General features: G+C 59.7%; 28 protein-coding genes and 7 pseudogenes (1 of these 35 only partly in view). 18 read left to right on the forward strand and 17 right to left on the reverse strand.

Annotated elements, in window-relative coordinates:
• Positions 1 to 829: the 3' portion of a non-hydrolyzing UDP-N-acetylglucosamine 2-epimerase gene (gene wecB, locus GGR38_RS12115; protein WP_183625846.1), read on the forward strand. Its footprint begins 311 nt before the window's first position; only the last 829 of its 1,140 coding nucleotides appear in the window; its start codon lies beyond the left edge, outside the window; its stop codon occupies positions 827 to 829.
• Positions 826 to 2,127 (forward strand): UDP-N-acetyl-D-mannosamine dehydrogenase, encoded by a 1,302-nt coding sequence (wecC, locus tag GGR38_RS12120; protein WP_183625848.1) that lies wholly within the window; start codon positions 826 to 828, stop codon positions 2,125 to 2,127. Before wecB ends, wecC begins: the two co-directional genes overlap by 4 nt.
• Before the next feature lie 250 nt (positions 2,128 to 2,377).
• Here wecC and GGR38_RS12125 read toward each other — a convergent pair whose 3' ends face one another.
• Complete coding sequence (locus tag GGR38_RS12125) at positions 2,378 to 3,130, reverse strand: molybdopterin-dependent oxidoreductase (RefSeq protein WP_183625850.1); 753 nt, start codon at positions 3,128 to 3,130, stop codon at positions 2,378 to 2,380.
• Positions 3,127 to 3,990 (reverse strand): cytochrome b/b6 domain-containing protein, encoded by an 864-nt coding sequence (locus GGR38_RS12130; RefSeq protein ID WP_183625852.1) that lies wholly within the window; start codon positions 3,988 to 3,990, stop codon positions 3,127 to 3,129. Before GGR38_RS12130 ends, GGR38_RS12125 begins: the two co-directional genes overlap by 4 nt.
• A gap of 739 nt (positions 3,991 to 4,729) precedes the next feature.
• Between GGR38_RS12130 and GGR38_RS12135 the strand changes: the two genes are divergently transcribed.
• The 4 genes from GGR38_RS12135 to GGR38_RS12150 all read left to right on the forward strand — a co-directional run bounded on the left by GGR38_RS12135 (position 4,730) and on the right by GGR38_RS12150 (position 9,955).
• On the forward strand, positions 4,730 to 5,485 hold the full coding sequence (locus GGR38_RS12135; RefSeq protein WP_281379402.1) for a sugar transferase: 756 nt from the start codon (positions 4,730 to 4,732) through the stop codon (positions 5,483 to 5,485).
• Positions 5,486 to 6,046: 561 nt separating this feature from the next.
• Entirely contained in the window at positions 6,047 to 7,357 is a 1,311-nt protein-coding gene (locus tag GGR38_RS12140) for a UDP-glucose dehydrogenase family protein (RefSeq protein ID WP_183625854.1), read from the forward strand.
• Between the two features lie 5 nt (positions 7,358 to 7,362).
• Entirely contained in the window at positions 7,363 to 8,529 is a 1,167-nt protein-coding gene (locus GGR38_RS12145) for an SGNH/GDSL hydrolase family protein (protein ID WP_183625856.1), read from the forward strand.
• Between the two features lie 28 nt (positions 8,530 to 8,557).
• Positions 8,558 to 9,955, forward strand: a complete 1,398-nt coding sequence (locus tag GGR38_RS12150; RefSeq protein WP_183625858.1) for an MBOAT family O-acyltransferase — start codon at positions 8,558 to 8,560, stop codon at positions 9,953 to 9,955.
• Positions 9,956 to 10,014: 59 nt separating this feature from the next.
• Here the strand turns inward: GGR38_RS12150 and GGR38_RS12155 are convergent, their stop codons facing one another.
• The 3 genes from GGR38_RS12155 to GGR38_RS24435 form a co-directional block, all read right to left on the reverse strand.
• Complete coding sequence (locus tag GGR38_RS12155; protein ID WP_183625860.1) at positions 10,015 to 13,383, reverse strand: beta strand repeat-containing protein; 3,369 nt, start codon at positions 13,381 to 13,383, stop codon at positions 10,015 to 10,017.
• Between the two features lie 667 nt (positions 13,384 to 14,050).
• Positions 14,051 to 15,103 carry a radical SAM protein gene (locus tag GGR38_RS12160; protein ID WP_183625862.1) on the reverse strand — a complete coding sequence of 351 codons (1,053 nt, stop codon included), beginning with the start codon at positions 15,101 to 15,103 and terminating at the stop codon, positions 14,051 to 14,053.
• Between the two features lie 250 nt (positions 15,104 to 15,353).
• Positions 15,354 to 16,031 carry a calcium-binding protein gene (locus GGR38_RS24435; protein WP_281379403.1) on the reverse strand — a complete coding sequence of 226 codons (678 nt, stop codon included), beginning with the start codon at positions 16,029 to 16,031 and terminating at the stop codon, positions 15,354 to 15,356.
• A 1,349-nt stretch (positions 16,032 to 17,380) separates the two neighbouring features.
• On the opposite strand from GGR38_RS24435, the gene GGR38_RS12170 reads away from it, so the two are divergent.
• From GGR38_RS12170 to GGR38_RS12185, 4 genes are all read left to right on the forward strand, one after another.
• Positions 17,381 to 17,605 carry a hypothetical protein gene (locus GGR38_RS12170; RefSeq protein ID WP_183625866.1) on the forward strand — a complete coding sequence of 75 codons (225 nt, stop codon included), beginning with the start codon at positions 17,381 to 17,383 and terminating at the stop codon, positions 17,603 to 17,605.
• Positions 17,606 to 17,688: 83 nt separating this feature from the next.
• Entirely contained in the window at positions 17,689 to 19,176 is a 1,488-nt protein-coding gene (locus GGR38_RS12175; protein WP_183625868.1) for a M48 family metalloprotease, read from the forward strand.
• Between the two features lie 90 nt (positions 19,177 to 19,266).
• Positions 19,267 to 22,545 (forward strand): DUF3857 domain-containing protein, encoded by a 3,279-nt coding sequence (locus GGR38_RS12180; RefSeq protein WP_246404544.1) that lies wholly within the window; start codon positions 19,267 to 19,269, stop codon positions 22,543 to 22,545.
• Positions 22,546 to 22,867: 322 nt separating this feature from the next.
• Positions 22,868 to 24,697, forward strand: a complete 1,830-nt coding sequence (locus tag GGR38_RS12185; RefSeq protein ID WP_183625870.1) for a phosphoenolpyruvate carboxykinase (GTP) — start codon at positions 22,868 to 22,870, stop codon at positions 24,695 to 24,697.
• A 78-nt stretch (positions 24,698 to 24,775) separates the two neighbouring features.
• On the opposite strand, the gene GGR38_RS12190 is transcribed toward GGR38_RS12185, so the two are convergent.
• The 5 genes from GGR38_RS12190 to GGR38_RS12210 form a co-directional block, all read right to left on the reverse strand.
• Positions 24,776 to 25,186: a DoxX family protein gene (locus tag GGR38_RS12190; RefSeq protein ID WP_183625872.1), complete on the reverse strand. Its 411-nt coding sequence runs from the start codon at positions 25,184 to 25,186 to the stop codon at positions 24,776 to 24,778.
• A gap of 355 nt (positions 25,187 to 25,541) precedes the next feature.
• The gene (locus tag GGR38_RS12195) at positions 25,542 to 26,156 is read right to left on the reverse strand and encodes a UPF0149 family protein (protein WP_183625874.1); all 615 of its coding nucleotides are present in this window, start codon (positions 26,154 to 26,156) and stop codon (positions 25,542 to 25,544) included.
• Complete coding sequence (gene tnpC, locus GGR38_RS12200; protein ID WP_221227091.1) at positions 26,153 to 27,667, reverse strand: IS66 family transposase; 1,515 nt, start codon at positions 27,665 to 27,667, stop codon at positions 26,153 to 26,155. Before tnpC (GGR38_RS12200) ends, GGR38_RS12195 begins: the two co-directional genes overlap by 4 nt.
• A gap of 92 nt (positions 27,668 to 27,759) precedes the next feature.
• Positions 27,760 to 28,116, reverse strand: a complete 357-nt coding sequence (gene tnpB, locus GGR38_RS12205; RefSeq protein WP_183625876.1) for an IS66 family insertion sequence element accessory protein TnpB — start codon at positions 28,114 to 28,116, stop codon at positions 27,760 to 27,762.
• Positions 28,113 to 28,553: a transposase gene (locus GGR38_RS12210; RefSeq protein WP_183625878.1), complete on the reverse strand. Its 441-nt coding sequence runs from the start codon at positions 28,551 to 28,553 to the stop codon at positions 28,113 to 28,115. The genes tnpB (GGR38_RS12205) and GGR38_RS12210 overlap by 4 nt, the downstream gene beginning before the upstream one ends.
• Positions 28,554 to 29,036: 483 nt before the next feature.
• Here GGR38_RS12210 and GGR38_RS12215 point away from each other — a divergent pair, with 483 nt between their 5' ends.
• Complete coding sequence (locus tag GGR38_RS12215; RefSeq protein ID WP_183625880.1) at positions 29,037 to 30,275, forward strand: hypothetical protein; 1,239 nt, start codon at positions 29,037 to 29,039, stop codon at positions 30,273 to 30,275.
• Between the two features lie 173 nt (positions 30,276 to 30,448).
• Positions 30,449 to 30,810 (forward strand): annotated as a pseudogene (locus GGR38_RS12220) (transposase); the annotation flags it as partial.
• A gap of 41 nt (positions 30,811 to 30,851) precedes the next feature.
• On the opposite strand, the gene GGR38_RS12225 reads toward GGR38_RS12220, so the two are convergent.
• The 4 genes from GGR38_RS12225 to tnpA form a co-directional block, all read right to left on the reverse strand.
• Positions 30,852 to 31,466, reverse strand: coding sequence for a UPF0149 family protein (locus GGR38_RS12225; protein WP_183625882.1), 615 nt, complete (start codon positions 31,464 to 31,466; stop codon positions 30,852 to 30,854).
• On the reverse strand, positions 31,463 to 32,977 hold the full coding sequence (tnpC, locus tag GGR38_RS12230) for an IS66 family transposase (protein ID WP_221227092.1): 1,515 nt from the start codon (positions 32,975 to 32,977) through the stop codon (positions 31,463 to 31,465). Before tnpC (GGR38_RS12230) ends, GGR38_RS12225 begins: the two co-directional genes overlap by 4 nt.
• A gap of 92 nt (positions 32,978 to 33,069) precedes the next feature.
• Complete coding sequence (tnpB, locus tag GGR38_RS12235; RefSeq protein WP_183625876.1) at positions 33,070 to 33,426, reverse strand: IS66 family insertion sequence element accessory protein TnpB; 357 nt, start codon at positions 33,424 to 33,426, stop codon at positions 33,070 to 33,072.
• Positions 33,423 to 33,863, reverse strand: a complete 441-nt coding sequence (gene tnpA, locus GGR38_RS12240) for an IS66-like element accessory protein TnpA (RefSeq protein WP_183625886.1) — start codon at positions 33,861 to 33,863, stop codon at positions 33,423 to 33,425. Before tnpA ends, tnpB (GGR38_RS12235) begins: the two co-directional genes overlap by 4 nt.
• A 110-nt stretch (positions 33,864 to 33,973) precedes the next feature.
• On the opposite strand from tnpA, the pseudogene GGR38_RS12245 reads away from it, so the two are divergent.
• From GGR38_RS12245 to GGR38_RS12255, 3 genes and pseudogenes are all read left to right on the forward strand, one after another.
• A pseudogene (locus GGR38_RS12245) lies at positions 33,974 to 34,725 on the forward strand (IS3 family transposase); the annotation flags it as partial.
• 579 nt (positions 34,726 to 35,304) lie between these two features.
• On the forward strand, positions 35,305 to 36,354 hold the full coding sequence (locus GGR38_RS12250; RefSeq protein ID WP_183625888.1) for an SGNH/GDSL hydrolase family protein: 1,050 nt from the start codon (positions 35,305 to 35,307) through the stop codon (positions 36,352 to 36,354).
• Between the two features lie 7 nt (positions 36,355 to 36,361).
• The gene (locus GGR38_RS12255) at positions 36,362 to 37,531 is read left to right on the forward strand and encodes a glycoside hydrolase family 5 protein (RefSeq protein ID WP_183625890.1); all 1,170 of its coding nucleotides are present in this window, start codon (positions 36,362 to 36,364) and stop codon (positions 37,529 to 37,531) included.
• Between the two features lie 359 nt (positions 37,532 to 37,890).
• Here the strand turns inward: GGR38_RS12255 and GGR38_RS12260 are convergent.
• The 3 pseudogenes from GGR38_RS12260 to GGR38_RS24620 form a co-directional block, all read right to left on the reverse strand.
• Positions 37,891 to 39,435, reverse strand: a pseudogene (locus GGR38_RS12260) (integrase catalytic domain-containing protein).
• A 122-nt stretch (positions 39,436 to 39,557) separates the two neighbouring features.
• Positions 39,558 to 39,801, reverse strand: a pseudogene (locus tag GGR38_RS24170) (IS110 family transposase); the annotation flags it as partial.
• Between the two features lie 283 nt (positions 39,802 to 40,084).
• A pseudogene (locus GGR38_RS24620) lies at positions 40,085 to 40,201 on the reverse strand (IS110 family transposase); the annotation flags it as partial.
• Between the two features lie 294 nt (positions 40,202 to 40,495).
• Between GGR38_RS24620 and GGR38_RS12265 the strand changes: the two are divergent.
• The 3 genes and pseudogenes from GGR38_RS12265 to GGR38_RS12275 all read left to right on the forward strand — a co-directional run.
• Positions 40,496 to 41,240: pseudogene (locus tag GGR38_RS12265) on the forward strand (transposase).
• A 197-nt stretch (positions 41,241 to 41,437) separates the two neighbouring features.
• Entirely contained in the window at positions 41,438 to 43,336 is a 1,899-nt protein-coding gene (locus GGR38_RS12270; RefSeq protein ID WP_183625892.1) for an acyltransferase family protein, read from the forward strand.
• Positions 43,337 to 43,399: 63 nt separating this feature from the next.
• Positions 43,400 to 44,041 (forward strand): annotated as a pseudogene (locus GGR38_RS12275) (IS5 family transposase); the annotation flags it as partial.
• Positions 44,042 to 44,134: the final 93 nt, after the last annotated feature.

Genomic DNA, 44,134 nt, shown 5'->3' on the forward strand with positions numbered 1-44,134 from the left:
CATGGCGGGGGCCTTGGCGGCCTATTACCGCAAATTGCCGGTCGATCATGTCGAGGCGGGCCTGCGTTCGGGCAATATCTATCATCCATGGCCCGAAGAGGTGAACCGCAAGATCATCGGTGGCATCGCCTCTTTGCATTTTGCGCCCACCACCACCAGCGAGGCGGCGCTGCTGCGCGAGAATGTCAGCGCGGATCGGGTGCATGTGACGGGCAATACGGTGATCGACGCGCTGCACTGGGTCTTGGCGCGAATCGAGGCCGAGCCGAAACTGGCGCGCGGGCTGGATGCGCTGGCCGAGCGGTTTAAGGGCAAGCGAATCATCGGCGTGACCAGCCACCGTCGCGAGAATTTCGGCGAGGGCATGGAAAATATCGCCTCCGCCATCCGCCAGATCGCCGAGCGGCCCGATACCGCGATCATCTTCCCCGTACATCTCAATCCCAATGTGCGCGCAGTGATGAATGAGCGGCTGGTCGGCCTCGACAATGTCGCGCTGATCGAACCGCTCGATTATCCCCATTTCGCGCGTTTGCTCTCGATGGCCGAAATCATGCTGACCGATTCGGGCGGGGTGCAGGAGGAAGCGCCTGCCCTTGGCAAACCTGTTCTGGTGATGCGCGAGACGACCGAGCGGCCCGAGGGCGTTGTCGCAGGGACGGCGCGGCTGGTAGGCACCGATTCTTCGCGTATTGTTTCCGAAATCTTCAGCCTTCTTGACGATAAAGCCGCCTACGAAGCCATGGCGCGCGCCCACAACCCGTTCGGGGATGGGCAGTCCTCGCGCCGCATCGTGGACGCGCTGGCGCAGGAGGTATGGGGCGCATGAAATCGGACAAGAAGCCTGACGTTTGTGTGGTGGGCCTAGGGTATATCGGCCTGCCCACCGCCGCCATTGTCGCCCGTTCGGGCTGCCGCGTACGCGGCATCGATGTCAGCCAGAAGGTGGTGGACACGATCAATCGCGGCGAAATCCATATTGAGGAAGTCGATCTGGACGGGCTCGTCCATGCCGTGGTCGGGCGCGGGCTGCTGACGGCCTCGCTTGAGGTGGCGCCCGCCGATGTGTTTGTCATCGCCGTGCCCACGCCCTTTGGCCCCGATCATGAGCCGGATGTGTCCTATGTGCTGACCGCCGCGCGTTCCATCGCGCCGGTGCTCAAGCATGGCGATGTGGTGATTTTGGAATCGACCAGCCCGGTTGGCACGACCGAGCAGATCCGCGATCTGTTTGCCGAAATGCGCCCGGATCTAAAAATCCCCGGTCTGACGCGCGACATCCCGGATGTGTCAATCGCCTATTGCCCGGAACGCGTGCTGCCCGGCCGCATCCTGCATGAGCTGACCGAGAATGACCGCTCGATCGGCGGCATCACGCCGCGTTGCGCGCGCAAGGCGGTGGGCTTCTACAAGATCTTTGTGCGCGGCCAGTGCATCGCCACGGATGCGCGCAGCGCGGAAATGACCAAGCTGGTCGAAAACGCCTATCGCGACGTGAACATCGCCTTTGCCAACGAACTCTCCATCGTGGCCGACCGCATGGGTCTGGACGTTTGGGAAGTCATCAAGCTGGCCAATCGCCATCCGCGCGTGAACATCCTTTCGCCGGGGCCCGGCGTTGGCGGCCATTGCATCGCGGTCGATCCATGGTTCATCGTGTCGAGCGCGCCGGCTGAAACGCCGCTGATCCGCACCGCGCGCGGCGTGAACGACGGCAAGATCCACCACGTGATCGCCAAGGCCGACGAGTTGATCGCCGCGCACCCCAATGCCCGCATCGCGGCGCTGGGGCTGGCGTTCAAAGCCAATATCGACGATTTCCGTGAAAGCCCGGCGCGCCTTGTCGCCGCCACCCTCGCCCGCAAATATCGCGAGCGGATGAGCATCGTGGAACCCTATGCCACGGTTTTGCCGCGTGAATTCGAAGGCACCGGCGCCACCCAGATCGACCTCGACGAGGCGCTGGAGGAATGCGACATCCTGCTGGTGCTGGTCGATCACGACGCCTTCCGCCAGGTGCCTCTGGCCGAGCGTGCAGGCAAGATCGTCTATGACACGCGCGGCATCTGGCCGGATCAGCCCAAGGGTGGGGCTGAGGTAAGCGAAGGGTTGCGGTTGGTGGGATGAAGATGCCTCCGGCGGGTTAAGGGACTCGTCCCTTAACAATCCCATTAATGGGGTGGCGTGGGGTCGGCAGACTGGCGCGCGACTTGTGATTTGAAAGCCTGCGGCGCTAAAGAGGGCATACCTTCAAGCGCCGCAGGCTTTATTCATTCAAAGGCCGCGCATGGTCGCCCCCCAAGCGCAACGAAGACAATATCGGGATTGTTAAGGGCCCCCGCCCTTAACCCGCCGGAGGCAATCCTCGGCTTAAAACTCAAATCCCCCCATACCACTGATACCCGGCCACATCCTCCCAATACCCCCCCTTGCCGCCATACAGCCCGGCGAGTGTATCACGCACCTCGACCCGCATCACATACTTGGCCTGCTTGTATCCCAACTGCCGCTCGACGCGCAGACGGAGCGGCGCGCCATGCTCCAGCGGCAATTCGCGCCCGTTCATCGCCCATGCCAGAATCGTCTGGGGGTGGAAGGCGTCGACAAGGTCGATGCTTTCGTAATAGGGGTCCTCGCCGGTTTTGTCGGCGCAGTGGAACACCACGAATCGCGCGGTCGGCATCAGCCCCGCCATGGCCAGCACCTGCTCCAATTGCGGCCCTTGCCACTGGCCGATGGCGGACCATCCCTCAACGCAATCGTGGCGGGTGATCTGGCGGCGCTGGGTCATGGCTTTGAGCGCGGTCAGCGGCAGGTCGAGCGGGCGTTTGACAAGGCCATCGACTCGCAGCGACCATCGCGCAAAGCCATCGGCCGCATGGGCCGCCCATGAGGCATCGCCCTCGGTATTGCCGTTCGAGCGGAAGGTGGGCGACATGTCGGCCTCGCGAAATTCGCGTGCCAAGGCATCGCGGCCCAGCAGCAGCCTTTGCGCAGGCCTATGCAGCCCCGCCGCGCCTTCTACCCAGCCCTCAATCGTGGGCTGACGCACAATCCGGTCGCAACCCGAAAGCAGCAGGCCGCCCCCCGCGATCAGGCCCCTCCGCGATAGTGTGGGGCGCGAGATCATGGCCTGCCTCCCTCACGCCGCCATCCGGTAATCATGCCGCGCAACTGATTCACCGGCCCCGACGCCATCACCATCGCCAGATGCACGACCACGAACAGCACAATCCCGCAAAGCCCCAGAAAATGCAGCGAACGCGCCGATTGCCGCCCGCCCAGAACATCGAGCAACCACGGCGCCACCGCATCCATTCCCGGCGATAGCGCCAGCCCGGATGCAATCATCAGCGGCAGCAGACCGAACAGCACCCCGGCATACGCCAGCTTCTGCAACACGCCATAGCCATCATCATGAAAGCGAAAGCGCAGATGATCGACCACATCGCGCGCAATCGAACGCGGCGACCATTCCGCCAGAGTAATATGCAGATCCCGCCTGATATGCCCATTGATCAGCGACCAGAGCAGATAGGCCGCCAGCCCCAAGGCCAGCCCCCATGCAAAACTCAGATGCCAACTGCGCGCCAGCGCCAGATCATAGGTCGAAGGCAGCGTCATCCATCCCGGAAAGGCCAGCGCCAGTTCCTGCCCATCGCTCCCTCGCGAAAGGCCAAAGATTCCCGTCGTCTCGACCGTATGGCCCAGCAGGGTGATGCCGCCATGGTTGGCCCCCGCATTATCGGTCCATGCGCCAAACTCCAGCCATGCCGGATCATCATTCGCGCCATAGGCCCCCCAATAGAGCCGTGGATGGGCGTTGAAAATCATCAGCCCGCTCATCGCCATCACCAACAGCACCAGCACATTGGCCCAATGCCACAGCCGGGTGGAAAGTCGGTGACGGCGCGCCGGAGCGCGCGGCGCATCGCTGCCCTCGCGCAGGATGCGGCCCTTGAAGGGGGTGAAGTTCTTGTCCTCATCCATCGCGCGAATCTAGGCCAGCAATGCCCGTCCGGCAAGATAGGACCAAAATCGCAGCGTCCATATGTGCGCCACAGGTGGGCCGGGCGTAAACTCTGTTCATGTCCGCAACCGCCCCCCTCTTGCGCATTCCGGGAAATTGCCCGGTCGCCTTCAGGACCGAAACCCGGCCCGATGGCGGCAAGGATCGTGGGCGACCCCACCACGGGGAAGGCGGCAAGCCCGTGCCTTTTCCACCGCTTGCCAGCCTTTTATCCCGCCTGCCCACGCATGGCCGCACCCGTGCCGCCAAAGGGCGCGCCAAGCGGCGCGACAGGCCCGTCTGCCTCCGTTTCGCCAGCGCCATGCCGCGCAGCAAAATAGTCCAAAAGCCCGGTCCGGCCGGACCCGAGGACGAGGCAGGGCCCATGACGCATCTGCACAATGACGTGCAGGAACCGGGCCCAATTCGGAGCCGACATGTATGGTCCAAGACCCGGCTGCAATCGTCTGTAGCAGTGCCACCACGCCATATTCGCATGCGCAGCATAGCAGGGCATGATGCGCAGGATTCCATCAATAAACACGCCAAAATGCAAGAATTACGGGAAGATCTTCGCGAGAGAGCGGCATCGGTAACTATACATTCATTCCCGACACCGCCGGAGCTTTCATCCAGTTTTTGCCACCATTTCGGATGCGTAAGCAGTTAACTGCGAAGAAAGCAAAGACTACGCTGCACTGCACACAAGGGGGATCATTCATGGTTGCAATGCCTGCGCAATCCATCGCTTCTGCGCGAACGCCTGCCGTCAAGGTCGAGGATCGCCTGATCAATGGCCAGCTCTTGTTTCAGAGCGACCACGATCCTCTCGATGATGACAATGGCGACGAAAGCGAATTTCGTGGCGGTCTTGACTGGTTCCGAACCGTCGACATCGCCCTTTCCATGGCCGCGCTGGTGGTGTTGGCGCCGCTGCTGCTGGCCGTGGCCATCGCGGTCAAGCTGACCAGCGAAGGACCCGCCATTTTCCGCCACCGCCGCATCGGCCGCAACGGGCAGGAATTCTACTGCTTCAAATTCCGCACGATGGTCTGCGATGCGGACAAGCGCCTGGCGGCGCTGCTGCGCGAAAATCCGGCGGCGCGGGCGGAATGGGAACGCGATCACAAATTGCGCAACGATCCGCGCATCACGCCGATCGGCGTCTTCCTGCGCAAGACCAGTCTGGATGAATTGCCGCAGATCTTCAACGTTCTGTTGGGCACGATGAGCTGGGTGGGGCCGCGCCCCATCGTGGCGGGCGAAATCATCCGCTATGGTCGCCGTTTCAACGCCTATTGCAAGGTGCGCCCCGGCATCACCGGCCTCTGGCAGATTTCCGGCCGCAATGACACGTCCTATCGCCGCCGCGTCGCCATGGATGTGCTTTATGTCCGCACCCGCACCCTGCGGCTCTACAGCCGGATCATCCTGCTGACGGTGCCTGCGGTGCTGCGCCAGCACGGGTCTTATTGAGGCATAAGGATCGTTTCCATTCGAGGCGATGTGCCTGAATGCTCCTGCGCCCACCGCGGGATCGCCAAATCCTGATCTACGCCCCCTCCTTCGGCAGACCTGCCTCACGGTTCTGGCCATCAGGCTGATGGCTGGCGGGGGTGCCTGCGCGCAGGGAGGGGGCGAGGCCTTATCGAAGGGGTGATCGCGCCTGTCGGGTTAGCGCCGACCGGCGCATCGCCCTGTGCACCACCGCGCATCCGCGAATTTCGTACAATATTCGGTTTGAAAAGAATGAAATCGGACCTGTGAGATGGCCAGAATAGTCCAATATCAATTCGATGCATTCTTGACCATCCAGTCTATGGCCGAATAAGTGTTACTTCGTAATGATTGCAGACAACGTCAATTTCCTGATCCGCCGAACCGAACAATTCACATGCCGACTGCATTGGAAAATGTCCAATTCCGGCAATTGATCACAGAAATTTGAATAAATATTTCCCGCCGCCATTCATCGCAATGGCGCCCACTTTACCAGCGTTCACGAAACAGTCTTTTGACTGTGAGGGGGTTTAGACGATGAAGATAGCAATGGTTGGCTCGGGCTATGTTGGTCTTGTGTCAGGCGCGTGCTTTGCCGATTTTGGTCACGATGTGGTTTGCATCGACAAGGATCCGAGCAAGATCGAGCGGCTGAACAACAACATCATGCCGATTTACGAGCCGGGTCTTGCCGAACTGGTGTCGGGCAATGTGAAGGCGGGTCGGCTGTCCTTCACGACGAACCTGGCCGAGGGGATCGAGGGCGCGCAGGCGATCTTCATCGCGGTGGGCACGCCCAGCCGTCGCGGCGATGGCCATGCGGATCTGTCCTATGTCTATGCGGTGGCACAGGAAGTGGGCGAGAATCTGAAGACGCCCGCCGTGATCGTGACCAAGTCGACCGTGCCGGTGGGCACCGGCGACGAGGTCGAGCGCATCATCGCCGAGACGGGCACCAAGGTGCAGTTCGGCGTGGCCTCGAACCCGGAATTCCTGCGCGAGGGCGCGGCCATCGGCGATTTCAAGCGCCCCGACCGCATCGTCGTAGGGGTCGAGGACGAATGGGCCAAGGGCGTGATGAACGAGGTCTATCGCCCGCTGTTCATCAACAAGGCGCCGATCCTGTTCACCAGCCGCCGGTCCTCCGAAATGATCAAATATGCCGCCAATGCGTTTCTGGCGGTCAAGATCACCTTCATCAACGAGATCGCGGACCTGTGCGAAAAGGTGGGCGGCAATGTGCAGGATGTCGCGCGCGGCATCGGCATGGACAACCGCATCGGTTCGAAATTCCTCCACGCCGGGCCGGGTTACGGCGGCTCGTGCTTCCCCAAAGACACGCTGGCGCTGCTCAAAACCGCCGAGGATTATGACAGCCCGACCCGCATCGTCGAGGCCGTGGTCAAGGTCAATGACAGCCGCAAGCGCGCGATGGGCCGCAAGGTAGTCGATGCGCTGGGAGGGCCGACCGAGGCACGCGGCAAGACCGCAGCGCTGCTGGGCCTGACGTTCAAGCCCAACACCGACGACATGCGCGATGCGCCCTCGATCGCGATTGCCCAGACGCTGATGGACGCGGGCGTGCATGTGGTGGCCTATGACCCCGAAGGGATGGAGGCCGCAGCGCCCCTGATGCCCGAGGTCAAGATGGTGGGCGGCGCCTTTGAGGCAGTGACCGGGGCCGATGTGGCCGTGGTCGTAACCGAATGGGACGCCTTCCGCGCCATCGATCTGGAACGGCTGAAGGGCGCGCTCAACACCCCCGTCCTCATCGACCTGCGCAACGTCTTCGACCCCGCTGACGCTCGCGCAAAGGGCTTCGAATATTCCTCCATCGGGCGGATCTGATCATCATGGCAAAGGCCGCCTCACCGCCGCTGCGCCTGCCGGGGCGGCATCATGTCGTAAAGCCCGGCGCGGCCAAGGTGGCGGGGCGTCTGGCCGGGTGGGTCGTGGTGCTGGCGGTGGCGGGCGAAATTCTCGCCCGCCTCGCCCTCACCTCGCCCTCGATCCAGATTGCCGATCCCGATCTGCGCTATACCAACCAGCCCGGCGCGGTGCTGTTTCAGGCCAATGAGGGGTTCGAGCGGATTCAGCTCAATTCGCTGGGCCTCAATGACGGGGAAATCGCGCCAAACCATGCCGGGCCGCGAATGCTGTTTATCGGCGATTCGATGCTGCTGGCCCATCAGGTGCCGAGGCAGAGCAATTATACCAGCCTGCTGGAAGGCAGCCTCGGGATTGATGCGGTCAATGGCGGGCGCGATGCGCTGGGGCCGGCGGAATGGGGGGTGATGGTGCGCCGTCTGGCGCCTGCGGTGCGGCCCGATTACATCGTCGTGATGATGACGCGCGGCGATGCTTTCGATCTGCGCGATGCCCTCATCAAACGAGCAGAGGCGGCCCAAAAGGCGACGGGTGCGCCTACGCATCCGGGCCGTCTGGCTGGCGCATTTGACGCATTGCTGCATCACTCCGCGCTAGCCACGTTTCTGGCCCGCCGCGCCAATCTCTATGTCACAGGGGTGCGCAAGGGCGGCGGATGGCTGCCCTATATTCTCCACGGCTTTCGCGCCTCCCCCGCCCCCAAGCCGGACACGCAGGATTTCCCCGTGGCCGCCATCACCGCCCAACTGGCCGAGCGGATGGCGGAGGCGCAGAAGCGGGATAGAGTGATCTTCATCTCGATACCGGCCTTCACCTATCATGCCGATGGCCGGATGGAATTCGAGCCGCGCTCCGCCGTGGAGCAGGCGATTTTCCCGGCGGCGGCCAAACAAGCGGGCATGCCCTTCGTCGATCTGGGCGATGGAATGCGCGCCGAATTCGCCCACAGCGGGCAGCCCTTTGTCGGTTTTCAAAACAGCGTGATCGGCACCGGGCATCTCAACACCTATGGCCATGAGGTGATCGCCCGCCTGATCGCGGCGCACATGCCCGATCTTATGAAACAGGCCGATGCGGCCCATGCCCGGTCGGCCGAAGCACCCGCAAATACGCCCGCAACCCCCGCCCAATAATCACGCATAAAGAGGCAGCAGGGACGTCATGCTATTCACCTCCACAGACTTTGTCGTCTTTTTCGCCATCCTGCTGGCGATCCTTGCCGCAGTGCGGGCCAGCCGGGCGCGCTTCTATATCGTGCTGGTGGCCAGCTATCTGTTCTATGCCGCGTGGGACTGGCGCTATCTGCCGCTGCTGCTGGCGGTCAGCTTCTGGAACTATGGCTTTGGCCTGATCATCGAGGCGGCGCAGGGGCCGCGTCTGCGCAAATTGTGGATCACGCTGGCCGTGTCGGGCAATATGGGGGCGCTGCTCTATTATAAATACGCCAATTTCTTTCTCGACAATTTGCATGCCATCACCGGGACAAAGGGATCGCTGCTGGCCATCACCCTGCCGCTGGGGATCAGCTTCTTCACCTTTCAGGGCGTGTCCTATGTCGTCGATGTCTATCGGCGCAGCAAACCGGCCACGCATGACATCGTCACCTTCCTGTTCTTCAAGGCCTTTTTCCCGCAATTGATCGCCGGGCCGATTGTCCGCGCGCCCGAATTCCTGCCGCAATTGCAGCGCCCTTTCCGCATGACGCGCCCACTGATCATCATGGGGTTTCAATATTTTCTGGCCGGGGCCTTTTCCAAACTGGTGCTGGCCGACAATCTGGCGATTGCCGCGGACGCGATCTTTGCCGAACCGGGCCTGTATGATGCGCCCACGCTCTGGCTGGGCACGCTGGCCTATGCGGGACAGATCTATTGCGATTTCTTCGGCTATTCGATGATGGCGATCGGCCTGTCGCGGGTGATGGGCTATCGGCTGCCGATCAATTTTCGCATGCCCTATGTCGCGCGCTCGATTCAGGATTTCTGGCGGCGGTGGCATATGACGCTGTCGCGCTGGTTGCGGGATTATCTTTATATCTCGCTGGGCGGCAATCGGCGCGGGCCGGTGCGGACCTATGTGAACCTGATCCTGACCATGCTGATCGGCGGGCTGTGGCATGGAGCCAGCTGGAATTTCGTGCTGTGGGGTGCTTTGCATGGCTCGGTTCAGATTCTCGACCGGTTCTGGACGCTGCACCGGCCCGCCGGGTGGCGGTTGCCCCCAGCGCTGGGCTGGGCGTTGACCTTTATGTTCGTCATTCTGGCGTGGGTCCCGTTCCGCGCCAAGGATTTCCCCACCACGGCCACCTTTCTGAAGGGGCTGGCGGGCATGGGCCATGGGCAAACGCATTGGCTCTATGTGCCCGCCCTGCTCGCGCTGGTTGTGCTGCTGGCATGGCATATCGGTTATGAACGCGTGGGGCGCTGGCGTCAGAGCCTGCTGGGTTTTCGCCATCCCTGGGACATGTGCCAGATGGGCGTGCTGCTGCTGGGCATGCTGGGGATCGTGCTCTTTGCCCCGCTGGGCGGCAATGGCGCCTTCATCTATTTTCAGTTCTGACGAAATCGGGCCCCATCCCAGTGGGATGAGGCCCGATTGAGTTAAACGCAAAGCCCGGATCAGAACAGCACGACGTCCGAGGCATTGAAGGTGTCGACATTGTTCAACGTCGCCACAGCCACCGCCGCCGCACCGCCCTTGCCATCGGCATCGAAATAGAGCGTGTGCAGGCCCGAGTCGAAGTAGAAAGCCGCAACCCCGGTGGCCATCGCCGCCTTGCTGGCCACCAGATTGGCCGAAACCGCATCGCCCAGACCAAAGGCCGCGCGGCTGATCGCGATCATGTCTTCGCCATGCACGAAGTCGGTGATCGTGTCCTTCTGGCCGTCATTGACGGTGAACTGGAAGGTGTCCGCCCCCGCGCCGCCGGTCAGCGTGTTGTAACCGGCCTCGCCGTCCAACAGGTCATTGCCCGCGCCGCCGTCCAGCACGTCGTTGCCATTGCCGCCATAAAGCGTGTCATTGCCATCGTCGCCATAGAACTTGTTCGCGCCTTCATAGCCCTTGATGAAATCATTGCCGCCGCCGCCATAGATGATCGTGGCGGTTGATCCGCCGTAAAGGTGATCGGCATATTCCGAACCGACCAGTCCCTCGATCTGAGCATAGACATCGCCTGCGGCATCGCCGGTGTTGATGCCGGCATCCGACAGGCTGGCGGTAACGCCGGCGGTGGCGGTCTGATAGCTGGCGAAATCGGTGCCGGTTCCGCCATTGAGCACATCGGCCCCGGCCCCGCCGATCAGCGTATCATCACCCGCGCCGCCATTGAGCGTATCATTGCCCGCCCCGCCGTCGAGCGTGTCATTGGCGCTGGTGCCGGTCAGCAGATCATTGCCGCTCATATCCTTGAGCCCGGTGGTGGCCACAGTGGCCAGCGCCTTGGCGGTCGGCAGCAGGTCGTCGGCGGTGCTGGTGTTGACCACCCCGCCATTGCCATAGATCCGGGCGACATAATCGGTGCCGACCGTGGGGGCGGTCAACGAGGAAGAGGACACGCCGTTCAGCACCGCCAGCGTGGTCCAGCTGTTGGCGCCGCCGTCGGTGTCGACCTGGAGCAGCGTGTCGCTGCCGCTGGCGACAAAGCGGACATAGCCATTGGTCTGCAGGTTGCCCTGCCAGCCATACATCGAGGCCAGCACCGACAGGTCGATATAATCACCATCCTTGCCCGAGAAATCGGTGATGATGTCCTTTTGATTGTCCACCACCGAGAACTGGAAAGCATCCGCCCCGGCCCCGCCGGTCAGCGTGTTATAGCCCTGTTCGCCGTCCAGCACGTCATTGCCCGAACCGCCGCTGATCGTGTCATTGCCGGTGGCGCCATAGATCGTGTCATTGCCCGCGCCGCCATAGAGCGTGTCCGAACCGTCCAGACCCAGCAGATAATCGTTGCCCGCGCCGCCATAGAGCTTGGTTGCGCCGTGGTTGGCGATCAGTTGGTCATTGAAATTCGAACCGATCAGACCCTGGATCTGGGAATAGGTGTCGCCCGCCGCATCGCCGGTGTTCATGCCCGGCGTCAGCAGATTGGCCAGCACGCCGCTGGTGGCGGTCTGATAACCAGCATAGTTGAAGCCCGCACCGCCGATCAGCACATCGCCGCCCGCGCCGCCGGTCAGGATGTCATTGCCCGCGCCGCCATCAAGCCGATCATTGGCCGCGCCGCCCACCAAGGCATCATCGCCCGTGGTGCCCGCCAGCTTGACCCCGTTGAACGTGGCCGCCGTGGCGTAATCGGAAACCACCGTTTCGAGCGACACCGCCGAAGCGGTCAGCGAGGAAGCGGTGACGCCGGTCAGCGTCGCCAGCGTGACGAAATTGTTCGCGCCGCCGTCGATATCGACCTGAACCAGCGTGTTGGCCCCGCTGGCCAGAAAGCGGACATAACCATTGGCGAAGACATCGCCGGTCCAGTTATAGTGATGCGCCATGGCCGACAGGTCGATGACATCGCCGTCCTTGGCGGTGAAATCGGTGATCGTGTCGCCCGCTTCCTTGATGTCGATATAGGCGAAGCGATCCGCGCCCGCGCCGCCGGTCAGCTTGTCCGCACCAACGCCGCCCCAGATGTAATCCCGGCCCGCGCCGCCCGAAAGCGTATCGACAAAGTCATTGCCCAGCAGGCGATCATCGCCCGACGTGCCGGTCTGGACGGTGCCCGCCGTGGTGGCCGCCACGGTCAGCGTGCTGTCGTTCATCGTGGTCTGGGCGTTGGGGTTGAATTTGTTGACCGCGGTCTGGAAATTGGAGTCGGAGACCAGATTGCCGACCACATCGCCGCGGGTATAGATGCCGTAACGGCCCTGATCGATCAGGTTGATGTTGCTGACCACGATATCGCGGCCGTCGCCGTCGCCATATTCAAAGAACATGACGCCGTCCTTGTTGCCCGAACCGCTGATATTATAGGCGTTGTTATAGGCGCCGCGCATACCCAGCACGCCGGGGGAGTCGATCACCACCGAGTCATGATAGGAGCCATAGCGCCCTTCGGTGTGCCACGAAAAGGCGAAGGTCGAGGTGGCATAGGCGACCACATTGGTAGCGGTAAGGCCGTAATCCGCGCCATATTTGGTGGGGTCCTTGACCGAGCCGTCAAAGCCGACGGCATTGTCATCGACAGCATGGCGCACGTTTTCGGCATAGAAGCCATCGACCGAGGTGTTCCACGAGCTGGCCGAGTGGACGCCATAGCCATAGTGGCCATTGTCGGTGTCATCGGTCAGGTTGATGGCCGCGCTTTGCGTCACCGAACCATTGACCGAGCCGACAAAATTGATGCCCATCGAATTGCCGTCGCGGACCGTGACGCCCGAAACCACAGTGCCCACCGTCGAGCGGATCTCGACCAGATCCTGTTCCCATGTGGGATGGGTCTGATCACCGCGCACCGTGCCGTTTTCGAAAACGGCCGTGCCGCTGTTGATACCGGCAACGCGCACATTGGTCTGATAGGAACCGGCATCGATCAGCGAGCCCGACAGCGTCACCTTGTCGCCATCGACGGCCACGACCTTCATCGCCTGGCCCATGTGGGTGGTGGCGCCCTGATCGTTCGAGATCTGGTCATCGGCGGTGACCTTGACCCAATCGCCCACCTTCACAGCGCTGCCCGCGCCGGCATAGGTGGCCACGGTGTTGCCATCGGCGGTCTGGGCCAATGTGGCCGAGGTCAGGGCGTCGCTCGACCCTTTGATGGTGACCACGGTGCAATCGCCTGCCTGCTGCAGCGTGCTGCCGTTCAGGTCGATGGTGATCGACTTTTGCGAGACGTCGATGCAGAGGCCTTGGGTGATGGCGATGGTGCTGTTCTGGGCCAGAACGATCTTGCCGCCGTCGGCAATGCTATTGATGGCCTTCTGCAAATCGGCTTCGGTGGCATTGGCGGCGATATAAACAACACTGGTAAAAGTTTGAGTTGTCATAGTCGAAGTCACAAGTAATTCCTTCCAACATCTTTGGCGAAATTACTCTTCTTCGACAGCAAAAATTCGTCATGAAGTAAGTAATAACGCAGTCTTGATAGCGATCGTCAAAATGACCTGCAAGATTTTCGCGATAGACTTGCGACAACCCTGAGGACTTATCGACTTGATGTTGGAAGAATGACCCATCATGGCCCAACGCTGATTTAAACCCTTAGGTTAATAGGATGGTCAGTTATTGATTTGGCGGAATTATGGCCTGCTTTACTTCCACAGGTGGTTAAAAATATACATCTTTGCGCAGGAATTTTGTATCATTATCTTTATGATACAATAATTTATCTCCAAACGATCAGAGGCAAAAAGACAGCAAAAGCATGAAGCAAAAAAATTTGCACCCGTCCGAACATTAACAATTCAGGAGAGCATAAGTACATTTTTGGGACAAAAATGACTGCATTACTGTCAAAAATGAATCATCTTATGAATATTATACGCGCTAATACTCACACCAGCACCGAGGCGCCAGTGTCCCTTTATGACACCAAACCGGCATATCGCCGTCAGACCGGCAAGGATTCGCCGCGCACAGGCGCAAACATGCCCGGCATCAGGCATGCGTCGGTCAACAGATTCGGGGAAAAGGGCCGCGCGGGCCTATCGCCGCTCAGGGGCGATCATCATGATCCTGCAAGATCTTGCAGCCATGGCAAAAATGATCCGGCATAGGCCCATGGCGCCCCGGATCCGCCGACAATTGCCGCGCCTCTTTATAGGCGGGCGAGGCATAGATCTTGTCCATGCTCTGCTTGTGAATATTGCCCAACGGCCGCGCCGTATCCCGGTGGAGATAATTCTCCTCCATCCGGTAATGGCAACAGCCATAGACATGCCCATCGGTGGCCACCAAAGCCGATAGGTAGGGCCAGCCGCATAGCGGCATCCGCTTTTTCGGCCATGGCCGCCACCCCTTGCGCGGGGCAAAGCGATCAACCCACGGATGCTTGCGCCCATCCGACCCGCGAAACACCAGCATATCGTCAATGCCCATCCGCCGCCGATAATCCTCCAGCAGCGGCACCTCATGGCTGTTATGATCGAACACCAGATATTGCAGCGTGATCAGCGGGTGCTTCCCCTTGCGGAATTGCACCAGACGCCGCAGATTATTCTCAACGATATCCAGGTCGCCGCGAATGCGCTGCTGCCCGAAAGTTTCCGGCGAAAGGCCGTCGATGGCGATGATCAATTGCGTCAGCCCCGATTCCGCCAATTCGCGGATCGCCTCATCGGACAGCGGCAGGCTGAAGTTGCTGGTGATATAGGTGTTGATATTGGCATCGGCGGCATAGCGCAGCATCTTGGCCAGATTCTTGTTCAGCAGCGGCTCGCCCAGATTATAGAGCGACATGGCCAGCGTCCGCCCCGCCACCTGATCCACCAGCCCCATGAAGGTTTGCAACTCCATCGGCTTGGGCAGGCTGACCCGCTCGGGATGGCTCAATTTGCTGTGCAGGCAGATGGGGCAGCGCATCTGGCAATTGGGCGAGACATCGACCTTGATGTGAACAGGCACACCCCCGACATCAGGATTGCCCGTCACCAAAGAAAACACGCGCCGCGCGGTGTTGAAAACCTTCCTCGGCGTGAGGTTGACCCGCATCACATAGTTTTTGCGCCAGAACTGGTGCATGCCATAGGCCGATATAGGGAATTTCATGGGCCCCCTGTTCGATACATCGATGCGAGTCATATCCTGATGTAATTCCTAGACTTTACATCAGAAATCGATCCGCCGACAGAACAACAAGACCCAATTCGGGCAGAGTAAACCCGTATAGGAATAAAAATTGCCGCCGGGCCCGGTCCGGCGGAAACACAAAAGACCCCGGCGCCACTTCGCATGAATGCGGGTGACGCCGGGGCCTTATAGCATCAGGCAGCGGGCCGAAGCCCGCCACGCAATCCGATCAGAACACGAAGTCGGTGATCGAGATCGCGGTGTTGACCTGGATTTCGTAGTCCACCGAACCGTTGTGATCGGTGTCGATGCCAACGATGGTGTGGCCATGGTCGGACGTGAAGGTCACGTCGGCCGCGCTAACGCCCAGCTTGGCGACGTTCAGCTTGTCGATGCCGGTTTCGAAATCGAGGATGATGTCACGGTTGCCCGCGCCAACGCCCGAATCGCCAGCGGCGAAGACGAAGGTGTCAGCACCCATGCCGCCGATCAGCGTATCCACGCCTGCATCGCCATACAGCACGTCATCGCCGGCGCCACCGTTCAGCTTGTCATTGCCATCGTCGCCATAGAGACGGTCATTGCCGTCGCCGCCCGACAGCAGATCGTCGCCGTCGCCGCCGTTCAGCTTGTCGTCGCCGGCGCCGCCCGAGAGCGTGTCATTGCCCAGACCGCCCGAGAGCAGGTCGTTGCCGTCGCCGCCATAAAGCTTGTCATCGCCCGCACCGCCCGAGAGCAGGTCGTCAGCCGAACCGCCCGAGAGCGTGTCGTTGCCATTGCCGCCATAGACCGCGTCCGCGCCCCAACCGCCCGAAAGCGAATCGTCGCCGCGACCGCCCGAGAGCCAATCCGTGTCGACCGAACCGCTGATCACGTCATTACCTGTGGTGCCAGTGATACTTGCCATGATGCTCATCCTCTATGCTTGCATGAAGATTACCGTGACCTAAAATTATTATGGCAATTCGTGAGTGCCATTGCACTACTTGCAGCGCACTCTGCAAGCGGCCCGTAATCCGGCGCTGGAGTACGCTTCGCTTAATTTTGAGTCAACTATGATCTTCTTCCAAAATAGATGAGAATCCTTGATTTTTCAGGAACCTTTTGTAGTAATCGGGAATTACTTATTGGTTTTTACTTATAGTCCGCAACACTAAAAAGGATTGCACTATTTCCTGCCCGGCCTTGCCCGATCAGGGCAATCGCCGCCCGCACAACCCAAATCACCACTAAAATCGTATTTTAATAGATACTTGAACGTAAAACCGGCCCTATACTCCGTCCCCGTTCCGCAAGCCCGCCCGGATCGACACCCAATCCGCCTGACAGAGCGAATTTTCATCTACACGCTGATTTAAAAAGGGAAAATCAGCATAAAACCGATCCCGCGCCACTTATGCCCTCTTCCACAATATGGTGACCATAACTGAATCGTCCCCGCCCCTCGCTTCCACAGAGGCAGCCAGCCCGTCCGGGCGCGCTGGCCGGACGCCGACCCAACAAAATTTGCAGATGAATCCAGCGTCTCCCGGCCCGATGGGTCGCCTTACAGGCCGCCGACCGCCGGCGCAGGCGCCGGATGGCCAGGTCGGTCGTGTCGCCCAGACAAAAACATCATCCGTTTTGGATGGAGCGCGACGCCCGGCGGTTTTATCGCAGCACTTTGTTAACCACAGGCTCTATTTTGTCGTTAACTTTTAACCGCCGCCTTACCGGCTCCACGCGCCATCCGCCGTCCCGCACAGGCCTGCTGCGCCCGCCCTTGATCCCCTGCCTGCCACAGGAAAATGCAACCCGATCTCCGCGCGACACCACGCCCTGCTTCCCCGCGCCAGACTGGCCTATCCCGCGCCCAATTCTGTCGGTGCATGCCCCCTTGTCCCGCTCCGATCCTCTCCGCCACAGAGCCAGCAAGATGTTACCTTATAAAGAATAAGTCACAGGCCTCGAACTCTCACCACCCCCTTGGGCCGAGGCGTCCACATGCCGCCAGCCCCCACATGATCGCGACAACACAGAGTCCATCCCCACCCGATCTCTGCCTCAAAAACCGGTCAACTAACGCCGTGGAAGAACCACCAGAGGACCCTCGGCGACTCCACCGTCCAAGCCGGAAAATGCCCATCGGGCCACGCGCAACAATTACATCCGCCGCCCAAGCCGCTCGTTAAGAATCCCTAGGCAAGGTCTTAACATTATCTCCAGCCGTTCTGGACAAGAAGGGGGCCTGTTCAATCGATACAGGGTCGTTCCGACATGCGCGCAAAGCTCAATCTGGTGCCTCATCCCCAACGGGCGACTGCCAAGGCCATCGCTCTGGCCCCGGCGCGCGATGATCGCTTCAAGCCTTTCCTCGTGCCGCTGGGCGATGATCCGGTGGCCCGGATCAAGCCGTGGCCGCTGCCGGTCCGCGCGGCCTGCCTGATCCTTGGCGCCTGCGCCTGCTGGGCCATTCCCGTCGGGGCATGGCTGTTGCTCTGAAATCGCCGGGAATCGCGCCGCCCCTGTTGCGAAAGCGCCTGCCTCTGGGCTAACCCTTAGCCCCTACGGGCAGGGGGCTGTTTATGAAAAGACTGGCATTGGCGGGCCTGATGGCGCTGACGGCGGCGGCGCCTCCGATCAACCTGCCCGGTCCGCAGGCGATTTCGCCCGATGACCGCGCCACCGGGGCCAAGGCCCATCCCGATATGGTGTCCGAATATGGCGGGGCCTATGCCGGGCCGCAATCGGCGATGGTGCGCCGGGTGGGGCTGCGCGTGGCGGGCCAGTCGGGGATCAGCAATGTCGAGCGCGACTTCACCTTCACCCTGCTCAATTCGCCGGTGGAAAACGCTTTCGCGATTCCGGGCGGCTATGTTTACACCACGCGCGCGCTGCTCGCCCTGATGAACAATGAGGACGAGCTGGGCTTTGTGCTGGGCCACGAGACCGGCCATATCGCCGCCCGCCATTCCGAAAAGCGCCAGCAGGTGGCCCAGCGCTCGACCTTGCTGGGCGCGCTGGGCCAGGCGGTGCTGGGCGGCGTGCTGGGCGGGGGCGCGATCGGGCAATTGGGCAATCAGATCGGACAGGCCGGGATCAACCGTCTGGTGATGGGCCATGTCATGGCCTATTCGCGCGGCGAGGAATTCGAGGCCGACGATCTGGGCGGCGTCTATATGCAGAAGGCGGGCTATAATCCGGCCTATGCCTCCACGATGCTGTCCTCGCTGGCGGCGCAGACCGGGCTGGAATCGCGCCTTGCGGGCAATGCGCGCAACACGCCGGGCTGGGCCATGTCGCATCCCAACCCCGAGGCCCGCGTCACCCGCGCGCTGGACCGCGCGCGCCAGATGGGCATCGGGGCGCCTCCGGGGTCCAAGGCGAATGAGGCCTTCCTGCTTTCGCTGCGCGGCATGATCTATGATGACGATCCGCAGCAGGGCGTGATCGAGGGCCAGACCTTCACCTATCCGCCCGACCGCCTGCGCTTCACGGTGCCGGCCGGCTATGGCATGTCGAACGGATCGGACGCGGTCACCATCTCCGCCAAAGGCGGCAATGGACAGGGACAGGCCAGCTTTACCGGCGGGGCGTATAAGGGCGATCTGGGCGCTGTGCTGCGCGCCCGGTTCAAGGCCATCGCCAAGGACGGGCAGGTGGGCGAGATCAGGGGCGTGCCCGGCACGATCAACGGCATGCAGAGCCTGAGCGCCAGCGTGCGGGGCAATACCGGATCGACCACGATGGATCTGACCGTGGTGGCCGTGGCCGTGGCGGCGGACCGGGCCTATGCCTTTACCGTGATCCAGCCTGCCGGACAGGGGCTTGGCGATCTGGCCCCGCTGGTCAATGGCTTTACCCGGATCTCGCCCGCGCAGGCCGCCGCGATCCGCCCGCGCATCGTCGATGTGGTGCGCACCGGGCCGGGCGATACGGTCGCCTCCATGGCCGCGCGCATGGCCTATAATGACAATGCGGCAGAACGTTTTCTGGTCCTCAACGGCCTGCCCGCGGGCACCACGCGGCTGACGCCGGGGGCCATGGTCAAGCTGGTGGTGTGGAAGCGCTAGGATTTTAGAGTCCGTTTTCAGCATATTGCCGCTGGACCTCACCTTGCGCGGGTCCTAGCCTGCCCCGGTAATATCGAACGGGGACTGGTTTTGCGGGCTAATTGGCTGATCTCGACGGCTTTGGTGATGATCCCGGCGGGCATAAGCGCGGCGGAGCCTGCGCGGCGCCCGCTGATCGCCCCGCCCGAGGAATGGGTGATCGATGCGCCCATCCCCCCCGCCCCGCCCGTGGCCGAGGGCGCGGCCACGGTCAGCCTGCTCAACGACACCCAGATCCGCCTGTCCGACAAGGGCGATACGGTGTTCAGCGCCGATATCTACAAGATCGCCACCGCGCAGGGGCTCGATGAAGCCTCCTTGCAACTGACATGGGACCCCTCGCTCGAAGTGCTGACCATCCACCGCTATCGCCTGTGGCGCGATGGGCGGATGATCGACCTGCTGGGCGATGGCCCCGACCGGGGCAAGGGCATCACCGTGATGCAGCGCGAAAAGAACATGGAAAGCGCCGCGCTGGACGGCGAACTGACCGCATCGATGCAGCCTGACGGGGTGCGCGTGGGCGATATCGTCGATCTGGCCTATACGATCACGCGCCATGACCCGGCCACCGGAGGGCGTTCGCAATTGATGGTGGGGCCGCCCAACGGGGTGCCGATCGGACGGCTGCGGCTGCGCGCGATCTGGCCCGCGACGCGCGCCACGCAATGGCGCGCATGGCCCGGCGCGGTCCAGCCCGTGCTGACGGAAAAGGGCGGGATGAAGGAACTGGTGGCCGACATGGCCAATGTCACCACCGCCCGCCCGCCATCCAAGGCGCCCTCGCGGTTTCGCGCGGTCAATCTTGTCGAACTGACCGATTTTGCCGACTGGCAGACGGTGTCGCGCACCTATGCCGACCTGTTCGACAAGGCCGCGGCCCTTTCACCCACCAGCCCGGTGCGGGCCGAAGCCGCCAAAATCGCCGCCACCACCAGCGACCCGCGCAAAAGGGCCGAAATGGCTCTGCAACTGGTCGAGCAGCAGGTGCGCTATCTGTTCATCGGCATTGACGATGGCGGCTTCGTGCCCGCGCCCGTCGATCTGACATGGCAGCGCCGCTTTGGTGATTGCAAGGGCAAGACCGCGCTGCTGCTTGCGCTGCTGCGCGAATTGGGCGTGTCGGCCCGGCCCGTGCTGGTCAACACCGACGCCGGCGATTTCACCGCCAACCGCCTGCCCACCATGGCCGCGTTTGACCATGTCATTGCCGAGGCGGTGATTGACGGGCGCTCCTATTGGCTGGACGGCACGCGGATCGGCGACACGCGGCTGGATCGGTTGCGCACGCCCGATTATGTCGTGGGCCTGCCCGCCACGGCGCAAGGCTCGGGTTTTGTGCCGATGGTGCCCGAAGCCTTGACCGAACCGACGCAGATCACCAGCCTCGATCTGGACGCCGGCGCGGGGATCGAGGCGCCCGCCCCGGCCAAGGCCGAAATCCGCTATCGCGGGGAAACCGCCCATGCGATGCGCGAGCGGTATAATGGCCTGTCGGCGGGCGATCTGGACCGTGCGCTGAAGAAATTGTGGCGCGACACCTATGATTTCATCACGCCCGTGCAGGTGAGCGCGCGCGAAGAGGCGGACAAGGGCGAATTCGTCGTCTCGCTCAAAGGCACGGCCAAGATGGACTGGTATGTCGAGGGCGCCTCGCGCTGGTATGAGCTGGACCACGCGCGGGTCGGGTGGAAATTCACGACCACGCGTGAGGGAGAGATCCAGACCGACGCGCCCTATGCCGTCGATCACCCCGAATGGTGGGCCAACCGCGAGGTGATCCACCTGCCGCAGGGGGGCAAGGGCTTCACGCTTCAGGCGACATCGGACGATACGCAGGTGGGCGGCATCTACGCCTTCCACCGCAAGGTCAGCCTGGATGGCGATACGGTACAGATGGAGAATGACACCCGCTCGCTCAAGCGCGAATTGCCCGCCGCCGAGGCGGAAAGCGCGCGCGATCAGTTGCAGAAGCTGGCCAATACCGGCGCCTTCATCCGCGTGCCCACCGATTATTTCCCCACCGACGCCGATCTGGCGGCGCTGAAAGACAATAAGCCCGCGCTGGCCAAGGCGCATATGATGCGCGGGGCGGTAATGTCGGATCGAGACAAGCATGCACTCTCGATTGCCGAGGAGCGCGCAGCGCTGGCGCTCGATCCCAAACTGACCCCGGCGCGGGCGATATTGGCGCTCAATCTGGCCATGACCGGTGAAGCGACGGCCGATGCCGAGGCGCAGACCGCAATCCGCGAGGATGACAAGCAATGGCTGGCGTGGAGCGCGCGGTCCTTTGTCGCGGCCCGGGCCGGACATCAGGCCGAGGCGATCACCTATGCGGACAAGGCGCTGGAGCTGAACCCGCGCGATTTACGCAGCATGATGGTGCGCGCCGGTTCGCGGATCGATGCGGGCCAATATGGCGCCGCGCTGGCCGATCTGGACAAGGCGCTCTCCATCCTTCCCAAATTGCCGGTCGGGACGCTGCGGGCGATCGCGCTGGCCGGTCTGGGGCGTCAGGGCGAGGCGATGGAACAGCTCAACCAGACGCTGGAAACCACGCCGGGCGATGGACGGGCGCGTTTGCTGCGCGCCAATCTGCGCCGACAGATGGATGACCGCGAGGGGGCGCTGGAGGATCTGTCATGGCTGATCGAGCATGGGCCGGACGTGCTGCATTATCTTTCCCGCGCCAGCGTCTGGGGGCCGCAGGACAAGGCCAAGCGCGATGCAGATCTGGCCTCCGCGCTTAAGCTGGAGCCGCGCAACACCAAGGCGCTGCTCGCGCGGGCGGCCTATGCGATCGAGGATCACCAGTTCGAGGCGGCCGAGCGCGATCTGGGCGCCGCCGACAAGATCAGCCCCGGATCGAGCGATGTCGCCAATCTGCGCATGGAATGGCTGGGGCGGCAGAACCGGGTGGAAGAAGCGCTGAAAATCGCCGACGGGCTGATCGCAGCCCATGCCGACAGTGCGACGGCCTATAACAGCCGCTGCTGGCTGCGCGCCACGCATGGGGTGGGGCTGGATGCGGCGCTGGAGGATTGCAACACCGCGCTGCGCCTGTCACCCAATGCGCCGGCCTATCTCGACAGCCGCGCCTTTGTGAAATTCCGGCAAGGCGACATGAAGGGGGCGATCGGCGATTATGACGCCGCGCTGCGCCGGGCGCCCACGCTGGTCAGCTCGCTCTATGGCCGGGGGCTGGCCTATGCGCGGCTGGGGGATCGCAACCGGGCGCTGGCCGACATTGCCCGTGCGCGCAGCATTCACCCCGATGTGGACGCGCTGTTCAACGGTTATGGCACGCCCGCACCCAAGGACTTTTGACAGGCGGCGCCTTTCCGGTTTGGCCGAATCACTGATTTGGTCAAACCGCCGCCATCCCATGTAAAAATGGCGTTATGTCAGACATAAAGGCTGCCATGCCGCCGTCGAGGGGCGGTTATTGTCTGGGTTATGCGCATGCTGCAATGCACACAAATCCAATCGGATCAAAAATATTCGGCCATTTGCCGTTTCCTACGCCCCAGTCGCCTATTTCCTGCCCAAGAGGCCTCGACGGGGAGCGCTTGTGCTGATAGCGCATAGGTATGTTATGCAGCCAATGCATTCGAATTTACACTTGCATTTGGCACAGGTGAGGAACGCGATGACCCAAGACACCCTTTCCCCCGATTCGGTTCTGACCGCCCCGACCCGCAACCAGCGCCTGATCGACTGGGTTGAGGAGGTCGCCGCGCTGACCCGTCCGAAGGATATCGTATGGTGTGACGGCTCGCAGGAGGAATGGGATCGCCTGACCTCGCAACTGGTCGATGCCGGCACGCTGGTGCGTCTGGCACAGGACAAACGCCCCAACAGCTTCTACACCCGTTCCGACCCGCGCGACGTGGCGCGCGTGGAAAGCCGCACCTTCATCTGCTCGCAAACGCCCGAAGGCGCAGGCCCGACCAACAACTGGCGCGACCCGGCCGAAACCCGCGAAACGTTGAACGGCCTGTTTGCCGGGGCCATGGAAGGGCGCACGATGTATGTCGTGCCCTTCTGCATGGGCCCGCTGGGTTCGGAAAGCAGCGTGGTGGGCGTCGAGCTGACCGACAGCGCCTATGTCGTGCTCTCGATGCGGATCATGGCGCGCATGGGCCAGCCTGCTCTCGACATGCTGGGTCGCGACGGCTTCTTCGTCCCCTGCATCCACACCGTCGGCATGCCGCTGACCGAAGGCGTCAAGGACGTGGTCTGGCCCTGCAATGATGACAAGTGGATCGTCCACTATCCCGAAACGCGCGAAATCTGGTCCTATGGTTCGGGCTATGGCGGCAATGCGCTGCTGGGCAAGAAGTGCCTGGCGCTGCGCATCGCCAGCGTGATGGCGCGCGATGACGGCTGGCTGGCCGAACACATGCTGATCCTGAAGGTCACCCCGCCCGAGGGCGAGGCGCATTATGTCGCCGCCGCCTTCCCCTCGGCCTGTGGCAAGACCAATATGGCGATGCTGGAATCCACCCTGCCCGGCTGGAAGGTGGAAACCATCGGCGACGACATTGCATGGATGCGCCCCGGCAAGGATGGCCGCCTTTATGCGATCAACCCGGAAGCGGGCTTCTTCGGCGTAGCGCCGGGCACGGGCGTGGAGACCAACAAGAACGCGGTCGAAACACTGTATGCCAACGCCATCTACACCAACACGGCGCTGACCGCCGATGGCGATGTGTGGTGGGAAGGCCTGACCAAGGACGTGCCCGAGGGCATGACCGACTGGCAGGGCCAGCCCTATGATCCGGCCAGCGGCAAGCCTGCGGCCCACCCCAACGCGCGCTTCGCGGTGCCCGCCGCGCAATGCCCCTCGATCGCGGCGGAATGGGAAGATCCGGCGGGCGTGCCGATCTCGGCCTTCCTGTTCGGCGGCCGCCGCGCCACTTCGGTGCCGCTCGTCACCGAAGCGTTCGACTGGAACCATGGCGTTTACCTTGCAGCCAACCTTGCCTCGGAAGGCACGGCGGCGGCGGAAAACAAGATCGGCGCGCTGCGCCGCGATCCCTTCGCCATGCTGCCCTTCTGCGGCTATGCAATGGGCGACTACTTCAAGCACTGGGTCGATATGGCCGGCAAGGTTGCCCATGGCGGCGCCAACCTGCCCAAGATCTATCTGGTCAACTGGTTCCGCAAGAGCGGCGGCAAGTTCCTGTGGCCCGGCTATGGCGACAACATCCGCGTGGTGAAGTGGGTGATCGAGCGCGCACAAGGCAAGGCGCAGGCTACCGAAAGCGTCATCGGCCGCCACCCGGTCGAAGGCGGGATCGACCTGTCGGGCCTGAACATCACGCCTGAGCAGTATGCTGAGCTGATGACCGTGAGCGTCGATGGCTGGCGCGAGGAAGCTGAAGGCAATGGTCGCGATCTGGCCGCGCTGGGCGCCCTGCCCGAGGCAATCCTTGAACAGCAGGCCGCGCTGGAGGCCCGTCTGGCCAAGGCCTGAATTTCGGCCATCCGGTAAAAACGAGACCCCCGGTGCGATGCGCCGGGGGTTTTGCTTTGAGCGCGAGCGGTAAGACTTTTACCCCTTGCGCCCAATCGCCCCACCGGCCCACAGCGCCGCCCAGATCAGCACCGGTTGCGCCACCATGCGCGGGCCATGATAGGCCCAGCCAAGACCATGATCGGGACGCGCCAGATCCATCATCATATGGTGGATATTCGCAGGCCACACGCAAAGCGCATAGGCGGCCAGCCCCCAGCCCGCCGCCATGCGCAACCTTGGCCACCAACCCTGCATCAAGCCCGCCGCCCCCGCGATTTCAGCAAGGCCGGTCAGCGCAATCACGGATGCGGGATGCGGCACCCAGTCGGGCGTGATCCGAATAAAGGGCGCAGGCATCATCAGATGCAGCACCCCCGCCGCCAGATAAAGCATCGCCAGCAGCGTTCGAACGATCCGCCTTGCAATCACCATCGACAGCCATCCCATCCCGATCGCCAAAGTGATGCCTTGCTTAGCAGTCGCCCGGATGGCCGTCACCTTGACGAAGCACGGCGCGACATGGCGCAAATGGGTGGTTTGGAAACATGGAGCGGGTGAAGGGAATCGCATAGGCTAATTTCTCAACATATCTACAATATCTTAAATTGACCACTGCCCAACAAAGGCCACCATTTGTGCCCCACAAAATCGTTGTGTTCGAGGGTTCGATTCCAGGTGCTTAAATAGCTCCACGAATGTCCGTCAGCTTCCGCTCCCACGCCAGAGCATGGCTAACAATCAGGTCGAGATCTGCTGAGTTGCACTGTTAGCGATGCGAGCGCGGCACCTTGACGCGGCGTAACTATGCGGTTGCGGAATGGTGGCTTGGATATCGTATTGGGTCGTGGATTTCCTTGATGGCGGGCACGACGACGGAGATGTCGAGGTAAGCTTCGCTTTCCAGGAAGTGCTCAGTTTCAGGTCCTGACCTTGGCTTGCCCAGGACGGGAAGTCCTTTTTTGTCGACGCAATAGATGAGGATCGGGAGCAAAAGCCCATGGTGAATGTTGCTTCGATTGAGGAGTGGCTTCCAGTCCTTCATGTTGAGGTTCATCGCGGCGTAGAAGCCCTGGCACCATGGGCGCGGATCAATCCGGCCATCAGCCTTGACGGCAAATTTGGGAGCGTATTCGTGAGGCCTGTTGAAGAAGGTCTCGTTGATACGGTTATGGACCACTGCCACCGAGGCGAACACGGCGAGCTCGAGTTCCGTACCGTTGGTCAGCACATCGAATGGCAGCCCCACAGCCGGACAGATCCAGTACTGCGGATCCGGGAACGGCGGGCCGGTCAACGCCGCCGTCGCAAATCCGTCGAGCGCGGACATCGTGCGCACCAGCGGTCGCCGATTGACCTTGACCGCCAGCCAGGCTTCCAATTCCTCGTCGGGCAGGGCGAGTTTATCAAAACCGCTCATGCGGCCATGTCGATCTGTGGTGAGCGCACTGCTGGTTTCCAATTCCAGGCAAGAAGTTGGTCAAGGCCGTTGTTCTTGACCTCGCCCGAGACGATGCGGATCAGCACGTCATTGAGCCAGGTGAACGGATCCAGTCCATTTAGCTTTGCTGTCTGAAGCAAGGATGCCAACACCGCCCAACTCCGTGCTCCGCCCTCGTTACCGGCGAACAGACTATTCCGGCGTCCAAGAGCAATCGGGCGCATTTGTCGCTCGATCATATTGTTATCGACCTCAATCCGTCCATCTTCGAGGAACAGGATCAATCCATGCCAGTGATCATGGGCATAGCGGATATGCTCGGCCAGCGTCGATTTTGCCGAGAGACGCGGCAAGGTATCGTCGAGCAGCGCCTTGAGCTTTTCCATCACCGGTTGGGATTGCTCCTGCCGGAACCGACGGCGATGCTCGGCGCTGGTTCCGCGTATCTCCGCCTCGATCCGATATATCTCACCAAACAGCTTGATGAACTGCTCTGTGAGCGGCGATTTGGTGCTCTTGTAAAGGTCCACGAAGCGACGGCGAAGGTGAGCAAGGCAGAAGGCGAGTTGGATCGGTCCAGCACCACGCCCGGGATTGGCGAGGTGCTTGTAGGCACCATAGCCATCAACCTGCAGCACACCGTCATAGCTGCGCAATTGCTCAGCGATCTCAAGGCCACTTCGCGAAGCTGCATGGATATAACAGACTCCTGGTGGAGCCGGCCCGTTCCACGGTCGGTCATCGATGCCATGCGCCCAGAACTGATCGATGCGCACTTTACCTCTCCCCGGATCAAGCACCGGCATGCGGGTCTCATCGACGTAAATACGCGCCTGGCTATGGACGAACTTCAGTTGGCGGTCGAATAAGCCATCCAGCCACCAGGCTGCGGACTTCACCATGCGCGATAGCGTTGAACGATCAATCTGCAGCCCATGCCCTGACAACATCTGAGCCTGTCGGTAAACCGGCAGATACCAGGCGAAGCGCTGTGAAACGACCCAGGCAATGAACGACGTTGTCGCCATGCCGCCTTCGATCATCCGGCGCGGCGCGGGGGCCTGTACGACCCCGCCTTCGCAGGTCTGGCAGGCATATTTGGGGCGGACGGTGGCGATAACACGCAAGATCGCCGGCACGATGTCGAGGGCCTCGCTTATGTCCTCGCCGATTTTGTGCATGACGCCCTGGCAGCAGGTGCATTGAGTGCTGGCCGGTTCGATCAAATGGATGACGCGCGGCAGATGTTTGGGCAAGGCGCCGATATTACGCCGCGCTTTGCGTTTGGCCGTCTTGGGCGCAGAATCATCATTGGCTGCAAGCGGTGTCGAAGCGACGCTGCTCAGATCGCCCAGATCCAGACAACCTTGTTCGTCGAGAACGACCCGCGCTTTTTCCGTACGCGAGCCGAAGAGCATCGCCTTGTAGGTGTTCAATTGGCGGTTCTTCGCCTCCAGCTCAGCTTCCAACTCGGCCACCCGGTGGGTCATGGCCTCGAGGGCTTTCGCCAGATTTTCCAGAGTGTTCGTCACCCCTGATTTATAACCCAAAGCCTGCACCAAGCCCAGTAAAATAGCGCTTTTCAGCCAACCAGTTCCGGCTTTTTCACTGGAGTTTGCTCAAGCCTGCGCCAGTCCATTCCGCCCAGCAACAAGGCCATTTGCGCAGACGTCAGCTTGATCACCCCGTCCTGAACGGGCGGCCAAATGAACTTTCCGGCCTCAAGCCATTTGCTCATCATGCACATTCCTGAACCGTCAAAATGCAAGAGCCGCAAACGATCTACCCGCTTCGAGCGAAACACATAAACCTCGTTTGAGTAGGGATCCCGGCCCAACTCATTGGCAATCAGCGAAGCAAGTCTGTTGACCCCGGCACGAAAGTCGATCGGGCCGGTTACCAGCACAACCCGAAGGTCGCTGCTCCAGCCAAACGTCACGAGCGCAGAGCGTCAAATACAGTGCGCAACACTGCGCGCTCCACCCGGCCTCGTATCAAAATACGCGCGCCGCCGATCTCGATCTCCAGATCGCATCGCGTTGGCGTGACGCTGTCGTCCACCTCCATCGGAACCATCGAGATCGCGTCCATTGCGCCACGATCACGCGCAGTTCGGCGCCAATAGTGAAGAAGCCCCAGGCTAACGCCATGGCGCCGCGCGATAGCCGACACGTTGGCCCCAACTGCAAAGCTTTCCGCGGTAATCTGCGCCTTCTCTTGCGGCGCCCACCTCCGGTTCCTGCGTTGCGGACCCAAAACAGTCGCGCCCCCTAAACCCGTATTGCCACTGTGCGGCACACTGTCCCAATCCCTATTCGCACCCTGTGCCGCATGGTCCAAATCGCCGTTCAATCCGTCGGTCTCTTCTTCAAGCACTGCCGCCGTCCCACTGTCTCGTCAGCCAGTGTCATTGGCTCATCTATGCCCGCCGTCCATGTGGAATGGTCGCATCGCTAACGTTGCACTGAAAATTGGCTCTGAATCAATCGCGGTAGGGACGCCCGTTACCGGGCGCGCCCCGCACAGATCCGGACTAGCTGTCCGGCCCCACTCATCCTTGGGAAACCGGACACCTGCACAAACGCGTCGAGTGTTCGCGCAGAACGAAACCATCATGCCCGACACGCTTATGCAGGCGTCCGGGCCGTCGTATTTAACCGCTGGACTCTCGTTATGATCGAGGGACTGCCGGGGAACAGCTCATTCAGAACCCTTTTTGCACGCCGATCCACATCGTGAAGTGGCATAACACGTCGTCGAGCTCGGAAGGCGCGCGCTTAAAGCGTTTGCGTAGTGGTTGATCACCGGCTAGGAATTTTATCCAATTGCCTATGGAGCTGACGAAGGATTGTAGTTCCAATGTTTACCGCGCCTCCTGCTGGAGCTTCATCAAGCCAGCCGCAGTTTCAACTTTTTGTCGCTAAAATCGCACTGTCTCTTTTTTTGATATCAGGCAGCGGATTTCTGGGTTTCTTGCCAATTGGAAACGTGCTGAGGCTTATTTTCATTGTTCTGCAGGTTACGATAGCGTTTTATGGCATTGGCATCGCCTTTATCAGGCAGCATATTGTTGTTGCATCCCTATCGCTGATTATGATGCTGGCTATCCCATTTTACGCTTATGTTTTCAGCATGGCCGCACGACAGCCCTTCGTTCCGGTATCAGGCGGGGATTACCTGCCCATTGGCCTAACTTCGCTATTCTATCTGGTCCTGCGCAATGGGCAAGGACAGGATTTGGTAAGATTTTTGATGCGGGTCTCTGCGATCTACGCCGTGGCTTATATCCTGCTCTGGGCGGGCGTTACTTTCGGGCTCGTTCATCCCGCAGACGGTGCCAAGATCGTGCTGAAAAGCGGTGGGGATACTGAACGCGGTGACCGCATTGCCCTCCTCAGCTGTTTCATTATCTTTGGCATGTTTTGCGCAACCGCTTCTTTTGTACGATCCTTGCGTTTCCTAGCGTTAGTGCAAATTGCATTGTTTGCGATATGCCTATTCCTTTCGGGATCAAGGTTGATTTCGGCCATGACAATACTGGCTTTTGGATTGTATCTTGTAACTCAGACATCGCAACTGGTTCGTACCGTGTTTTTCCCGATTTTTTTAATTGGCTTCCTGACCACTTGCTTCATGATTATCACCCATTCGTTCAATCCTTTTGACAGCTTTGTTAACGAGAATACGCGGTTTGGCGACGTTTCAGCTTGGGCCCGGTGGAAGGACATTGCGCTGACCAACGCGTTGATCCCGGATCACTGGGTTTTTGGGCTAGGTCTGCCCAACGGGGTTGAGGGCTATGGACCGATCACACATGTAAATTATTTTTACACACAGGATATCGGCATTCTAGGAGTATTTATGACATTCGGGGTCTTTGGCCTGCTCCTCTATGGCTTTATCTGTTTTGCTGCTTGTTTTGGATCAGACAAGTTGCAGATTGACCCGATCATGAAGATCGGTCTCAATCTTACCGGAGCCGTGTTGGCAGTCTACAGCCTACTCGCCCCGGTTTTCACTGGAAGCGCCATCCCCTTTGCCGCTTTGTTTATGGCGCTGGTTTTCTGGCAGCCTGCGTCGTTCGAGGTAGAAAACTGACAACTCTCAGGTTCGTTGCCTGTCGTCCGCCTAGCCTAGCCCGGCAGATCGAGATGACCCTAGACCGTATGATCAGTGTGTGTCTGTGAGAGGTGGCTTGGAAAAACTGGACAGTGGGCTAAGTGGATTTTCTGCCTGAAGGGAGCCATGGTGGCCGCCAGACAGGAGCAGAGATGAGCAGACGACCCCGCCGTAATCACAGCCCAGCGTTCAAGGCGAAAGTGACGTTGGCAGCAGTGAAGGGCGAGAAGACGCTGGCGGAGCTGGCGCAGCAGTTTGACGTTCACGCGAATCAGATCACGACTTGGCGCACGCAGTTGCTGGAAGGCGCAGCCGGTGTGTTTGGCGGCGAGAGTGCCGAAGAGAACGCCGAGCCTGCCGTCGATGTCAAAACGCTGCACGCCAAGATCGGCGAACTGACGCTGGCGAATGATTTTTTAGCAGGCGCGCTCGGGAAAGCAGGTCTGTTGCCGAGCGCAAAGCGATGATCGACCGGTCGCACAGCCTGCCGGTTTTGCGTCAGGCCCGGGAACTGGGGAGTTAGCGGTGCGAGTGCGGCACCTTGACGCGGCGTAACTATGCGGTTGCGGAATGGTGGCTTGGATATCGTATTGGGTCGTGGATTTCCTTGATGGCGGGCACGACGACGGAGATGTCGAGGTAAGCTTCGCTTTCCAGGAAGTGCTCAGTTTCAGGTCCTGACCTTGGCTTGCCCAGGACGGGAAGTCCTTTTTTGTCGACGCAATAGATGAGGATCGGGAGCAACAGCCCATGGTGGATGTTGCTTCGATTGAGGAGTGGCTTCCAGTCCTTCATGTTGAGGTTCATCGCGGCGTAGAAGCCCTGGCACCACGGGCGCGGATCAATCCGGCCATCAGCCTTGACGGCAAATTTGGGAGCGTATTCGTGAGGCCTGTTGAAGAAGGTCTCGTTGATACGGTTATGGACCACTGCCACCGAGGCGAACACGGCGAGCTCGAGTTCCGTACCGTTGGTCAGCACATCGAATGGCAGCCCCACAGCCGGACAGATCCAGTACTGCGGATCCGGGAACGGCGGGCCGGTCAACGCCGCCGTCGCAAATCCGTCGAGCGCGGACATCGTGCGCACCAGCGGTCGCCGATTGACCTTGACCGCCAGCCAGGCTTCCAATTCCTCGTTGGGCAGGGCGAGTTTATCAAAACCGCTCATGCGGCCATGTCGATCTGTGGTGAGCGCACTGCTGGTTTCCAATTCCAGGCAAGAAGTTGGTCAAGGTCGTTGTTCTTGACCTCGCCCGAGACGATGCGGATCAGCACGTCATTGAGCCATGTGAACGGATCCAGTCCATTTAGCTTTGCTGTCTGAAGTAAGGATGCCAACACCGCCCAACTCCGTGCTCCGCCCTCGTTACCGGCGAACAGACTATTCCGGCGCCCAAGTGCAATCGGGCGCATTTGTCGCTCGATCATATTGTTATCGACCTCAATCCGTCCATCTTCGAGGAACAGGATCAATCCATGCCAGTGATCATGGGCATAGCGGATATGCTCGGCCAGCGTCGATTTTGTCGAGAGACGCGGCAAGGTATCGTCGAGCAGCGCCTTGAGCTTTTCCATCACCGGTCGGGATTGCTCCTGCCGGAACCGACGGCGATGCTCGGCGCTGGTTCCGCGTATCTCCGCCTCGATCCGATATATCTCACCAAACAGCTTGATGAACTGCTCTGTGAGCGGCGATTTGGTGCTCTTGTAAAGATCCACGAAGCGACGGCGAAGGTGAGCAAGGCAGAAGGCGAGTTGGATCGGTCCAGCACCACGCCCGGGATTGGCGAGGTGCTTGTAGGCACCATAGCCATCAACCTGGAGCACACCGTCATAGCTGCGCAATTGCTCAGCGATCTCAAGGCCACTTCGCGAAGCTGCATGGATATAACAGACTCCTGGTGGAGCCGGCCCGTTCCACGGTCGGTCATCGATGCCATGCGCCCAGAACTGATCGATGCGCACTTTACCTCTCCCCGGATCAAGCACCGGCATGCGGGTCTCATCGACGTAAATACGCGCCTGACTATGGACGAACTTCAGTTGGCGGTCGAATAAGCCATCCAGCCACCAGGCTGCGGACTTCACCATGCGCGATAGCGTTGAACGATCAATCTGCAGCCCATGCCCTGACAACATCTGAGCCTGTCGGTAAACCGGCAGATACCAGGCGAAGCGCTGTGAAACGACCCAGGCAATGAACGATGTTGTCGCCATGCCGCCTTCGATCATCCGGCGCGGTGCGGGGGCCTGTACGACCCCGCCTTCGCAGGTCCGGCAGGCATATTTGGGGCGGACGGTGGCGATAACACGCAAGATCGCCGGCACGATGTCGAGGGCCTCGCTTATGTCCTCGCCGATTTTATGCATGACGCCCTGGCAGCAGGCGCATTGAGTGCTGGCCGGTTCGATCAAATGGATGACGCGCGGCAGATGTTTGGGCAAGGCGCCGATATTGCGCCGCGCTTTGCGTTTGGCCATCTTGGGCGCAGAATCATCATTGGCTGCAAGCGGTGTCGAAGCGACGCTGCTCAGATCGCCCAGATCCAGACAACCTTGCTCGTCGAGAACGACCCGCGCTTTTTCCGTACGCGAGCCGAAGAGCATCGCCTTGTAGGTGTTCAATTGGCGGTTCTTCGCCTCCAGCTCAGCTTCCAACTCGGCCACCCGGTGGGTCATGGCCTCGAGGGCTTTCGCCAGATTTTCCAGAGTGTCCGTCACCCCTGATTTATAACCCAAAGCCCGCACCAAGCCCAGTAAAATAGCGCTTTTCAGCCAACTAGTTCCGGCTTTTTCACTGGAGTTTGCTCAAGCCTGCGCCAGTCCATTCCGCCCAGCAACAAGGCCATTTGCGCAGACGTCAGCTTGATCACCCCGTCCTGAACGGGCGGCCAAATGAACTTTCCGGCCTCAAGCCATTTGCTCATCATGCACATTCCTGAACCGTCAAAATGCAAGAGCCGCAAACGATCTACCCGCTTCGAACGAAACACATAAACCTCGTTTGAGTAGGGATCCCGGCCCAATTCATTGGCAATCAGCGAAGCAAGTCTGTTGACCCCGGCACGAAAGTCGATCGGGCCGGTTACCAGCACAACCCGAAGGTCGCTGCTCCAGCCAAACGTCACGAGCGCAGAGCGTCAAATACAGTGCGCAACACTGCGTGCTCCACCCGGCCTCGTATCAAAATACGCGCGCCGCCGATCTCGATCTCCAGATCGCATCGCGCCGGCGTGACGCCATCGCTCACCTCTACCGGAACCATCGAGATCGCGTCCATTGCGCCACGATCACGCGCAGTTCGGCGCCAATAGTGAAGAAGCCCCAGACTAACGCCATGGCGCCGCGCGACAGCCGACACGTTGGCTCCAGGCTCAAAGCTTTCCGCGGTGATCTGCGCCTTCTCCTGCGGCGCCCACCTCCGGTTCCTGCGTTGCGGACCCAAAACAGTCGCGCGCCCTAAACCCGTATTGCCACTGTGCGGCACACTGTCCCAATGCCTATTCGCACCCTGTGCCGCATGGTCCAAATCGCCGTTTAATCCGTCGGTCTCTTCTTCAAGCATCGCCGCCGTCCCACTGTCTCGTCAGCCAGTGTCATTGGCTCATCTATGCACGCCGTCCATGTGGGATGGTCGCATCGCTAACACTGGGGATCAGCCGCAGCAGCGTGTAGTATCTGCCCGCGCCGGTGTCGCCCGCTGACCTTGGCATCATGCGGCGCATGGACGAATTGCATCTGGAGTATCCCTTTGCGGGCAGTCGCATGCTGTGCGACCTGCTGCGTCAGGAGGGCATCGAGATCGGGCGTTGCCATGTCGCGACCTTGATGAAGAAGATGACGATAGAGGCGATCTACCGCCGTCCCAACACGTCGGAACCGACACCGGGGCACAAGATCTGCCCGTATTTGCTGCGTAAATTGCCGATCACGCGACCGAACCAGGTCTGGGCAACCGAGATCAGCTACGTCCCATGGCCAAGGGTTTTGTCTATCTGGTTGCCATCGTGGACTGGTTCAGCCGCAAGGTTCTGAGCCGCCGGGTATCGATCTCGATGGAGGCTGATTTTTGCGTCGAGGCGCTGGAGGAAGCGCTGGTATGTTACGGCAAGCCGGAGATTTTCAACACCGATCAAGGCAGCCAATTCACCAGCATGGCCTTCACCGGCGTACTGCTGCGCGAGAGGATTGCCATTAGCATGGACGGCAGGGGCGCCTGGCGCGACAATGTCGTGGTCGAGCGTCTGTGGCGATCGGTGAAATATGAGGAGGTCTATCTCAAGGCCTATGCCGCAGTCAGCGAGGCACGAGCATCGATCGGCCGATATCTGCGTTTTTATAATGAGAAGAGGCCGCACTCGAGCCTTGCCGCAAGAACTCCCGACCAAACCTATTTTGACAATCTGCCCGATAAGATGGCAGCATGACCTTGGCCGCCAATCCGGGGCCTCATTCCAGTCGGGCTACGCCCTTCTTGCATGACGCTCCGGATTGGCATCTTGAGACTACAACCGGCAGACGATCCACTTATCCGTGGTTAATCGCTGTCCAGGCTAACCAGGCCACCTCTGCTTGGCGCAACCAGATTGTGTCGATGTGAGCCTTTATCTATATAAGCGGTGACAAACGATCGGCAAGGAACTGGTATGTGGCGATCCATCTGCATTGGCTTGCTTAGCATCTTTGGTGTAGGGGAGATAGCTACAGAAACGTTGGAACGTTCTGCGGCGCAATCGACCGCCCCTTTGATCAGCGCTTTTCCCGAACAGGCTTGGGTGGATGATGACCGACCCTGGACTTTTTACTGGAAAAGCGCAGTCAGTCCTTCCGAGGCAGAGCGTGCTCAAATAGGCGATCAAGAGCAACGCGGTCCATTACTGTGCTGCCAAGGTATGGATCATCTCTCTTTGCGCCTCGGTGAACCTGGGCCCGGTGCCAAGGCGGTGAACGTAGCACTGATACACCGCCCCCTTCTGAATCATAACGCACACAGGGCGCTTAGGCTGATGACTTTTGGCGATAGCCTTGCCGAAATATCTCTGCCCACTGCGCTGAGACAGCGGCTTCAAGCTCTTGGGTTCCAGCCGGAAATGCTAGGTACCACGTTGAGCGGACAATGGCGAGGCCAGCAGGACCGTACGGAAGCACGTGGCGGCAAGCGCATCACCGACTTGCTCTACTTGCGGCCCTTGTCTGCCGCAGATGATAATACGGTTGAGCCCCTGCCGCTAGGTGCCGAGGCTCGCTACCTCGCCTTGCCAGCCACCGGCATGCACATGCTTTCACGCAAGCATTATAATCCATTTCTGCGTCGCGCCACCGGGGCGAACCTCGATGGTTCAGCGATCGATCATAACCTGATCGTCAAAAGCCTAAATACGGGCTTCGTTGGACTTAGTCAGACAGTTACTTTGGGTGGCACGGAGGCAAGGATAGTTGGCTTTGTCAGCGGTGCGTATGGCGGCGTTGGCGTCTATCGGCTCGACCGCAGCGTGAGCGCATACTCCGGTAACATAATCTCAACAGAATGTGCCCGTTGCGTGGCCAATGGTGAAGTGTTCGACGTGCGATTTTACCTCCAGCGCTTTGGTTTAAGCGATCCAGACTGGATTATTATTTCGGCTGGCACAAATGACTTTTTGAACCTGATGCACGGCGCGAATGGCCTAGCCGATCTTGCGCAGGTGGTGCGTTTCGGCGTTGATAGACTTCACGGTGCCTTTCGCTTGGCCTTGCCAGAGGCGCATATCGTCTTCTTCAACGCAGCCCTTGGCTCTAATCCGCAGTTCCGCAGCTTCGAGCCCAATCACCGTTTGCTGATGCGAGTAACGCGCGATGCAGTGAAGCAGAGCGCTGATCCGCTCAGCCATTGGATCAACGCCGCGATCTGGCAGTCGGAGAGCAGCGACTGGTCGATCCATCCGGCGGGCCAAGATTTGGAAGCAGAGGCCAACACGATCGCAGATCTGATCGCAACCGTGCAGGCCGAATGGCCTTCTTCCATAGGACAGTCGCGCGGAATAAGCACATCGCGGAAGATGCCTTCATCAAAGTGAGAACAGCATGATCATCGCAGACCAAGGATCGATACAAGCCCGGCTAACTCGTCGGCATATGCTGGCCGCTGTGGGGGCCGGAATGGCTTCGGCCTGTATCCGTCAGACGGCACGGGCCACTGCACAGTCACGGTTTCGGCAACTGCCTGACCGGATCAGAGGTATCAACTTCGAGAATGCCACCGTTCAACCTCTTGGCGGGATGATTGACCTGATAAAGGAGTGGCATGTCAACACCGTGCGTATCAACATCAAGGTTCCTCGATCTAAAAGCGCGGAGCTTTGCCGGGGCGGCAGCTTATTAGGCACTGCGTTGGAACATGACGCGTTGCCCTTAATCGATCCCTTGGTAGAGGGCCTAGATCAGGCTGGCATTTCTACTATCCTGTCGGGCGACCAGTTCGAGGGACGATGTGATGGTCCGGAAAGCTCGTTGACGGGTGATGCCTATGCCGATTTGGTAACGGGGCGGACGCAGTCCCTTTGGGACAAGGTCATTCGTGGCGGCCATCTAGCCTCGCGATCTTCGATCGACCTGTTGAATGAGCCACACTACGCCCATTCAATGATACCGGGTGCCAACGATGCGTGGTGGAAACGCATGGCACCGCAACTGATCGATGACGTCCGCAGGATAAACGCTGCAGTGCCGATTTTCGTAATGCCTTGGCCATGGGGTTTTCCTTCCGGTTTCAAAGGGCTGGACCGGTTGGCCGACGATAAAGTTATATATGCTTTTCATTTCTATTCACCACATACCTTCACCCATCAAGGCGTCAGCAAGCCGTTCGACTTGGCCCAAGCCGTCACCTATCCAGGACAGATCGCGGAATTTGCCAACGAGCCATTGGTACGCTGGGATAAGAACCAGATGTACCAAAGTATTCGTCCTGCGCTTGATTTTCGCGACCGACACAGGGTGCGTATGGCCGTCACCGAATTTGGCGTGACCCGCTGGTCGCCCGGCGCAGATGCTTGGCTAAACGATGCGATCAGCATTTTTGAGGCCGAAGGCTTGGACTGGATTTTTCATAGCTATGGATCATGGGTTGGCTGGAATCCCTCCTACGCCCCCGATCCCAAGGTGAGCGCCCCGCCCTATAAACTGGATGGCGGTTATAATTCTGCAAGCCATCAAGTAATGATGCAGGCCTTTCGGAAGAATTTTGCAAGATAAATCAGGCGTAGCAGGTAACGCGGTTACGCGCTCCTGTGGAGTTTGGCCGCTAAGTTGAGCTGGACACCCTCTGTGGTTGCCGCCCGTAGTGCAAGATGATTCTGGCCTACGTGGGCGTGATCGAGAGCGCGCTGTAGCGCGACAAACTGGATGATGATTGCGCGACAATCAGTATGAAAATGTGATTGTCGCGGCGCGTCGCTCAGTGCCTGTTTTGATTGTCGCTGGCAAGCGTGTTGCCTCACGAATGAATGTTCCCGAGCGGCATGGTCATTGCCTCACGTAAACGCTTACTACCATAACCTCACCTGACGGGATACCGTGCAACGGAGCCGAAGGCGAAGTGGAACGGTATCCCGTCAGGCGGCGCTTGTCAGATCCTCGCCGTTTGGCTTGGCGATCATGGCATGGCCGGTCGGATCCGGCTCGTCGCCGAATACCAGAGACCATGCATTTTCACTCCGCCACCCTTTGAGGCGACGCTGCACTGTTCTAAGCAGTCCGCTGGGGTAATCGCCGGGTTGTTCCCGTTGCAATCGTTCGAGCAGCTCTCGGCCTATTTTCCCCGGGTCATCTTCGAACCAGACGCGTAACGGGTCGGTGACCTCGACGAGAGGATCGGGTCGGCGGCGCCCGCGCTTCTGGGGTTGCTTTTCCTTCGCGGTGGGTCGCGCCTCGGAACCTTGCCACAATGTTCGCAGGCTCGCCATGAACGCATCGAGTGGCAAGGGAACCGAATGCCCCTCGGCGGGCGTCGCATCAGCCAGAATCACCAGCTTCTCCTGCGCCCCCCGGATGTCGCGCAGCAGTTTCACCGGGTCGAGCCCGGCGAAGACACTGCGTAGCCGTTCACGGGTCTCTTCGCAGGTGCGAGGGTCGTCCAGCAGACGTTGATACGGGGTTGCAGGTGCATGGTAGCGTTTGTAAACTTGGGCGCCCTCCCGGCGCTTTTCCGCCAGCTTGAACGAAGGCTGGAAAAAAATTCACGAACAGGCGCGCCGCCGCATACAACTCGGCCAACGCCCTGGCTGCCTCAAGACCTTCAAAACGCCGATAGCCCACCAGGCGGCGTACAACCGAGCCATTCTTCTGCTCAACGTGGGCCTGATCGTTCTTCCGATACGGTCGGCAACGGGTGAACTCTATCCCAGCTCCCATGCAATAGTCCCGAACGATCTCGTTGATAAACACACTGTCATTGTCGGAATCAAATCCCAGCAAGGGAACGGGCATCAACCCTCGCAGCTGAGTGAGTACAGCTACCAGCAGCGTCTGTTCGCGCACCAGCAGCGGCGCGCATTCCGTCCAGCCGGTAGCAATATCGGTCAGCGTGAATGTCCAGACCCAACTTCCTTGGCGATTGGACCGCTGTGCGACACAAGATCCACCTCGAAGTGGCCCGGCGCTGGATCGTCCCAGTCGGTGAATGTCCGGATCGGAATACTGCGCCGCAACTCGCTGCCAGCAACGCCCCGCCGCCTTCGCCGGCCCGGCGCCGCGTCTCGCGCGCTACGCAGCGCACGGTCGATCGTCGCTGCGCTCATCTGCAGCAGCTTCTCCCGCACCGCCGGATCAAGTGAATGGTGGCCATGGCCCTCCATTGCTTCAATGAGGATTGGAACCAGCGGCTTCAGTCGCTTGCCGCAAAGCCGATCGCTGGTCTCCCATAGCACAATCAGGGCGGCGCGAACCGCCTCGTCATAGATTTGCCGCCCAGGTCGCGCCTTCTCTCGTGCAGCAGCAGAAGAAAATCGAAGCAGCCGCATCGCATGGCGGCGATGATATCCCGTCACCGATACGAACTCGTCCAAAACCCGCCCCTTCTGCTCACGATCCGACGAACGATACCGCTCGCCGACTGCCGCTACCAGCTCTCGCCGTGTCGTCATGCTGACCTTCCTCATCATTCTCTCGCGGACCGCGTCGGGAGCACTTTAGATGAGGCAACGGCATCTCACAGGGGAGCAATTCTGGCGAGGCAATGCGTTTCTCATCCAGATCGCCGCGCAACAAGCAGGATCTCCGTCAGACGGCCAAGGTGACCAATGCCTTGCGGCACAGCATAGCCGAATTCGTATAAATGCGCACGTAGAGCGTTCACCAGGTCGGTCCGTTGGCGGACAAGTTGCTTCCTCGTCCGGAACAGGATGGCGCGCGCTTGCTGTTGCTCAGATTTGACCTCGACGTTGCGCATTTCGGGGCGCTGGGCGCTGGGCAGCCTCCACGATCGCTTCCGCATCGGCGGCATCATTCTTGTGTCGCTTCACTAATCGCGAGGTCGCCATAATGCGGAGCGCCACCCATAATTAATTGAATTCAAGAAATTTTTATCACTCTTCCTCAGCATTATTCTGGAAGAAGTTGCGTTGAAATTTGACGTTTTGGTTTAGGAGGCGGTAAAATTCTCTATCTGCTGAGCCAAAGACCGCGCTTTGCACGGACGAATAATGCGCAGAAAACTCCGGGGAATACGCCGGAAATTGGAGCTTTCCGGCTATTCCTCCGCATTATGGCGACCTCATGATTAGTGAAGTTATGGCGAGGTGAGCATAATTTGACGAACGGCTTCACGTAACGAGGTGCGATCAGCTTCATTTCGTGTCCCAGGCGCTGCATCTCACGTGCCCAATAATGACTGCTGCCGCATGCCTCCGTCGCAACGATACATGGCTTTTGGCCGCCCATGAAGCGGTGGAACTGGCTTCGGCTCAGCTTCTCTCGGAGCGGAACTTCCCCAGTCCGCGAAGCACCGTGCAGTTGGAAAACATGTTTTGCCAGATCCACGCCAATCACTGTATCTGCCATCATGGTTGCCGTCCTTCCATATCAGTGGCCTACAGAACCACTTTTTTGGCACATTGCGATGCCGTCTGGGGAGGGCGGCAACCACTCCATCTGCAAAAACCGGTAGCGGTTTGAGGGCTATGATGATTCATTGATCGGGAAAGATCATGGAACCGACTTATGGATCCCAAATCCCTGTTCAGTTTGAGCGATCACCTTGATGCCTTGAGCAAGGATGGCGATCCGCTGGAGGTTTTGCAGCAGGCGGTGGATTTTGAATATTTCCGGGCCTGGCTTGTTGAGGGGCTGGGCTATGGCGATGGCTCAAAGGGCGGCCGCCCGCCTTTTGACCCGGTGATGATGTTCAAGGCCCTGATCCTGCAGGCGCAACACAACCTGTCCGATGCGCGCATGGAGTTCATGATCCGAGATCGACTGAGTTGGTTACGGTTTCTGGGGCTCTCGCTTGGAGATCCTGCCGGTCTTCGGCTATAAATCCCACATCAGCATAGACCGGCGCTTCGGTTTTATCCGTGGCATGGCGGTGACTTCGGCGTCAGCGGCCGATGGGCGCCTTCTTCGTCAGGTTGTCAGCACGGACGACACCAGTTCCCAGGTTTGGGCCGACAGCGCCTATCGCTCAAAGCGCAATGAAAAGTGGCTGTCGGATCGCATGCTGACGTCCCGGATCCATCGGCGCAAACCCATGGGCATGCCAACGTCAAAGGCAACCGCGCGGGCCAATGCCGCCAAATCCTCGATCCGGGCCCATGTCGAACATGTGTTCGCCCATCAGAAGAACAGGTTCGGCCTGTTCATCCGCACCATTGGTCTGGCCCGCGCCGAGGCGAAACTGACCCTTTGCAATCTGGCCTACAATTTCAATCGGCTGATCTTCCACGAACGCCGGGAGTGTATGGGGTGAATCTGCCCCAAATCCGGCGCTATGGTCGGAAGGCCCGGATAGAATAACCCATATAGACAAAATGCATCATATCTATGTGCCAATACCGTCGATGGCATCCTACCAAAGCCTGTCAGCAATCAAATTAGCCGGTTTTTGCGGGTGCCCAGCTGAAATTTCATGTTTCAATCGAGCTCGAAAAATGTATAAATTACGGAATGGGTAGGTCAAATTTCCGACGCGACATTCAAGGTCTGCGTGCGCTTGCAGTTGTAGCGGTTGTACTCAACCACGCCCTCCCCAACCTAATTACGGGCGGCTTTGTAGGGGTCGACATTTTTTTTGTCATCTCGGGCTACCTAATCCCGCAAATCATTGTCCGAGATATCGAAGCTGGTGAATTTTCAGTAGCCGATTTTTATCGGCGGCGCGCCAGGCGCATTTTGCCAGCCCTGTTCGTCGTTCTTGTCACAACACTCGCTTTTGGATGGCTAATTCTGCCGCCATCAAATTACAAAGAGCTGGCGCGAACAGCGATTTCAACTTCTCTTTTTGTCTCAAATTTTGATTTCGCTAAGCTTACCGGCTATTTTGATGGAGCCGCTGATCTAAAACCGTTGTTGCATATGTGGTCTTTGGCGGTTGAGGAGCAGTATTATATTATATTTCCGCCATTTCTTTACATAGCGTGGCGATATCTCGGGCGGCGGAATGCCTGCGCGATACTTTGGTTGCTGGCAATCGTCGCGCTGGGTGCCTCCGAGATCGGCAGGCATTTTTTTCGCCATGCCGCCTATTATCTCCTCCCATTTCGCGCAGTTGAATTGTTGATTGGAGCACTTTTCAGCATTTGTGGGCTTCCCGCCCTGCAAAATGCACGCATGCGCCATGCTACATCGTTGCTGGGTCTTGGCATGATGCTCGCCGCGATAGCTTTCTTTAGTCCGACCACACCGTTTCCTGGCTTAGCGGCACTGCTGCCTTGTATAGGTGCTGGGCTATTCATTTATGCTGGGGTATCAGATCAAACTATTGGTGGTCGGCTTTTGTCATTCAAGTCAATTATTTATGTCGGCGCGATTTCCTATTCATTTTACCTTTGGCATTGGCCGATTTTGGCTTTTTTGCGCAATCTAACAGTCGCGGAATTACCGATTGCATGGGCTATTAGTGCCGTATCCGCTTCGCTCGTACTGGCCAGCCTCTCCTATCATTTTATCGAACAGCCATTTCAATCACCCTGGGGGCGCAATCTCCCCTACCTGAAGCTAGCCGTCGTTGAGACGGGTGTTGTGGTGTTGATGAGTGCCGCTGTTTATTTATCCAATGGCTTACCTCGGCGGTTTTCGCCCGCAGCGCAGCAGATGTTTGCCGCAAGTCAAGACTATAATCACCGCCGGGATTCTTGCCACAACGGTGGTAGTCCGGTTGGCATAATCTATTCTAAATCCTGCGTTTTTGGCGCCGTTAGCGCAAGGCCCGACCTAGCTGTGTGGGGTGACAGTCATGGCTCCGAACTCGTTGCTTATTTAGGTGAACGGGCCAGCCGCCGAGGGCGATCTGTTCGAGAGTTGACATCTTCGGCTTGCCCCCCAGCGTTGCACATTAATGTTCCAGACAGGCCCTATTGCAGCAAAACAAATCAAGGCACGCTCGAAGCCCTCATTCATGATCCCGCAATTCGCACTGTGGTTCTAACAGCCAATGGCATTCGCTATGATGACAAAATTGGCCTAGAAACAGGAATGCGAGCGTCAGTTGAGGCGTTGATGCTAGCTGGAAAACGGGTTGTGTTAATCAAGCAAATACCCCTCATGCCTTATGACATATCTGAAAGGGCGGGTTTGTTTACGCAACGAGGCCTGTCACTGGATGGTTTAGGCTTGCCACGCAGCACGGCTCTTGCTCAAGTCAAATCTTACGATGCTTTTATAGATGCACTTGGCCGGGAAGACAATGTCGATATCTATGATCCCAAGTCCGCACTGTGCGCCTCAAATTTCTGCCATGCTGTCATTGGAGGGGCGGACATTCTCTATTTCAACTCAGAGCACTTGAGTATCGTAGGTGTTAGTTTTGCATTTAAATCATTAGCCGATATTTTGTATCAATCTTAGAGGCCGTTTGGGAAATCGGTTTTTGGGGTTGCCACGGTGGGGATGGTCTGATTCAGGCTCTGGATGTGGACGCAACAGAGCCGGGGGCGGATGGCCCAGATTGCCAAGAAGACGAAACGCTATCCCAGCGACCTAACCGATGAGGAATGGGAGCGCATTGCGCCGTTGATGCCCAAGCCGGGGCGGCGCGGCCGCCCTCGCGAAGTGGATTTTCGCGAGGTGATCAACGCGGTGCGCTATCTCGTGCGTTCGGGCTGTGGCTGGCGGATGCTGCCGGTTCATTTCGGGGCGTGGCAGACGGTCTATGGCTGGTTCCGGGAATTGGCGCGCAGGTTTCTCTTCCAGACGATCCACGATATCGAGTTGATGCTTGATCGCGAGCGTTGCGGGCGGGAGCAAAGTCCGAGCGTGGGCGTGATCGACAGCCAGTCGGTCAAGGCTCCAACGGCGGAAAAGCGCGGGTTTGACGCGGGCAAGAAGGTGCTCGGGCGCAAGCGGCACATCGCCGTCGATACCGATGGCCGACTGCTGATGGTCAACCTCACCACGGCGGATATTTCCGACAGTGCTGGCGCCCAGGCAATCCTCGATGGCGTTCGCAAGCGCTGGTCTTGGGTCAAACATCTCTTCGCCGATGGGGCTTACGATCGCCTCAAGCTCATGGACAAGGCCAGCTATCTGGACTTCGTCGTCGAGGTCATCCGTAACGGCCCGATTGAGGCCGCCTGACGATGTTAAGCGACGTCGTTATTGACGTCGTTATGTACGTCGTATGCGGTGGAGGCTGTTTTGGTGGTT

Source organism: Novosphingobium sediminicola, from assembly GCF_014196525.1.
Classification (GTDB): domain Bacteria; phylum Pseudomonadota; class Alphaproteobacteria; order Sphingomonadales; family Sphingomonadaceae; genus Novosphingobium; species Novosphingobium sediminicola.

What these genes read in the sequence shown, in the direction of transcription:
- GGR38_RS12250 (WP_183625888.1), top strand. Translation starts at nt 35,305, where the DNA reads ATGACTTTTGGCGATAGCCTTGCCGAAATATCTCTGCCCACTGCGCTG.
- GGR38_RS24435 (WP_281379403.1), bottom strand. Translation starts at nt 16,031, where the DNA reads ATGGCAAGTATCACTGGCACCACAGGTAATGACGTGATCAGCGGTTCG.
- GGR38_RS12140 (WP_183625854.1), top strand. Translation starts at nt 6,047, where the DNA reads ATGAAGATAGCAATGGTTGGCTCGGGCTATGTTGGTCTTGTGTCAGGC.
- tnpA (WP_183625886.1), bottom strand. Translation starts at nt 33,863, where the DNA reads ATGCTTGAAGAAGAGACCGACGGATTAAACGGCGATTTGGACCATGCG.
- GGR38_RS12135 (WP_281379402.1), top strand. Translation starts at nt 4,730, where the DNA reads ATGGTTGCAATGCCTGCGCAATCCATCGCTTCTGCGCGAACGCCTGCC.
- GGR38_RS12150 (WP_183625858.1), top strand. Translation starts at nt 8,558, where the DNA reads ATGCTATTCACCTCCACAGACTTTGTCGTCTTTTTCGCCATCCTGCTG.
- tnpC (WP_221227092.1), bottom strand. Translation starts at nt 32,977, where the DNA reads ATGACCCACCGGGTGGCCGAGTTGGAAGCTGAGCTGGAGGCGAAGAAC.
- GGR38_RS12170 (WP_183625866.1), top strand. Translation starts at nt 17,381, where the DNA reads ATGCGCGCAAAGCTCAATCTGGTGCCTCATCCCCAACGGGCGACTGCC.
- GGR38_RS12125 (WP_183625850.1), bottom strand. Translation starts at nt 3,130, where the DNA reads ATGATCTCGCGCCCCACACTATCGCGGAGGGGCCTGATCGCGGGGGGC.
- GGR38_RS12225 (WP_183625882.1), bottom strand. Translation starts at nt 31,466, where the DNA reads ATGAGCGGTTTTGATAAACTCGCCCTGCCCAACGAGGAATTGGAAGCC.
- GGR38_RS12130 (WP_183625852.1), bottom strand. Translation starts at nt 3,990, where the DNA reads ATGGATGAGGACAAGAACTTCACCCCCTTCAAGGGCCGCATCCTGCGC.
- GGR38_RS12190 (WP_183625872.1), bottom strand. Translation starts at nt 25,186, where the DNA reads ATGGGATGGCTGTCGATGGTGATTGCAAGGCGGATCGTTCGAACGCTG.
- GGR38_RS12175 (WP_183625868.1), top strand. Translation starts at nt 17,689, where the DNA reads ATGAAAAGACTGGCATTGGCGGGCCTGATGGCGCTGACGGCGGCGGCG.
- tnpC (WP_221227091.1), bottom strand. Translation starts at nt 27,667, where the DNA reads ATGACCCACCGGGTGGCCGAGTTGGAAGCTGAGCTGGAGGCGAAGAAC.
- GGR38_RS12155 (WP_183625860.1), bottom strand. Translation starts at nt 13,383, where the DNA reads ATGACAACTCAAACTTTTACCAGTGTTGTTTATATCGCCGCCAATGCC.
- wecC (WP_183625848.1), top strand. Translation starts at nt 826, where the DNA reads ATGAAATCGGACAAGAAGCCTGACGTTTGTGTGGTGGGCCTAGGGTAT.
- GGR38_RS12160 (WP_183625862.1), bottom strand. Translation starts at nt 15,103, where the DNA reads ATGAAATTCCCTATATCGGCCTATGGCATGCACCAGTTCTGGCGCAAA.
- GGR38_RS12185 (WP_183625870.1), top strand. Translation starts at nt 22,868, where the DNA reads ATGACCCAAGACACCCTTTCCCCCGATTCGGTTCTGACCGCCCCGACC.
- GGR38_RS12195 (WP_183625874.1), bottom strand. Translation starts at nt 26,156, where the DNA reads ATGAGCGGTTTTGATAAACTCGCCCTGCCCGACGAGGAATTGGAAGCC.
- GGR38_RS12270 (WP_183625892.1), top strand. Translation starts at nt 41,438, where the DNA reads ATGGGTAGGTCAAATTTCCGACGCGACATTCAAGGTCTGCGTGCGCTT.
- GGR38_RS12145 (WP_183625856.1), top strand. Translation starts at nt 7,363, where the DNA reads ATGGCAAAGGCCGCCTCACCGCCGCTGCGCCTGCCGGGGCGGCATCAT.
- GGR38_RS12255 (WP_183625890.1), top strand. Translation starts at nt 36,362, where the DNA reads ATGATCATCGCAGACCAAGGATCGATACAAGCCCGGCTAACTCGTCGG.
- GGR38_RS12215 (WP_183625880.1), top strand. Translation starts at nt 29,037, where the DNA reads ATGTTTACCGCGCCTCCTGCTGGAGCTTCATCAAGCCAGCCGCAGTTT.